The sequence below is a fragment of the Brevibacillus sp. HB2.2 genome, from assembly GCF_013284275.1.
Lineage (GTDB): Bacteria > Bacillota > Bacilli > Brevibacillales > Brevibacillaceae > Brevibacillus > Brevibacillus brevis_D.
Window position 1 is genome coordinate 1 of sequence record NZ_JABSUV010000037.1, and the last position, 57671, is coordinate 57671.

58 protein-coding genes, 1 pseudogene and 2 riboswitches (1 of these 61 running past the window's edge) are annotated in these 57671 nt (G+C 48.2%); of the genes and pseudogenes, 17 read left to right on the forward strand and 42 right to left on the reverse strand.

Translation table 11 applies throughout. The features are described 5' to 3' along the window. Positions 1-214: 214 nt before the first annotated feature. Positions 215-331, reverse strand: a riboswitch (TPP riboswitch). Positions 332-395: 64 nt separating this feature from the next. Next, entirely contained in the window at positions 396-641 is a 246-nt protein-coding gene (locus HP401_RS35640; RefSeq protein ID WP_309145151.1) for an excisionase family DNA-binding protein, read from the reverse strand. Next, positions 639-1985: pseudogene (locus tag HP401_RS22715) on the reverse strand (glucose-6-phosphate isomerase); the annotation flags it as partial. The gene HP401_RS35640 and the pseudogene HP401_RS22715, both read right to left, overlap by 3 nt. Before the next feature lie 210 nt (positions 1986-2195). Between HP401_RS22715 and HP401_RS22720 the strand changes: the two are divergent. Genes HP401_RS22720 through HP401_RS22730 form a run of 3 tightly spaced genes read left to right on the forward strand, consistent with a single transcriptional unit; the run spans position 2196 to position 5403 of the window. Next, on the forward strand, positions 2196-3473 hold the full coding sequence (locus tag HP401_RS22720; protein WP_173606625.1) for an efflux RND transporter periplasmic adaptor subunit: 1278 nt from the start codon (positions 2196-2198) through the stop codon (positions 3471-3473). Positions 3474-3499: 26 nt separating this feature from the next. After that, a complete protein-coding gene (locus HP401_RS22725; protein ID WP_007724719.1) occupies positions 3500-4219 on the forward strand; it encodes an ABC transporter ATP-binding protein in 720 nt (239 codons plus the stop codon). Then, positions 4216-5403: an ABC transporter permease gene (locus HP401_RS22730; protein WP_173606626.1), complete on the forward strand. Its 1188-nt coding sequence runs from the start codon at positions 4216-4218 to the stop codon at positions 5401-5403. Before HP401_RS22725 ends, HP401_RS22730 begins: the two co-directional genes overlap by 4 nt. 58 nt (positions 5404-5461) lie before the next feature. Here the strand turns inward: HP401_RS22730 and HP401_RS22735 are convergent, their stop codons facing one another. Genes HP401_RS22735 through HP401_RS22745 form a run of 3 tightly spaced genes read right to left on the reverse strand, consistent with a single transcriptional unit; the run spans position 5462 to position 6105 of the window. After that, complete coding sequence (locus HP401_RS22735) at positions 5462-5638, reverse strand: hypothetical protein (protein WP_007724726.1); 177 nt, start codon at positions 5636-5638, stop codon at positions 5462-5464. A gap of 48 nt (positions 5639-5686) precedes the next feature. After that, on the reverse strand, positions 5687-5833 hold the full coding sequence (locus HP401_RS22740; protein WP_007724729.1) for a hypothetical protein: 147 nt from the start codon (positions 5831-5833) through the stop codon (positions 5687-5689). Then, positions 5833-6105: a DUF3886 domain-containing protein gene (locus HP401_RS22745; protein ID WP_012684623.1), complete on the reverse strand. Its 273-nt coding sequence runs from the start codon at positions 6103-6105 to the stop codon at positions 5833-5835. The genes HP401_RS22740 and HP401_RS22745 overlap by 1 nt, the downstream gene beginning before the upstream one ends. Positions 6106-6202: 97 nt before the next feature. Between HP401_RS22745 and sspK the strand changes: the two genes are divergently transcribed. Further along, positions 6203-6334 (forward strand): small acid-soluble spore protein K, encoded by a 132-nt coding sequence (gene sspK / locus HP401_RS22750; protein ID WP_007724732.1) that lies wholly within the window; start codon positions 6203-6205, stop codon positions 6332-6334. 173 nt (positions 6335-6507) lie between these two features. Here the strand turns inward: sspK and HP401_RS22755 are convergent, their stop codons facing one another. Both HP401_RS22755 and HP401_RS33190 read right to left on the reverse strand, forming a co-directional pair. Further along, complete coding sequence (locus HP401_RS22755; RefSeq protein WP_254457153.1) at positions 6508-6966, reverse strand: hypothetical protein; 459 nt, start codon at positions 6964-6966, stop codon at positions 6508-6510. Positions 6967-7211: 245 nt separating this feature from the next. Continuing rightward, a complete protein-coding gene (locus tag HP401_RS33190; protein ID WP_256435385.1) occupies positions 7212-7340 on the reverse strand; it encodes a hypothetical protein in 129 nt (42 codons plus the stop codon). A 291-nt stretch (positions 7341-7631) separates the two neighbouring features. Here HP401_RS33190 and HP401_RS22760 point away from each other — a divergent pair, with 291 nt between their 5' ends. From HP401_RS22760 to HP401_RS22775, 4 genes are all read left to right on the forward strand, one after another. Then, a complete protein-coding gene (locus tag HP401_RS22760; RefSeq protein WP_142498342.1) occupies positions 7632-7988 on the forward strand; it encodes a DUF3905 domain-containing protein in 357 nt (118 codons plus the stop codon). Positions 7989-8131: 143 nt separating this feature from the next. Then, on the forward strand, positions 8132-8434 hold the full coding sequence (locus HP401_RS22765) for an iron-sulfur cluster biosynthesis family protein (RefSeq protein ID WP_173606628.1): 303 nt from the start codon (positions 8132-8134) through the stop codon (positions 8432-8434). 67 nt (positions 8435-8501) lie between these two features. Further along, positions 8502-9614 (forward strand): site-2 protease family protein, encoded by a 1113-nt coding sequence (locus HP401_RS22770; RefSeq protein ID WP_012684619.1) that lies wholly within the window; start codon positions 8502-8504, stop codon positions 9612-9614. 216 nt (positions 9615-9830) lie between these two features. Continuing rightward, positions 9831-11168 (forward strand): hemolysin family protein, encoded by a 1338-nt coding sequence (locus HP401_RS22775; protein ID WP_172142609.1) that lies wholly within the window; start codon positions 9831-9833, stop codon positions 11166-11168. Positions 11169-11235: 67 nt separating this feature from the next. On the opposite strand, the gene HP401_RS22780 is transcribed toward HP401_RS22775, so the two are convergent. The 6 genes from HP401_RS22780 to atoS form a co-directional block, all read right to left on the reverse strand. Beyond that, a complete protein-coding gene (locus tag HP401_RS22780) occupies positions 11236-12213 on the reverse strand; it encodes a cation diffusion facilitator family transporter (protein ID WP_142498230.1) in 978 nt (325 codons plus the stop codon). A gap of 146 nt (positions 12214-12359) precedes the next feature. After that, the gene (locus tag HP401_RS22785; protein WP_016738882.1) at positions 12360-12674 is read right to left on the reverse strand and encodes a DMT family transporter; all 315 of its coding nucleotides are present in this window, start codon (positions 12672-12674) and stop codon (positions 12360-12362) included. Beyond that, positions 12671-13024: a DMT family transporter gene (locus HP401_RS22790; RefSeq protein WP_064202356.1), complete on the reverse strand. Its 354-nt coding sequence runs from the start codon at positions 13022-13024 to the stop codon at positions 12671-12673. The genes HP401_RS22785 and HP401_RS22790 overlap by 4 nt, the downstream gene beginning before the upstream one ends. A 140-nt stretch (positions 13025-13164) precedes the next feature. Beyond that, positions 13165-13268, reverse strand: a riboswitch (guanidine-I (ykkC/yxkD leader). An 80-nt stretch (positions 13269-13348) separates the two neighbouring features. Continuing rightward, positions 13349-14671: a short-chain fatty acid transporter gene (locus HP401_RS22795; protein WP_173606660.1), complete on the reverse strand. Its 1323-nt coding sequence runs from the start codon at positions 14669-14671 to the stop codon at positions 13349-13351. Positions 14672-14837: 166 nt separating this feature from the next. Beyond that, positions 14838-16241, reverse strand: coding sequence for a sigma-54-dependent transcriptional regulator (locus HP401_RS22800; protein ID WP_173606629.1), 1404 nt, complete (start codon positions 16239-16241; stop codon positions 14838-14840). Then, the gene (gene atoS / locus HP401_RS22805; RefSeq protein WP_173606630.1) at positions 16241-18064 is read right to left on the reverse strand and encodes a two-component system sensor histidine kinase AtoS; all 1824 of its coding nucleotides are present in this window, start codon (positions 18062-18064) and stop codon (positions 16241-16243) included. The genes HP401_RS22800 and atoS overlap by 1 nt, the downstream gene beginning before the upstream one ends. Before the next feature lie 68 nt (positions 18065-18132). Here atoS and HP401_RS22810 point away from each other — a divergent pair, with 68 nt between their 5' ends. Next, positions 18133-18603, forward strand: coding sequence for a low molecular weight protein-tyrosine-phosphatase (locus HP401_RS22810; protein WP_173606631.1), 471 nt, complete (start codon positions 18133-18135; stop codon positions 18601-18603). 26 nt (positions 18604-18629) lie between these two features. On the opposite strand, the gene HP401_RS22815 is transcribed toward HP401_RS22810, so the two are convergent. Next, positions 18630-19448 carry an alpha/beta hydrolase family protein gene (locus HP401_RS22815; protein ID WP_173606632.1) on the reverse strand — a complete coding sequence of 273 codons (819 nt, stop codon included), beginning with the start codon at positions 19446-19448 and terminating at the stop codon, positions 18630-18632. Between the two features lie 203 nt (positions 19449-19651). Between HP401_RS22815 and HP401_RS22820 the strand changes: the two genes are divergently transcribed. After that, positions 19652-20035 carry a winged helix-turn-helix transcriptional regulator gene (locus tag HP401_RS22820; protein ID WP_106785573.1) on the forward strand — a complete coding sequence of 128 codons (384 nt, stop codon included), beginning with the start codon at positions 19652-19654 and terminating at the stop codon, positions 20033-20035. Between the two features lie 574 nt (positions 20036-20609). Here the strand turns inward: HP401_RS22820 and motB are convergent. The 8 genes from motB to HP401_RS22860 all read right to left on the reverse strand — a co-directional run bounded on the left by motB (position 20610) and on the right by HP401_RS22860 (position 27462). Next, positions 20610-21419 carry a flagellar motor protein MotB gene (motB, locus tag HP401_RS22825; protein WP_064202361.1) on the reverse strand — a complete coding sequence of 270 codons (810 nt, stop codon included), beginning with the start codon at positions 21417-21419 and terminating at the stop codon, positions 20610-20612. Further along, positions 21412-22227: a flagellar motor stator protein MotA gene (motA, locus tag HP401_RS22830; RefSeq protein ID WP_012684607.1), complete on the reverse strand. Its 816-nt coding sequence runs from the start codon at positions 22225-22227 to the stop codon at positions 21412-21414. Before motA ends, motB begins: the two co-directional genes overlap by 8 nt. Positions 22228-22317: 90 nt before the next feature. Further along, positions 22318-23049, reverse strand: a complete 732-nt coding sequence (locus tag HP401_RS22835) for a ZIP family metal transporter (protein ID WP_173606633.1) — start codon at positions 23047-23049, stop codon at positions 22318-22320. Between the two features lie 96 nt (positions 23050-23145). Then, positions 23146-23661: a peptide deformylase gene (gene def / locus HP401_RS22840; RefSeq protein ID WP_142498225.1), complete on the reverse strand. Its 516-nt coding sequence runs from the start codon at positions 23659-23661 to the stop codon at positions 23146-23148. Positions 23662-23665: 4 nt separating this feature from the next. Continuing rightward, on the reverse strand, positions 23666-23908 hold the full coding sequence (locus tag HP401_RS22845) for a helix-turn-helix domain-containing protein (RefSeq protein WP_012684604.1): 243 nt from the start codon (positions 23906-23908) through the stop codon (positions 23666-23668). 111 nt (positions 23909-24019) lie between these two features. Then, complete coding sequence (locus tag HP401_RS22850) at positions 24020-24622, reverse strand: flavin reductase family protein (RefSeq protein WP_173606634.1); 603 nt, start codon at positions 24620-24622, stop codon at positions 24020-24022. Positions 24623-24725: 103 nt separating this feature from the next. Next, complete coding sequence (locus HP401_RS22855) at positions 24726-25499, reverse strand: ankyrin repeat domain-containing protein (RefSeq protein ID WP_173606635.1); 774 nt, start codon at positions 25497-25499, stop codon at positions 24726-24728. A 235-nt stretch (positions 25500-25734) separates the two neighbouring features. Beyond that, positions 25735-27462, reverse strand: a complete 1728-nt coding sequence (locus tag HP401_RS22860) for a methyl-accepting chemotaxis protein (RefSeq protein WP_173606636.1) — start codon at positions 27460-27462, stop codon at positions 25735-25737. Between the two features lie 176 nt (positions 27463-27638). Between HP401_RS22860 and solA the strand changes: the two genes are divergently transcribed. Beyond that, the gene (gene solA, locus HP401_RS22865; RefSeq protein ID WP_173606637.1) at positions 27639-28781 is read left to right on the forward strand and encodes an N-methyl-L-tryptophan oxidase; all 1143 of its coding nucleotides are present in this window, start codon (positions 27639-27641) and stop codon (positions 28779-28781) included. 48 nt (positions 28782-28829) lie between these two features. On the opposite strand, the gene HP401_RS22870 is transcribed toward solA, so the two are convergent. From HP401_RS22870 to HP401_RS22915, 10 genes are all read right to left on the reverse strand, one after another. Further along, the gene (locus HP401_RS22870; RefSeq protein WP_142498220.1) at positions 28830-29660 is read right to left on the reverse strand and encodes a protein-glutamine gamma-glutamyltransferase; all 831 of its coding nucleotides are present in this window, start codon (positions 29658-29660) and stop codon (positions 28830-28832) included. 381 nt (positions 29661-30041) lie between these two features. Beyond that, on the reverse strand, positions 30042-30953 hold the full coding sequence (locus HP401_RS22875) for a DMT family transporter (RefSeq protein ID WP_173606638.1): 912 nt from the start codon (positions 30951-30953) through the stop codon (positions 30042-30044). A 98-nt stretch (positions 30954-31051) separates the two neighbouring features. Beyond that, positions 31052-31477, reverse strand: a complete 426-nt coding sequence (locus HP401_RS22880; RefSeq protein ID WP_016740644.1) for a GNAT family acetyltransferase — start codon at positions 31475-31477, stop codon at positions 31052-31054. 95 nt (positions 31478-31572) lie between these two features. Continuing rightward, entirely contained in the window at positions 31573-32271 is a 699-nt protein-coding gene (locus HP401_RS22885; RefSeq protein WP_173606639.1) for an LrgB family protein, read from the reverse strand. Next, a complete protein-coding gene (locus HP401_RS22890) occupies positions 32249-32638 on the reverse strand; it encodes a CidA/LrgA family protein (RefSeq protein ID WP_012684594.1) in 390 nt (129 codons plus the stop codon). Before HP401_RS22890 ends, HP401_RS22885 begins: the two co-directional genes overlap by 23 nt. Positions 32639-32752: 114 nt before the next feature. Continuing rightward, positions 32753-33649 (reverse strand): LysR family transcriptional regulator, encoded by an 897-nt coding sequence (locus HP401_RS22895; RefSeq protein ID WP_173606640.1) that lies wholly within the window; start codon positions 33647-33649, stop codon positions 32753-32755. Between the two features lie 111 nt (positions 33650-33760). Continuing rightward, complete coding sequence (locus tag HP401_RS22900) at positions 33761-34873, reverse strand: Ig-like domain-containing protein (protein ID WP_173606641.1); 1113 nt, start codon at positions 34871-34873, stop codon at positions 33761-33763. A gap of 117 nt (positions 34874-34990) precedes the next feature. After that, positions 34991-35911: a homoserine O-acetyltransferase MetA gene (gene metA, locus HP401_RS22905; RefSeq protein WP_173606642.1), complete on the reverse strand. Its 921-nt coding sequence runs from the start codon at positions 35909-35911 to the stop codon at positions 34991-34993. Between the two features lie 142 nt (positions 35912-36053). Next, entirely contained in the window at positions 36054-37313 is a 1260-nt protein-coding gene (locus HP401_RS22910) for a Glu/Leu/Phe/Val family dehydrogenase (protein ID WP_173606643.1), read from the reverse strand. Positions 37314-37497: 184 nt separating this feature from the next. Further along, positions 37498-38946: a nicotinate phosphoribosyltransferase gene (locus HP401_RS22915; protein ID WP_173606644.1), complete on the reverse strand. Its 1449-nt coding sequence runs from the start codon at positions 38944-38946 to the stop codon at positions 37498-37500. Positions 38947-39031: 85 nt separating this feature from the next. Between HP401_RS22915 and HP401_RS22920 the strand changes: the two genes are divergently transcribed. From HP401_RS22920 to HP401_RS22930, 3 genes are all read left to right on the forward strand, one after another. Beyond that, positions 39032-39739, forward strand: coding sequence for an MOSC domain-containing protein (locus HP401_RS22920; protein WP_254457152.1), 708 nt, complete (start codon positions 39032-39034; stop codon positions 39737-39739). An 18-nt stretch (positions 39740-39757) separates the two neighbouring features. Then, positions 39758-40444 (forward strand): 23S rRNA pseudouridine(2604) synthase RluF, encoded by a 687-nt coding sequence (gene rluF / locus HP401_RS22925; protein WP_173606645.1) that lies wholly within the window; start codon positions 39758-39760, stop codon positions 40442-40444. Positions 40445-40659: 215 nt separating this feature from the next. Then, complete coding sequence (locus HP401_RS22930; protein ID WP_007721941.1) at positions 40660-40860, forward strand: cold-shock protein; 201 nt, start codon at positions 40660-40662, stop codon at positions 40858-40860. Positions 40861-41064: 204 nt separating this feature from the next. Here HP401_RS22930 and HP401_RS22935 read toward each other — a convergent pair whose 3' ends face one another. Continuing rightward, positions 41065-42486, reverse strand: a complete 1422-nt coding sequence (locus tag HP401_RS22935; RefSeq protein WP_173606646.1) for an aminotransferase-like domain-containing protein — start codon at positions 42484-42486, stop codon at positions 41065-41067. Between the two features lie 109 nt (positions 42487-42595). Between HP401_RS22935 and HP401_RS22940 the strand changes: the two genes are divergently transcribed. Continuing rightward, complete coding sequence (locus HP401_RS22940) at positions 42596-43519, forward strand: DMT family transporter (RefSeq protein ID WP_173606647.1); 924 nt, start codon at positions 42596-42598, stop codon at positions 43517-43519. Positions 43520-43659: 140 nt separating this feature from the next. On the opposite strand, the gene HP401_RS22945 is transcribed toward HP401_RS22940, so the two are convergent. The 5 genes from HP401_RS22945 to HP401_RS22965 all read right to left on the reverse strand — a co-directional run bounded on the left by HP401_RS22945 (position 43660) and on the right by HP401_RS22965 (position 49636). Continuing rightward, complete coding sequence (locus HP401_RS22945; protein WP_173606648.1) at positions 43660-44637, reverse strand: DUF4367 domain-containing protein; 978 nt, start codon at positions 44635-44637, stop codon at positions 43660-43662. Then, on the reverse strand, positions 44615-45187 hold the full coding sequence (locus HP401_RS22950) for an RNA polymerase sigma factor (protein WP_173606649.1): 573 nt from the start codon (positions 45185-45187) through the stop codon (positions 44615-44617). Before HP401_RS22950 ends, HP401_RS22945 begins: the two co-directional genes overlap by 23 nt. A 235-nt stretch (positions 45188-45422) precedes the next feature. Next, the gene (locus HP401_RS22955; RefSeq protein ID WP_012684582.1) at positions 45423-45749 is read right to left on the reverse strand and encodes a DUF1904 family protein; all 327 of its coding nucleotides are present in this window, start codon (positions 45747-45749) and stop codon (positions 45423-45425) included. A gap of 73 nt (positions 45750-45822) precedes the next feature. After that, positions 45823-47880, reverse strand: a complete 2058-nt coding sequence (locus tag HP401_RS22960; RefSeq protein ID WP_173606650.1) for an ABC transporter ATP-binding protein — start codon at positions 47878-47880, stop codon at positions 45823-45825. 4 nt (positions 47881-47884) lie between these two features. After that, entirely contained in the window at positions 47885-49636 is a 1752-nt protein-coding gene (locus tag HP401_RS22965) for an ABC transporter ATP-binding protein (RefSeq protein ID WP_064202382.1), read from the reverse strand. A gap of 461 nt (positions 49637-50097) precedes the next feature. Between HP401_RS22965 and HP401_RS22970 the strand changes: the two genes are divergently transcribed. Then, entirely contained in the window at positions 50098-51456 is a 1359-nt protein-coding gene (locus tag HP401_RS22970) for a TrkH family potassium uptake protein (protein ID WP_173606651.1), read from the forward strand. A 95-nt stretch (positions 51457-51551) separates the two neighbouring features. Here the strand turns inward: HP401_RS22970 and HP401_RS22975 are convergent, their stop codons facing one another. After that, the gene (locus HP401_RS22975; RefSeq protein WP_173606652.1) at positions 51552-52964 is read right to left on the reverse strand and encodes a YfcC family protein; all 1413 of its coding nucleotides are present in this window, start codon (positions 52962-52964) and stop codon (positions 51552-51554) included. 30 nt (positions 52965-52994) lie between these two features. Then, the gene (locus HP401_RS22980; protein WP_173606653.1) at positions 52995-54128 is read right to left on the reverse strand and encodes a M20 peptidase aminoacylase family protein; all 1134 of its coding nucleotides are present in this window, start codon (positions 54126-54128) and stop codon (positions 52995-52997) included. 218 nt (positions 54129-54346) lie between these two features. On the opposite strand from HP401_RS22980, the gene HP401_RS22985 reads away from it, so the two are divergent. After that, complete coding sequence (locus tag HP401_RS22985; protein ID WP_173606654.1) at positions 54347-56446, forward strand: sigma-54 interaction domain-containing protein; 2100 nt, start codon at positions 54347-54349, stop codon at positions 56444-56446. A 502-nt stretch (positions 56447-56948) separates the two neighbouring features. Here HP401_RS22985 and HP401_RS22990 read toward each other — a convergent pair. Continuing rightward, positions 56949-57443, reverse strand: a complete 495-nt coding sequence (locus HP401_RS22990; RefSeq protein ID WP_309145150.1) for a GNAT family N-acetyltransferase — start codon at positions 57441-57443, stop codon at positions 56949-56951. A gap of 117 nt (positions 57444-57560) precedes the next feature. Next, positions 57561-57671, reverse strand: partial view of an AraC family transcriptional regulator gene (locus tag HP401_RS22995; RefSeq protein ID WP_173606656.1) — the final stretch only. Its footprint extends 759 nt past the window's final position; 111 of the gene's 870 nt are visible here — the last part of the coding sequence; the start codon falls outside the window, past its right edge; the stop codon is at positions 57561-57563.

The following is a 57671-nucleotide window of genomic DNA, read 5'->3' on the forward strand; positions in this document are numbered from 1 at the left end:
CCCGGGCTACGAAGCGGCTACCACTTTTGCGTTTCCCCGCGAATCCCTTCGTAGCGGGCAGTCTTAACCCCCAGCAGGACGGAGCCTGGAGCCTAGACTGGAAATATTCTTCTCTCCCCTACAGCCACATGCCCACTCCATAACAAAAAGCCCACCAGTTCCCAAGCAGGAAAAGGTGGGCTACATGCGCATAGGTAACACTCAAGCGAAAAGCGCTGTCTGCCGGCAACCGTATCCCTGCGCCGGCATGATCCGGATCAGGTGCAATGGGTCGATGGTCGATTGCTTCCATCCTCTCAGCCCCGCATGAAGGACTCCCCAAGTTGCTTGTTCATTATGATATTCCTTTGTAAGTATAGTCCTGTTTGCCGCCATCTGACAAGCACGTCCGCTGGTTAATCCTCATCCTTCACATCGTAGCTCTCCGGAATCGGTTCATGACGCGCGGCATCCTCGAACTCCTGGAGCTTGCGAATTTCCTCCAGATGATGATTGAATTGCTCTTTATTAATGATATACTCATTGCCGTCATGAACAGCACGGATGCGTCCCTGCTTGATTTTTTCCATAATAAACGTCTCGGGAAGCTCCAAATAGGCGGCTGTCTCCTCAACGGTCAAATACGTCTTATTCTCGAGCAATCTTGCCTCCAGTTCCGCTTTCTGCCGCTCGTAGCCCGGCTTGCCCAGCAAGGCAAACATATTGGCCTTGTACGCCTCCACCCCTGGCTGATCAAACGGATTGACGCCTAGCAAATAGCCGCTGATTCCGCATGCCTTTTCAAAAAAGTAAATCAGTCCACCGAGATAGTAAGCTGTCGCCTCCGGTATTTCCACAAGCAGATTCGGCACACCGCCGTCCACATGGGCCAGCACTGTTCCCTCGAAAGCCTTTTTATTGACATACCCCATTCGTTTTCCAGTCAAAAAATTCAATCCATCGACGTCAGCGGGGTCCTCCTGAACAGTCAAATCAACAAGGGGCTTCGTCACAGACACAACGGTCTCAAACAAATGCCTCATGCCGTCCTGTATATATTGACCCAACGAGTGCAAGTCCGTTGAAAACTCGGCAGAAGCCGGAAAAATTCCTTTGCCGTCCTTGCCCTCCGATTCCCCGAAAAGCTGCTTCCACCACTCCGCAAAGTAGCGAAACTGCGGTTCATAGCTGACCAACAGCTCCACTGTCTTGCCTTTTCGATAGAGTGCATTGCGAATCGCCGCATACTGATAGCATGGGTTATCGCGCAAATCCATGACCATGTAGCGCTCGCGTGCGTCCCTGGCCCCTTGCATGAGTGCATCCATGTTCGCCCCGCTTACAGCGATCGGCAACAATCCAACCGCGGTCAAGACTGAATATCGCCCACCGATATCATCCGGAATGACAAAGCACGCATAGCCCTCATCATCCGCCAGCTTTTTCAGGGCTCCTCGCTGCTTATCCGTCGTAATGTAAATTCGTTTTTTGGCCTCTTCACGTCCGTATTTCTTTTCCAGCCATTCCCGAAAAAGTCGAAACGCGATAGCGGGCTCTGTCGTCGTGCCCGATTTTGAAATGACGTTGATGGACACATTTTTCCCTTCCAATACGTCCATCAGATGAGAGATATAAATCGGACTTATATTGTTGCCCACAAAATAAATCTCTGGAAAACGTCGCTTGGACTTCGGCAGCAAATTGTAAAAGCTGTGACCCAAAATGTCAAGCACCGCTTTTGCCCCGAGATACGAGCCTCCGATGCCAATCACCAGAAGCACATCTGAATCCGATTGAATCCGAACTGACGCTTGGCGAATTCGCTCATACTCATCCCGGTCGTATTTTTCCGGCCAATCGACCCAACCAAGATAATCCTTGCCCGGTCCAGTCCTTGAATGAAGCATTTGATGCGCCATTTCGATCGCTGGAGAAAGCTGCTCCCACTCATGCTGTTTGACAAAGGCTCGAGCGTTGGCGTAATCAAAACGAATCGTTTTGTTCATAGCTCCCCTCCGAGGAACGTCATCTCATCTTTATCTATGATATCACGGCAATTGGCGGCAAAGAACTTCCCGATAAAACGTATCAAAATGCGTTTAATTGTGTCCGAAATGTGAACATTCGACGTTTTATGTTACCTTTTTCCATCACTACCGTAAAACCCTTTCGAGCAATGAAATAATATGGTTCTTACCAAAGCAAGGAGAATGAACATGAAAAAACGATGGTGGATCATCGGTTCCGTCGTAGTCCTCCTGGGCATCGGGGGCGTTGCGTTTTCCATGATGGGATCGCAACAAGCTATGGGAATGCCTGTCAACATCGGCGCACCAACGAAATCAGCTTTGGAAAGCAAGGTTTTGACATCAGGGCTCGTCACCGTAGAAGACAAGCTCAAACAGTACGCCAACGTCACTGGAACCTTACGTGAGTTTGTCGTTAAAGAAGGCGACAAGGTGAAAAAGGGACAAGTGATCGCGAAAATCGACACGTCCGATGTCGATAGCCGAATTCTTGAGCTGGAAGCGCAAATGGAATTGGCCAAAGCCAACCTCGCCAAGGCACAAATCGGCAACGAACCGGAAGAAGTCGCACAGGACAGAGAACGTGTCTCCCAAGCCCAGCGTGAATACGATGCGGCAAAGCGAGAATATGACCGGATGAATCAATTATTCACTTCTGGCGCTTCTACCCAGCAAGAGCTGGACAAGTTGAAATCACAAATGGAAAGTACTCTATCTACGCTGAATGTCGCCAAGCAACAGCTCGCTCTCAAGCAAAAGGGGCCACGCAAGGAAGACATTGCCGCTCAGCAAGCCCAAATCAACAAGCTGAATGTAGAAAAAGCACAGTTGAATAAAGAACGTGTCCAAAGCGTCGTCGTAGCACCTATGGATGGAACCGTCATTGGCGTTGCAGCTGATAACGGTCAATACGTCAACAAGGGAACAGAAATCTTGACCCTTGCCAATCTGAACAATCTGTTGGTTGAAGCAGATATCAACGAATCCGATGTCAATAAGCTCAAAATCGGTCAATCTGCCACGATTGAAGGCGTGACACTCGGAAAGAAAAAGCTGAATGCGGAAGTAGTGCGCATCTCTCCAACCGCGATCACTACTGCCACCAAGTCGGGGCAAGGTGAAAAAACACGCGTCAAAGTTACCCTCAAGCCATCTGGAGATCTATCTGCTTTGAAGCCTGGCTTCCATGTGGACATCAACATCTCCGTCGAAAAAATCGATAATGCCTTGCAAGTGCCAATCGAAGCTGTACAGCAAGATGCTGACGGCAGCACCTTTGTTTGGGTATCTGACAATGGTGTGGCGAAAAAACAGAAAGTCCAAACCGGTATGGAAAATGAGTTGTTCTCTCACGTCAAGTCTGGACTTAACGGTGATGAGCAAGTAATTCTTGGCCCTGTCGAATCCCTGACTGAAGGAACACCTGTCATGCCGATGAGTGGCGGCGGCGCACCAATGGGCATGTAACACGTAAAGAAGGAGGTCAGCCGACGATGCTTCATGTAGAAGGCTTGACGAAAGCATACAAGACGGGTGATACCGTACTGCCCATCTTAAAAGGTGTCTCCCTGCTGGTGGAACAAGGCGAATTCGTTGCCATCATGGGGCCATCAGGATCAGGGAAGTCGACGTTTATGAACATGCTAGGCTGTCTGGATCGTCCAGATTCTGGCTCGTACATGTTAGACGGCATTGAGGTCAGCAGCTTGAAAGATACGGAGCTCGCCGTTGTTCGCAACCAAAAGATCGGCTTTGTGTTCCAATCGTTTAATCTACTCGCCCGCTCTTCCTCCTTGCACAATGTAGAGCTGCCGATGATGTACGCCAATGTCAGTCGCTCAGAACGGCGCAAACGGGCTACAGAAGCACTCAAACGAGTGGGACTGGCTGAACGCATGGATCATAAACCAACCCAGCTATCCGGTGGTCAAAAACAGCGTGTAGCAATTGCTAGAGCACTGGTCAATAAACCAGCCATCCTGTTGGCAGATGAACCCACGGGAAATCTGGATAGCCGCTCTGGAGTCGAAATTATGGCCATGTTTCAGGAGCTGCATGCCCAGGGCGTTACGATCATTCTGGTTACCCACGAATTGGATATCGCCCAGCATGCTGAGCGGATTGTGACTTTCAAGGATGGCGTGATCATTCGCGATGAAAAGGTTACGGAGCGAATATTCTCCAAGCCGTCTGACGAGGTGATTGTCACATGAATTTTATGGAAAGCTTTAACACCGCCGTGGAAGGTATTTGGGCGAACAAAATGCGCTCGATCTTGACCATGCTCGGGATCATCATCGGGATTACCTCCGTCATTGTCGTCACGGCACTCGGTGAAGGTGGACAAAAAGCCATCAACGAAGAGATGGAAAAGTTCGGGCAAAACACGTTTAACGTCTTCATCAATTGGGAGACAAAAGAAGAGATTGCCGCAGAAGATATGACCGTGGAAGATACAGAGGTGCTCGGCAGGATTAGTCCTGCCATTGAATACATCGTCCCTTCCAACTCCAGTACGATTGATTTGAAGGGGCCGAAAAAAGAAGAGCGCGTCAACCTCACCGCCTCCACTGCTGATTATTTTTCGATGCAATCAACCTTGAAGGTGGCAAAAGGACGACTTTTCAACGAGGTGGATGACAAAGAGCAACGCGCTGTCATCGTTCTAGAGGAAGCTCTTGCTCAAAAGCTGTTCGGTCAAATGAGCCCGATTGGTCAGCGTGTTCGCTGGGGGAATCAATCTCTCGTCGTAATCGGAACGTACACGGAAGAGAAGTTCAAGTTTGATATGGCAACGAGCTACGGAGCGATTATGCCCATCCGTTACGAAATGAGCCTGCAGGAAGAGCCTTCTGTCCAAATGATCATGGGAAAAGCGATCGATAAAGCCTCTGTCGATCCAGCCATGCAGCAGGTCAAACAGTACTTGAGCCGCAAGCATCAAAAGGAAGATCATTACAGAGTTCGCAGCATGCAGGAATCGATGGATCAGTTTAATCAAATGACGGGCACCTTGACGCTGATCTTCAGTATCATCGCAGGTATCTCCCTCGTGGTTGGCGGCGTCGGCGTGATGAACATCATGCTCGTATCCGTAACAGAGCGTACTCGCGAAATCGGAATTCGCAAAGCATTAGGGGCACGCCGACGAGATATTTTGATTCAGTTTTTGATTGAATCGGTCATCGTCTGCTTGATCGGTGGATTAATCGGGGTGTTGTTCGGCCTTGGTATCGCTTCGATCATTGCCTATTTTGCACAGTTGCCGCCACTTATGTCCTGGAACAGCGTGTTTATCGCATTTGGCTTCTCCAGTGCCATCGGTATTTTCTTCGGCCTCTATCCGGCCAATAAGGCAGCTAAGCTCGATCCAATCGAAGCACTGCGCTACGAATAATGGAGTAGCCTTTATGAAAAAACAAGCACCTGTAAGCTCTCTGGCTACAGGTGCTTGTTTATGTTGGCAACGTATCCGTTACCAGCTTCAAAAGAAAAAAAAGCGCAATCCCCACGCTCGCGACTGTCCACCAGAGCGGCTTGCTGTCAGCCTTTTCTGCCTTGTAGATCCCGATTAACTTCCAGGTCCCTACTGCCACACACAAGAGGCTAAACAGGAGCAGGATTGTCCCCATGACCTCCCTCCCCTCACTCCTAGCTATATGGGAATGAGAGAGAAAAAATCACTTCTTCGGGTCCTTTTTGCCCAATCGACCGAGGACCATCCGGCCCCGTTCTTTTATGGACTCGTCCTTGATATCTTGTTGCCGCTTTTTCATCAAACCGTTTTTGGAAGTATCCGGTCGGTCCGTTTGCCGTCCATCTCGCATTAGCTGTACTTGCCTCCGCCTTTTTTCTCGTAATCGTTCAAAAGCTCAGCAAAGCTCTTGTTGCGCTCGCGTTCTTCCTGCTCCCGGCGCTTTTGTTCGGCGGCTTCCTTTTCTTTGCGCTCGCCTTCTGTCTTCATGTCTTTTTCAAGCTGCTTGAGTGCTCCGAGCGCATCTGCATTCAGCATATCCTTCAAACTGTTCAATCCGCTTTTCGCGTCTGTCGCAGTCGTTGTCTCTGGTTGACGCTGTGGTTTTCGTTGTTTTTTTGCCATTTGAATTGCCACCCTTTCCCTATCCTCATTCTGTCCTCATTCTCTGGCCCCATCCGGGTCATACTATCTTCATCTTTTACAAAGAGGAGGACATCACATGGTTCGCAACAAAGAAAAAGATTTTGGAAAAACCGCTGAAATCCGAGGACCCAAAGCCCAATCCGAGGCTGTCCGTTCTGACGGCTCCATTAATAGTGAACCACAAGAAAGGCTAAAAGAAAACCGCTAACAAAAAAACCGCCGGGCAGCCATTATGCTCGGCGATTTTTACTCTTTCTAAAGTTTGATGAGTCTAGGGGGACTGGAAGAGAGAATCATTCATGAGTATGCAATTGAAGGGAATGTTTTTTAAAAATTAACACGATGATCTGGCCGGTTCGAAGGAGATTCGATCCTTACAGCTCACAAAGTCTCCTTTTTCCACTTATTTTCAACATAGGTTAGAAAAGCTTGCATTCCTTTAAGCCAAAGAGCCAAAAAGGGTGTCGTAACTGGTAGTACTATCAGGGCATATAGGGGTGCTAATTTAAAATAGTCATGCATGATATCATTCGCTGTAATCTCTGTTGACGGGGTCATTACACGCTCAAAGCCATACTCTAAAATAAGCATCAACGTAGCACCAACAGACCCCATGAAAAGGGGGATTATAAAACCTAGAAAAGCACATAAAACCCAATATACCCATAGGCGAATGTTCCTGAATGCCTGGAAGTAACCTGAAATACCAGAAATAACAGAGACAGGAAATAGGGATGTCGCAAAAAACCATAACCATCCCCCAAACGATGCTCCCCCAACCGACATGCCGCCAGCTGCGAAATCTCCGAGAAAAGAAATGATAAAACTCAAAAAAAACATAGTCACCAAACCGTAAATAAGACCTACTAACATTAATACAAATTGTCGCTCCCTCCCCCAAGTGAATTAGTTTATATTATTATTTTTCAATAAATTCCACATATTATCAAATAAATTTCATTAGTTCGCTACTTATGCTTGAATGTTAATTACTTGGCCCAGTAGATTTGACCTATTCTGAGATTTTCGATGTCGTGGCATAAATGACCGAGATTCCTTTAATTGAAGGACCTATATCAAAAAGTTTAACGTTCGGTTGTAGAAAACCAATCCTGATTACCTGCTTGAGAGGCTGGCTGGGCAACCGCCAACATGAGCACCCCATCCTCACCGTATGTAATCTCAAAAGATCGGACTAGACCGATCAGCCCCATCTCACATCCCCCTCAAATCGAATTAAGACGTTATCAGAACTGGAGCCGTTATCCAGCACGATCACTTCATATTTTTCAAAATCAGCAATGCAAGTTCAGGATAAACAAAGTATACAGAAGCTGATGGGTTGTATCTCTGACGGGAATGATCGCACTCGTTAGCATCAGATCTCCCCCCTTTTTTAGCCTATGCGGCTGCGTCTCATTTGGGCTCGGCGCAAGCTCCCTTCCCGAAACCGAATAAGGGGTCAGTGACTGATGCATGCTATGGGATAAAAGGAGGTCCAGATGATGGATAACGAGAAGCAAAAGAACGATCAGACGAAGGATATTTCCCTCGATGGGACGCTACCGCATCAAATCAGTGCTCCTGACTTCAAAAACTCGTCTCGTACGATTCAAAAGCCATTCGTCAATGAGTTCGGGGTCGTCATCGGTGACAGCTTGTACGAGTCCAAGGAATCTCCCTTACACAACTGGAGCACAGAAACCGACCCCTCCATCATGTCAGGGGATGAGTGGGTACATCCGACCAATGACATTGGCTGGAACTCGATAGAAAACCGTGAGCTCCTTGAGGATCAAGAAGAACCAGATAGAGCGCGTTTTATGCATCCTACCCTCGACGTGAGCAAAGGCAGGGACTAATACCAGCTTTTTCATGCAAGCCCGTTCGGCAGAGGCACTTCTGACTGGACGGGTGTTTTTGGATTGCGCTTGCACCTTGAGTCTCGGGACACTACTCTGACTTGTGTTACAATGGAAGACAAGTAGCAGAAAGGAGCTAGTCCATGAGTATCACACTTGCGATAGAGCCAGCGTTTTCCCTTGCCTATCAACGTTATGCCGGGTTTGTACCTGGAGATACGCTTCGATTATATGTACGAACAAGCGGCCCCGGGACCGGTGGCATGTTTTATGCGATTGAAAAAGATGAGGCCCTCACCGATGATGCTGTGTTTGAAGTAGAGGGGTTGCGATTTGTCATTCGTCCAACTGATTTCTGGTATTTCGACGGGGGACAACTGAGCTACAATCCGCTCTATGGCGAGTACGGCTTTCACTTCACTAATCCTCATCTGGATGGCAACTAGACAGAAACTTCTATCTGCTTGATTCGTAAGAAAGAATATCTGCCTATATCTTCTGGGAGGAAAAACAATGAAAAAAAGCCGTTCAGTCCTTTTGGCGATCGGTGCTTTCTTACTTGCCAATTTAAAATGGATACTTAGCTTACTGAAGTTTTCGAAATTCGGAACCACCATTATATCCATGGGGATTACCTTGTGGGCGTATGCCGCTTTTTACGGATGGAAATTCGCCGTAGCTCTCGTCTATCTGATCTTCGTCCACGAAATGGGTCATGTGATTGCCGCCAAACGAAAAGGAATCGCGACTTCACCCGCTGTTTTTATTCCTTTTGCGGGAGCCTTCATCGCCATGAAGGACATGCCGCGTGATGCAAAAACGGAGGCGTACTTAGCCTACGGCGGACCCTTGGCGGGGATGATTGCTTTCTTGCCTGCCCTTCCGCTGTATTGGTATACGCAGGACCCTTTCTGGGGGTTGGTTATCTATTTGGGCGCCATGCTCAATTTATTTAACCTGCTGCCTATCTCCCCGCTGGATGGCGGACGCATCGTATCGGTATTGTCCACGAAGATTTGGTTTATCGGGTTAGTCGGTCTGGGGGTTATGCTGTTCGCCAACCCAGGACCGATTACTGTGATCATTTTCATCATCGGCTTGATTACGTGGTACAACCGCCTACGTGGCAGCTATCAACAAAAGCTCCTGCAATACGAGCGCGAAAGGATTGCAGACTTCCAGCAAAGCATAGCCGAATGGCCCGCACTGGAATCGACATGGGATGTTCGCACGCAAATGAATGCCGAGGTAAATGCGATCAACCAGGAAGACTTGAAGAAATTTTACGTTCCATTTGTGCAGGACAAACAACGCCTTCAGCGTGACTTCAAGCGACTCGATAAAGTGTATGTGAACAGAAAATGGGAACTGTTCAGACTGTGGGAACGAGAGCCTGTTCTGTATTACGATTCGGACCCGAACCGACCGATCCCATCTGATACTCTTCGTGATGGAGAGCGTGCAGCGCAAGAGAGGTTAGCCGAACTGGATGAGCAAATGCACCAGCTAACTACGTACTACGATGCACCTGCTTCTACGAAGTGGAAAGTGTTAGTTGCCTATCTCGGTCTCGCTGCTGTACTGTCAGCGTTTTTCGTCTACGCCCAACAAATACTGCACAGGTAACCGCTTGCACTCTGCGCTGCTTGACAAAAATGGATGCCTATCTGCGGCCTTCTCCGAGCGCAAAAACGTGCGCTACGGTTATCTGAGGGTCGCTCTTGCCGACCAAAAGGGCAGAAACGCCCTCTATGGTGGTATATCGCTTTTGTACGTTCCACCCAATCAGAGTAAAATAGAAAATAGTACTTTCATAAAATTCCAGAGAGGATGACTTTTTACTTGGACACCGTCCCGATAGTGCTCAACCTACTGCTTGTTATATTTCTTGTTTTTCTCAACGGCTTTTTCGTAGCCGCAGAGTTCTCACTCGTGAAGGTGCGACAAACGCGCCTGACACAGATGGTGAATGAAGGTAACAGACGTGCAGTCTATGCCCAAAAAGTAACGCATAAGCTAGACGCTTACCTATCTGCCTGCCAGGTCGGGATCACTCTCGCCTCGCTGGGACTGGGTTGGGTCGGGGAACCGGCCATTGCCCATATGATTGTGGAGCCTTTGCTTGGATCTTCTGGATTGCCTGAATATGCGATCTCCGCGATTTCTTTTGGTGTAGCCTTTGCGATTATTACGTTCCTCCACATTGTCTTGGGTGAGTTGGCTCCGAAATCATTGGCCATTCAAAAAGCAGAAATGACCTCGTTGTGGGTTGCCGCGCCATTGATGTTTTTCTATAAATTGCTTTACCCTGCAATCTGGTTCTTGAACGGAACCGCCAACGCTCTCATGAGACGTCTGGGACTCGAAGCCATCTCAGAACATGAAGCGGCGCATACAGAAGAAGAAATTCGCCTTCTGGTCAACCAAAGTCACCAAAGTGGCCATATCGACCAAACCGAATTGGCCCTTGTGGAACAAGTTTTTGACTTCTCCGAAACCGTTGCTCGGGAAACAATGATCCCGCGCATTGATATGGTTTGCTTATATACGACGAATACCTTTGAAGAAAACCTGGAGATTATTCGCTCGCAGCGCCACACCCGTTTTCCAGTTGCAGCTGAGGACAAGGACAACATCATTGGTTTTGTCCATGCGACAGACTTTTACCTCTCTGCCTTACAAGAGGGAAGCGTAGAGCTGGATTCGTTGCTCCGCCCCGTCCTGACTGTACCGGAAACCATGGAAATCAGCACGGTATTGCGTCTGATGCAAAAAAACCGTTCGCAGCTTGCTATTGTCATCGACGAGTACGGCGGAACAGCCGGTCTCGTGACGATGGAGGATATTTTAGAAGAAATCGTTGGGGATATCCAAGACGAGTTTGACGAGGAAAGACCAGAGATTGAGAAGCTGGATAATGGCCTCTCCGTATCCGGTATGCTCGTGTTGGCTGACCTGAATGACCATCTTCCGTTCGAGCTCGAATCCGAAGATGTAGACACGATTGGTGGTTGGCTGTACAGCCAGCTGGAAGAAGACATCGCTGTTGGTGCAACAGTCGAATGGGAAAACCACCTGTTCACCGTCAAACAGATGGATCATCACCGTGTCACACGCGTTCTGATTACGCATTTGGACAAAGATGAATCGGAGCAACAAGAACTGTTGACCGTCTCCTAATCATCACACCTCAGCACAAACCAAAGCCCCACACCTGCTTAGATGGCTGGTGGGGGCTTTTTTTCGTCTATGTGGTTCTCTGCCCCATAAGTGGCTTCCAGTCGTCCTCGCCATTGTCCTCCAAAATCCCCATCGTCACATCGCTAATATCCGGGTCAGTGAGCAAGCTGTCGCGAATGCGGTATTTAATATCGTCCGCCACAGCAAGGCTCAATCCAGTCCGCAGCTCTACGTAGCTCTCCACGTGGTAAAAACGCCCTTCCTGTACAATTCGTAACTTGTTGATGTCCGTCACATCTGGATCAGCAAAAATGACTTTGGCTACCCGATCCTCGATTTCTTTGGGAGCTGCAATACCAATTAAACCGACCATGTTGTCGTACCCTACCTTGAATGCCACACCCACCATGAGAATCCCGATCAGAATGGTGGCAATCCCGTCCAGTAAGGCAAAGGAAGTAAACGTAGTGACGATAACGGCAATCAACGCCAATAACGCACCGAGCGTCGCTACGATGTCTTCGTAAAAGACAAGTCGTGTCGGCGGAGCCGCACGTCCTACATTTCGAAAGGCTGCTGGGATGACAGCAAAGCCTTTCGCTTCCACCCGCGCTTCATGAACGATTTCAAACATCGCTTTTACGAGTACGTACCCATCCACAATGACCGCCAGAGAGAGAATGATGAAATTCAGCCAAAAGTGGCTGGATTTTGCTGGCTCGGAAATGAGATGGAAGCCTTTGATAATGGTTTCGTAGGCCATGATGGTTACGACGATTACCGCGACCATACAGAAAAGGTTAATGACACGACCAAAGCCTGTAGGGAACCTCGGTGTCGGTTTTTTCTCTGCAAGCACGCTGCCAAAGAAAACGAAGAACTGGTTGACCGCATCGGCTACCGAATGCATTGCCGACGCAAACATGGCTCCACTCCCACTATAGACAGCCGCAAAGCCTTTTGCGATAGCAAGCCCTGTGTTCCCCAAGGCCGCTGTCGCCGAGGACGTATTTCCCTTTTTTAGCGTTGCCCAGAAAGAGCCCATGGTGTTGCCATTCCCTCCTTGAACGAGATGATTTTCTTTACTATTCCCTATTCGTAAGGAGTGTTCCTTATGAGAATTGGAACATATACACAAAGAAAAGGCAGACATCCGAAGTGGAACATCTGCCTACCCTTGATACCGCTACCTTATGCTACTAATTTCAATCCTGCTACAGCTATAATCACCATGGCGATGCACAAGATTCGCAGCTTGTCTTTTGCTTCTCCATAGAACAACATCCCGACCAGAGCGCTTCCTACCGTACCAATCCCTGTCCAAACCGCATAGGCTGTCCCCATAGGGATTTCTTTCATGGCGAAGGACAAGAGGAAGAAGCTGAGAGAAAAGCCACCGATCAGAACCGCAAACGAGCGGAACGAAGGCTTTTGGTTAACTTGTGTAATCCCCATCACTCCAACGACCTCAAACAACCCTGCAAAAATTAAGGATAACCATGTCATGCCACTTCACCCTCCCTCTTCGGCTTCTCTTCATGATCCGGTGTGACCAGCTTCAACCCAAGGATTCCGCCCAGAAGAAGTGCGATCAAGCCTACTTTCGCCCAGCTGAACGGTTCTCCAAACAGGACCATTTCGCTAATAACGGTACCGGCCGTACCCAAACCGACGAAGATCGCATAAACCGTACTCGTCGGCAGCTTTTTCCCTGAATAGACCAAAACACCAAAGCTGATAATAATCGCTAGGATGGTCAACGCCCATGACCAAAAGCCGTCGGCGTGCTTCAAGCCCGCTACCCACATGACTTCAAATACTGCTGCTACGACAACCATCAACCAATATTTCCCCATTTCTGGCTCCCTCCTCTTTCTTTTTCGCTCATCGCAACGGACGTATCCGTTTTTATCGTTCCCCAAAATACATACTCATCCAAGATGGCTCAGTCTTTCCGAATGCAAAAAAAGCCTCGGGTGAATACCATCACAGATATTCCTCCCGGGCTTTTATCCCTCCGTGTACACGACCGTGGTCGTGGGTTTTCTCTCGGTCCTGACCGGCCAGATGACTGACCGCGGAACCCTAGAAAACTCCGTATATATGCAGTTCTTTTCTTGGGGTAACTCTCACCATCATATCAAAAAACGCCGTGATTGGCAATGAACGTGCGCGCTTCGCTAAAAAAGCAAGAAGCCCAAGCTGATAATGGCGCCTGTCACGATCAGCATCATCAAGCAGTAGCCCATGATATCCCTCGCACCTAATCCAGCAAGAGCTAGCACAGGTAACGCCCAGAATGGCTGAATCAGGTTCGTCCACGCATCCCCCCAAGCAATGGCCATCGCGACTTTTGCATGGGAAACGCCCAGCTCAGTGGCAACAGGCAGCATGATTGGTCCCTGTACTGCCCATTGCCCTCCACCAGAAGGAATGAATATGTTCAATAGGCCTGCACTCCAAAACGTGAACAGCGGAAAGGTAGTAGGCGTCGAGATGCTGATAAACCATTGAGAGATACTCGCTGCCAGTCCTGAAGCCGTCATCATCCCAATGATCCCTGCATAAAACGGAAACTGCACGACGATCCCTGTCGTGGTTTTCACTGCTTCATTCATGGCATCCAAAAACTTGCGCGGTGTCCCATGAAGAAGTATGCCTAGAAACAAGAAGCCCATGATGACGACATCCAAATTCAGCTTAAAGCCTTTATCAGCAAAATAGTAAATCAAATAAATAATTCCGAGTGCTGAAACAAGAACCGAGATCAAACGGCTGTTTTCCATTTTGGAAGCAGGAGTATTGTCGACCGTTAAATCAGCAGCAGCCATTTCTTGTTGCGCGATCCCTTCGCCCTTGAATACAATTGTATCTTTTTCGGCAGGCATCATGAATCTGTTCACAATCGGGAGGACAATCATGATTGCGACTACGATGGTCAGATTCATTGGTGAAAACATCGTTTCCGAGGTCGGAATAACACCGATGATGTTTTCCAGGCTATGCTTTTCCGTGGCGATTGTCAAAGGAACAGAGCCAGCAAGCCCTCCATGCCAGACGACAAATCCGCCATATGCGCTGGCGACGAGCAATCGATAGTCTACCCTTTCCACTTGATTGGCAAGAACGCGTGCCAATAGCGCACTGATGACAAGCCCATATCCCCAATTGATCCAGTTGGCCACACAGGAAACGACTGTGACGAGTACAATCGCTTGTCCTGGCGTCTTTGCCAGTGATCCCAAGGCATTCAAGCCACGCTTACAAATATTCGTACTGGCTAGCGTATGACCTGTAATCAGGATCAAGACCATTTGCATCGTAAAGCTGAGCAGGCTCCAGAAGCCGCCTCCCCAGTAGTTGACCATTTCCATCGGTGTTTTGCCATTGACGACGATCCCGGCAACAAACACGAGGAAGGTCAAAATGATTGCAAATAAAAAGGCATCTGGCAAATAGCGTTGCACCATGCGGACCGAAGCATTCGTTAAAGCTTGAAACACATTTTCATCCCCTTTTCCAAAAGCATTCATGTACGTATGCCTTCCGATATAGCAAGAGGGATGCCAATCTGTTTTTCAAGGAAAATGAATACGCTTTCAAAACAATTGCTCTGCAATGCTGACTACTTTTTGCACAGTATGGCACTTGTTTGCGCACTTCAGGCGATTAGTCTCTTTCCCCTATTGCTGAATCCAATCCGTACATTTGCAGCTTATAGAGCAGTGCCCGCCGTGATATGCCTAGCCTTTTCGCTGTCTGTAGCTTGTTGCCGCGTTCTTTGCGCAAGGCATGGGCAATTGCTTCCTGCTCGACCTGGGCAATGATTTCCCGCATGGTTCGTCCTTCATAGCTGATTTTGCCATGGCCTGGGATCTGTTCGCTCATTTTGTTATCCTGAATGGGGGATAAGACATGCTCGTGACCGATAACTGCTCCTCTGCTCAAAACCACAGCCCGTTCGATCGTATTCTCCAGCTGACGCACATTGCCTGGCCAGTGATAGGCGATTAGCGCTTCCGTGGCAGCAGCGGACAAGCAGAGATCATGCTTCCCTGCCTCTTTTCCATATTTAGCGAGAAAGTGACGGATTAGCAGAGGAATGTCCTCTTTTCGCTCACGAAGCGGCGGCATGCGAATCGGAACGACATTGAGCCGGTAGTAGAGATCCTCGCGGAAAAGCTCCTGGCGAATTCTTTCCTGCAAATCACGATTGGTGGCAGCAATCACGCGAACGTCAACCGATATAGCCTCGATGCCCCCTACCCGAATAAATACACGATCCTGCAAAAACCGTAGCAGTTTTACCTGCAAAGAAAGGCTCAGTTCTCCTACTTCGTCAAGGAACAAAGTACCTCCATTCGCAAGCTCCAACAGTCCTTGCTTGCGATGAACGGCCCCTGTAAATGCACCCCGTTCATAGCCAAACAACTCGCTCTCCAGCAAATTTTCAGGAATCGCGCCGCAATTGACAGGAATGAGTGGCTTGTCCGCCCGCGGGCTATTGGAATGGATCGCTCTTGCAATGAGCTCTTTGCCTGTTCCGCTCTCCCCTTCAATCAAAACAGTGGCTTTAGACATCGCTACTTTTCCCACCAGCTTGTACACGTTTTGCATAGCCGGACTCAGTCCAATCAAGCTGGTTCTGTTTGGATTCGCTTGCTCTTCCTGTAGGACTTTCCCGACTTCACCTTGCTCAAGCAGCTCTCCCTGTGTGAGTGCATGAGCAACGACTTGTTTGACCTCCCCCAAGTCAAATGGCTTTTGCACATAATCAAACGCTCCCAGCTTCATTGCCTCCATGACGTCACTGGCGGAACCATAGGCAGTCATCATCACGACTCTCGGGAGCCTTCCCTTTCTCTCGTTCAGGCGGCGCAACGTATCCATGCCGTCTAATTGAGGCATACGCAGATCCAAAAGCATGACTTCCGGGCAAAAGCGTTCGACCTGTTCCAATGCCTCTACTCCACTGCCAGCCTCCAGGAGCTCGTATCCCATTTTGCGCAGCGTAGTTGACAATGCCTTTCTCACATTGACCTCGTCGTCTACGATCAGCACTTTGCTCGTCATCACAATCCTCCTTTTGCCCGAATCGGTAGTACGACAGTAAAACAAACGCCTTCGGGGGTATTTTGAGCAAAAATATGTCCGCCATATGCTTGCACAATCCGTTGGGAGATCGCCAGTCCTAGTCCCGTACCTGTTTGCTTCGTCGTGAAAAACGGTTCGAATATAGCCAGCAGATTTTCCTCCGCAATAGGCGGACCTTCATTCGTTACCTGGACATGCACATCATTATTTATGTTTTTGATATCAATCTGGATACGACCTTCCATAGGCTTTGCTTGCAGTGCGTTGTGCAATATATTTAAAAACACCTGCTTTAACAACTCTGGTGAAGACATCACGGCAGGAATATCCTCGTTATAAACAAGCTGTACATTCACTCCGTTGAAGCCCTCGGCATGTTCCATCAGCTTAAGTGTGTGCTGGATTACCTCTTGCACGCGCACAGGTACGTTCGACTCTTCATTGGGACGAGAAAATAACAAGAGCTCGTCAGTAAAACGGTTCAGACGTTCGACTTCCTCCACAATAATCCCTGTGTATTCCCGAGAGCCATGGTCTTTTGGCCATTCCTCCTCGATGATCTGGGCGAAAGCTTTGATAGCCGTCAGCGGATTGCGTACCTCATGGGCAATGCTAGTCGCCCACTCCCCTATGACCGCCAGCCGCTCAGCTTGAGCCAGCCTTGACTCCATCCTCCGCCATTGTGTGCGATCCTCCAGCACGACGATCGCCCCCAGCACTTCCTCTGTCGTATTTTTCCAAATGGAAGAGCTGACCTTTAACCAGAGCACGCCCCTGTCCGGATGCTGATGGCGCCACATCGCATCCCGAATCGCTTGACCGTTTTGCAGCGTATCCAACAGGATATGAAGGAGGGCCTCACTCTCTGTAAAAACTTCCGTGTAATGCATCCCCTTTGCTCGACTGGACGTGAAGCCAATCATATGTATCGCTGTCTCATTCCATGCAATCAGGTGCCCGCTCTGATCCAACGCGAGGACTCCACTGTCCATGCTATTCATGATTGTCTCCGTGCGGCTACGGCTAGCCTGCAAATCACTCGCCAGATTGTTAATCGCACCTGTAATTTCTCCAGGCTCTCCGTCCATTTTCCTCAAGCGAAAGGAAAGGTCTTGGCTAAGCCGCTTCAGCCCTGACTTGATCTCTGACAAAATCACTTCAAAGCGATGGACGAGCAAACCGCTGGCCGCTGCTGCGATCATACAGCCAATGCCCAAAATCGCATAAATGCTTTGTCGCATTCCCGCGAGTTGTATATCGATCGTAGACATGAGCTCATTCGCCCAAGCATAGCCGATCACTTGATCATTTCGAATGAGCGGAACCATGGCGTTCATGATGTTGCCGCGTACTTGTTCGCCGATTACTACATCAGTCTGCCTTGTCTGCATGACACTGCGACCCGGATGGGTTTCGCTAATTGATTGTCCTATGTACAAGCTCATTTCATTGCTGGGTCCATACGTCACGATGGAATCGAGAGCTGCGGAATAATACCCGACGCCAATTCCCGGGTGGGCTAGAGCGATCCGATCTGTAAGCGGTTGCATTTTCTCGTTTAATGCTTGAAGCTTGTGCTCTTTTTCCGCCTTTTCTAATCCAGCTTCCACGACGATGGTGTCAAAATCTTTCGACAGCGCAAAATCCAGCTGCTGCGTGATGGCGATTAGCTTTTGTTTCTTTTCCGCCAGTAAAGCCTGCTCTGCCGATTTTACCAATACGATTCCGGTAATGATAATCGGTAAAACGGTGACAACAATGACAGCCATGACAAAACGTATGCGGTACAGATATGTTTTCATTGAAGATTGCCTCCTTATGGTATTCTAACATACAGAAGCATCACACACAGGAAGAGAGGAACGTATATATGACAACCGTTTTGTTTGTTTGTCTTGGCAATATTTGCCGCTCGCCCATGGCCGAAGCCGTATTTCGCCATCTCGTAGAGTCTGAGGGATTGGCAGGGGAAATCTCCATCGATTCAGCGGGGATCGGTGGCTGGCACACAGGTGAACCTCCGCACAAAGGTACACAAAAAGTGTTGACCGAGAATGGGATTGCCCATAACACACTGCGTGCTCGCCAAATTGTCACACAGGACTTCTCGGAGTATGACTACATCGTCTGCATGGATGAGGAAAATTTGTCCGCACTCAAGCAAATGGCGCCTTCCGGTAAAAAGGTGTACCGCCTGCTCGACTTTGCCGATTCTGCCCAGGAACAAAATGTGGAAGACCCTTATTATACTGGGCGATTCACGTATGTGTATGACCTGGTGGATGCGGGTTGCCGCGGGCTCTTGAACGAAATCAAAGCCAATATCGCAAAAAAGGGATAGCCCGTCACCAGGGCCATCCCTTTTTCTTATACGGCAACCGTCTCCTTCTCAACCAGTCGATTCAACCAGCTCTTCGTACTCGCTATCAAGCGCTTGTAGCTGTCCGCCGAGGAAAAAGTATGATCTCCCCCTACAACTACTTCTGTTTCGCAACTCCCCCGTCTCCGCAGATGCAGCTCTCGCTCATAATGAAACATAGCATCCACCGCAATGACGTCATCTCGATTGCCATGCAGGATTAACACATCTCCCTCAAACTGCTTGGCTTGACGTAGCGGGAGAGCAGTACCGAGCGACTGAAAAAAGCGCTTCTCCAATCCGTAGCCCAAATGATCCGTTTTTCCGTATGAAAGTGCTTCCTTGTATTCCTTTTCCCCCACGATCCGAACGATATCATCGAAGGGACGTGCTACCGGTGCCCATAGAATGAGGGAGTGTATTCGTTTATCCTGGCTCGCTGTCAGCACACTGACCGCACCACCCAAACTATGCCCTAGCAGGCACACACGCTCCTGATCTACCTGTTCCAGTGTGAAAACATGGTCGAGAACATCTCGTGTTTGTGCAAGCAAGACGTCCAAACCACCTGCCCCATAATCGCCATCGCTTTCCCCGCAGCCTCCGTAATCGAAGCGCAGTACGCCAAAACCGTGTGAAGCTAATTCTCTGGCAGCTTTTACAAACAAGCGGTTCACTCCAATCCGACTGCCGATAAAGCCATGGCAAATGACAACCAACGGGTATTTCACTCTGGTCTTGCCTGTTGTGCATGTAGGTTCATGCAGGGTAGCCGTCAACGAAATCGTGTCGCTGGGTATTTGTAAAATCCGTTCCAAAGAACTCACCTCTTTTATTTTTAGTATTCCGAGTTGTTTACTTAGTTATTATTTTTATTATCTTCATTTTCATGAACACTGTCAAGATGAACCGGAAAACTCAATGAAAAATCATCCTGTACGGTTTATGATGGAGGGGAACGTGTCGCAACATAAGAGTGTTTGCTTTGCTAGAGCTGTTGCACCGAAGATAGAATTGTGAGGAGAAAACTATGTCCGATTTGCGGAAAGAAACCTTGGAAAAAATCAAAAACGGTGATTTCACCTGTTCCAAGGAGCTGACCTTGTCTATGTTCAGCGGAAAATGGAAAGTCGTGATCCTGTGGCATTTAGGGGTAGAAGGCCCGCATCGCTTCAGTGAGCTGCAACGGCTGTTCCCAAAAATCACTCATAAAATGCTGACGAATCAGTTAAAAGAGCTAATTGAAGACGGAATTGTTCACCGGGAAGTATACCCGGAGGTTCCCCCGCGGGTGGAGTATTCGATGACGGAGTTGGGGATGACTTTATTGCCTATAGTAGAAATGATGTATGAGTGGGGCGAAATGCGGATGGGGCAGTTGAAGCTGGAATTGGGGGAGGCTTCCTCTGACTAGCTGTTGTGGTGGGGAGGAAACAGGAGAAAACGCTCAGATTCTTGGAACACCTGCGCGGGAGCTGGGGGGGCCCGGCTCCGTGAAAAAAAGAGAAACCGCGTCCAAAGTCGATGATCCAGGAGGCTTCTCAGAGGTGGACGCTAAAGGCAGTTTCTCTTTTTTTCACTGCGCCTCGGTAGGTGTGTCCAAAGATCTTCGCTTATTTCTCCTGTTTCCTCTGCGAACTGTTGTCATTCCACCTTCTTTATAAAGAAGAAATAGACCCCATGAATGCTGCTTTCAAGATGAATACAGTAGCCGCGTGGGAAGAAGCACATTTCCAGTCCTAGCGCCTCTGGAGCCCTACCAAGCTCCGAAATAAATGGCGGGGGTTTTCAGCTTCAACCTCTGCGAATGCATCCTCGAAACTCTACTTTTGAAGCGCTCCCGACATTTATTTCGGAGCGGACAGTCTAACCCCTTGCGGGGCGTAGGCCGAAGCGTAGACTGGAAATGGGCTTCTTCCCCTCCACTACAGCTACTATAAACAAAAACAAAAAAGGATAGCCTCCCGAGGAAGCTATCCTTTTAATTATTACGGATTCACAGTATTTTTCGGAGGAGAAGCCAGATCACGCAGGATCGCTACCTCTACCCGTCTGTTTTTCGCTCTGCCTTCATCCGTCGTATTCGGCGCTACCGGATGGTATTCTCCCAAGCCTGTCGCGCTGAACTTCGTCGGGTCTAGATTCTTGTTTTCCAGAAGCACCTTCAAGAAGTTAACAGAACGTTTGGCACTGAGATCCCAGTTGGATGGGAACTCTGCCCGGCGAATCGGCACATTGTCCGTATGACCAGTTACAGTCACTTTTTTCGGGTGCGGCACCAACATTCCTGCCATTTCACTCGCAAGCTTTCTCGCTTCCGGTTTCAGATCAGCTTTACCGGAGTCAAACAACGCATTGTCCAAAATGGTGATCAGCAGACCTTCATCGGTCAGCTTCGTCTGGAGCTTGTCCTGTAGCTTGTTTTGCTGAATGTATCCGTCCAGCTTTGTCTGTAGCTTTTTCAAGTCCTCTGTCTCTTTGCGGACCGCTTCTTCCAGACGCTTTTCTTCTTCTGTCTTCTGTTTTTCTGCTTCCTGTGCGCCTTTGTGCAAGGTTTGCTGTTGAAGCTGCGGGTCTAGGGGTACCGGGCTTGGGTAGTTCATGACTCCCGTACCGCCGTTGATTGCAACGCTGAAGGACCGAACCATTTGGTCGAACTTCTTCGCATCCATCTCGCTAGAGGCGAACAACACGATAAACAAAGCAAGCAGAAGGGTAAGCAAGTCCGCGTATGGAATTAGCCAAGACTCGTCCATATGCTCTTCATGATGAGCATGTCTCTTTGGTCGCTTAGCCATTTACCGCAGCTCCTTCCTCCCTCTTCTCTTCCTTCATTTCTTCTTTCATTTCCGCACGCTCTTGGTATGGAATGTAAACCAGCAGCTTTTGCTCAATCGCAGTCGGGGATACACCCGCTTGAATGGAGAGCAATCCTTCGACCATGATTTTTTTGATTTCAATTTCTGCCTTTGATTTTCGTTTGAGCTTGGTCGCGAACGGGTGCCATAATACGTAACCCGTGAAAATACCGAGCAAGGTAGCTACGAACGCAGCCGCAATCGAGATACCCAAGGCATCGATGTCACTCAAGTTACCCAAGGCGGCAATCAGACCGACAACCGCACCCAATACCCCGAGTGTCGGAGCGTAGCTTCCCGCTTGGCTAAAGACAAGGGCTCCTGCCTGATGGCGCTCTTCAATGGCGTGAATTTCTTCATTCAGAACATCGCGAACAAAATCCGGTTCCCCACCATCAATGATCATTTTCATACCGTTACGCAGAAATGGATCTTCAATCTCATCAGAAGTGTTTTCAAGTGCAAGCAATCCTTCGCGACGAGCGATGGAAGCCCAGTTCATAAACTGACCGATCAATTCTCTTTTTTCAGGGAGCTTTTGTTCTTTAAAAATTATCTTGAAAAGGGCTGGAATACGCTTCATTTCCGACATGGGAAACGCGTTGAAAAGGGCAGCAATAGTACCTACGATGATGATCATAATTGCTGCTGGATTCAGTAATGACATAGGACTTGCATGCTTCAAGATCATCCCGACCACTACTGCGACAATACCTAAAACTATACCTATCAAGGTAGACTTTTCCATCGTGACACTCCCTACTTCCATAATCGAAATCTATCTATATATGGTTTCGGAATTTTTGCGCTCACTTGTGAGGCTTTTCGAAAAAAACGCTCATCCAAATGAATGAACTAGTCCAATCATGACCAAAAGTCCTAGGATGAACGAAAAAGTTGCGGAACGAGCATGACCATCACCATGACTTTCGGGGATGAGTTCCTTGTAAACGATAAACAACATCGCGCCTGCGGCAAAGGAAAGCCCATATGGCACCAACCCGTGAACCACAGAGGTCAGATAATAACCACAGATCCCGGAGACGATTTCGACTGCTCCAGTCAGCGTTGCTAACAAAAAGGCCTTGAAGCGACTGACCTTTTGATTGATCAGGAAGAGGGCAACTAGGAAGCCTTCTGGGGCATTTTGCAGACCAATTGCAAAAGATATCAGGCCACCCAAGCCAGACTGTTCACTCGAATAGCTCACGCCCACGGACAAGCCCTCTGGTATATTGTGCAAGGTAATCGCGGCCAAGATTAGCAGCGATTGCGAATCCATCGAAATGTTGATTCTCGTATGCTCCAGATCGATATGTGGGACAATGCTTTCCAACACTGTAAGCATCAATGTTCCGGTAAGCACTCCTAAACAAACGATAATAAATGGCGCGCTCTGAAGTGCCTGTGGGATCAGACTGAATGTCGAGGCAGCCACCATAATTCCAGCCGTAAACGCCAGCAATATATCCCGCCATCGATGTGATACCGACTTAAAAAAAAGGATAGGCAAGGCGCCCACACCTGTAGCCATGGCAGATAGAAAGCTACCTATCAGTAGTTGTTCCATGTATGTTCCTCCACGTAATAATGCCGCTCTTCAGATATCCGGAACAAACGGCCTTCTACTATCATATTTCCCGAATGGGAACGGTACGCCTTTTTGTTAGGCCTTTTTTGTTAAGCGGATCACATCTAGCACATCGACTTTTTGCCTTGTTTTTTCATGGTACAGCCATTTTTCCTGAACATGATCCACAAATAAAATTCCGTCTAAATGATCGATTTCATGCTGCATGCAAACAGCAAGGAATCCGTCTCCCGCAAGGATCATTTCCTCGCCTTGTCTGTTCAATGTCTTTACTTTCACATGCTCGGCTCTCTTTACATTGCCATAATAACCCGGAAAAGATAAGCAAGCTTCCATTCCGATTTGTTCGCCACTTCTTTCGATGATTTCTGGGTTAATGAGCTCAATTAATCCATCTCCGCAATCCATGACAACAACCCTGCGAAGAATGCCGATTTGAGGTGCGGCAAGGCCAGCACGGCCGTCCGCGGCATATAAGGTTTCTGCCATCTCATCCAGTAGCTTGAACGTTTTCTCATTCAGCTCTTCCACTGGCTTGGCTACTTTGCGCAGAATCGGGTCTCCAAAAGGCAAAATCTGTTTCACTGCCATATTTTTATGCTCCCTTCACTCTATTAGGCGGTGTATATGCCCACAAGTCATTTGGTGTACACTCTAAAGCTGTACAGAGTGCATCAAGTGTCTCGGTTTTCATTTGTTTGGGCTGACTGGTTAGTAAAGCGCTGATGGAGGCTGGAGACAGACTGTAATTTGCTTTCTCTTTCAACAGCCTTGCTAGAGCAGCTCCCGTCCAAACTCCTCTTTCTGCCATTACTTTTCGCAACATCCAGACAAGCATCTACTCACCCCTCATTTTTCGGTACTAACTAACTTTATTAGGCAACACCTAATATATCATATGTTGCATTCCAAAATCCAAAAACGCCAAAAACTTGGCGTTTTTGACGTTCTACGTTTCTGATCGATATGTTTTCCCCAACTGATCACCGAGACCAAAATAATGGCGGAAGTTGTAGATCAGTGGATTCCACGCTTGGGGGTTCACGTGATGAGAACTCTGTACAATCTGTTTGTCTGCATGGACGTGACGCACTTCTGTCTCCACGATCGCAAACATGTTGGCATATTCCGGAAAACGGATGGTGCGAACGACTGCTTCGAGTTGAAGCGGACATTCTCCTACTCGCTTTGGACGAACGATGTCAGAGTCAACAGGAGTCAAATTGGCTGCCTGAAACTTATTCGCTTCATAGCGGAAGCCCAGCTCCCTTTTATAGTCAGGTACGGGATTGCAGCCTGTTAGCGGAGCCAACGCTTCCACTTGCTGCCACATCGAGGCATCCGGCAAATTGATAACACACTCCGGACGCTGACGCAAATTTTCCAATCCATGCGAGCCGAACCCGAGCCCCAGAATGACAAAATTTCCTAACGCCCATGACGATGAAATGGGACTGATATTCGTTGAACCATCTTCATTTTCAGTCGTCAACAGGACAACGGGAGTTCCGTAATATAAAATCTTCGGTTGAATGGTCGTATGGCTTGTCATGAACATAGCCTCCCTTGACTAGAATCAATCTTGCTACGACTTATTCTAGTCGAGGAATATTTCCATTGCGCTCGAAGTGTGAATGTAAGCTTACCTCCGTATATTAGCGTGCTCCTGCTTTTTGCAGGATTTGTACAATCTCGTGATAACCCCGTTCTTTTGCACGATATAGAGGTGTTTTTCCTTCGCTATCCGGGATGTTTACATCAGCACCGTGGTCGATTAGCAATTGGACCATCTCTTGTTGGTTTTTTCCGCCATCGTTCAATACGATTGCTTCCATCATTGCTGTCCAGCCCGGATTGTTCACATGGTTGACGTCTACATCCGTCCGGGTAAGAAGTTCCTTTGCTACTTCCACATACCCATGTTCTGCCGCTGGTATCAACGGTGTTCCTCCGAAGCGGTTGTAAATCTTCGTATCTGGACCTGCATCGATAACCAGCTTTAATATTTCTAGGTATCCTTCTGCTCCTGCATACAAGAACGGGTTATCTTGTCGGTCGTCCTGAATATTGATGTCAGCTCCTGCTTCAATGAGGACCTTCACTGTTTCCACATGGTTGCCGTGTGTTGCCGCCATCGCCGCTGTTCTTCCACGATCATCCTGTGCATTTATCTCAGCCCCTGCTGCCAAGCTAGCCTTGACTTCATCGGTTTTGCCCTCGGCTGCTGCAAAGAGCAGTTTTTTGTTCAGTTCTTTCACTTCTTCTTGAGATAGCGTTCGTTTTTTCTCTGGTTGAGGTTGTGGCTGTGGTGTCACTGGTTGTTGTTGCTGCTGTGCGGTCGTTACAGCCGGAGCTGTTGTGGACGATTCATCCATGCAGCCTGTCAGCAGCATTCCGAATGGGATTGCAGTGAGGATGAGTTTGTACATTCGGCACCTTCCTCCTTGGTATGTGATTGAGATATAGGTCTAAGCCCGGTTGCGTACCGAGCGTAGGTTGCCTGTTAAACCTCTGAATCCATCGTAGTCCGTAGAGATAAACTCCTACTAAACCTGTTCTTAATGAACTATTTCCTAAAGATTAACTTTTTCTAAAAAAATGACAATGGAAAGAAAAAAACGCCAATCACGTTGGCGTTTTTGCGTTCGTTTACTCGGTATATGCCTATACTTTGAATCGGCGAATCATGTGCTGCAGCTCTTCTGCCATATTGGAAAGAGCTGTTGCCGACGAAGCGATTTCCTCCATAGAAGCGAGCTGCTGCTGTGTAGCAGCGGAAACGTTTTGCGTGCCATCAGCAGTCAAGTCGGAAACTTCGCTGACCAGCTCCATCGCTTGTACGACCTGTTCGGAATGGGCGGACACTTCCTGGGCAGATGCAGACACATCGTGAATCTGGTCGGCTACTGTGCCAATCGAGTTCTGAATTTGACCGAAGGTTTCGCCCGCACGATGAACGACGCGAATTCCTTCTTGTACTTCCCGTGTGCCTGTTTCCATCGATTCGACCGCGACTTTTGTATCTGTCTGAATCGTACTGATCAACTGCGCGATTTTTTGGGCGGACTGTGCCGACTGCTCTGCCAGCTTCCGTACTTCATCTGCAACAACCGCGAATCCACGTCCATGCTCTCCTGCGCGCGCTGCTTCAATCGCAGCATTGAGGGCGAGCAGATTGGTCTGATCCGCGATGCCTGTAATCACCTCGATGATCTCTCCAATTGCTTGAGAATGATTGCCCAGACCGTCTACCACGGATGAGAGCTCACGCATGGAATCGTGGATCGCATTCATTTGTTGAACGGCTGCCTGAATCGACTGGTTCCCTTCTCCTGCCATGTTGGCGACTTCGCTCACCATATTGGATGTTTGCTGTGCGTTATTTGCGATTTGACGAATTCCTCGTGACATATCATCAATGGATTTCGCCCCATTCTCCACACTCGCTACCTGGCGATCAACACCTGCTGCCACTTCTTGAACAGTAACAGCAATTTGTTCAGTGGCCCTGCTCGTCTGATCTGCACTTGCCGTCAATTGCTCAGCTGATGAGGCTACCAGCTCGGAAGTTCCGCCTACCTGACGAATGACTGTAGTTAAACTGCTAGTCATCTCATTGAACGAATTCGCCAGATCCAAAATCTCGTCACGACTTTTGACAACCAATGGCTCCACACGTAAATCACCATCAGCCACTTTCTTCATCTCTTCCATCAAACGCAAGATCGGTCGACGGATGCTTGACGTCAGTACGACAGCTAGCGCCACACACGCAATGATAGAGATCACCAAGGTAATATTCAGGTCCCGATTGACTGACTCATACAGTTCCGCGCTTTCTGCGCCAGCGCGTTGTGCTCCCTCACTGTTATTCGTCATCATGGCATCCAAATATTTCTTACGCTCTAAAAACAATTCACTGCCTTTTTTCTTGATGCGATCCAGCTCGGCCATGTCTGCATCGGTAGCTGGCCTTCTAATATCGACCTTTTTGGCGATTGCCACGTATTGCGGACTGTATTCCTCATATTTTTTCAGCGCCTGCTTCAATCCTTCAAAATTGTTACGGTCCTCTTCACTGAAAATCGTTTTTTCATAGCTGGTCAATAAGCCGTCCATATAGGCAAATTGGTCATCGACTTGCTTTGCGTACTTGTTCTTGGCATCCATGTCCTCTGTCGTAAGCATGGTTTGTGTAAGTCCGTAAACGGTTTCCAGCGTCATGTTGATCTTCAAAATATCTTCCAGACCTGGGCGCCAATTCGTATTCATTTCCACCATCTTCTGGTTCATCTGTTCCATCCTGACAATGGTCGTGATCCCCATAAACAGCATGATGACCAGGATGAGCGCGAACGCACTACCCAATTTTTTTCCGATCGTCCATTTCATTTCGTAAACACCACTTTTCTTGACATATGATGATAGCGTAATCTCCTTTTCCCTCCCAACTGATGGAATAAACCTGATTGCACACAAAAAAATGGATCTTTACACAAAAAATTAAAATCCACAATTCAGAAAACTCCTGTAAGATAGATAAAAATAAGCGGAATGGAGGACTGCTGATGCAAAACTACGACGTCATTATTGTGGGAGCAGGCTCGATGGGAATGGCAGCTGGCTACTATCTGGCGAAGCAGGGCGTGCGCACACTCATGATTGATGCCTTTGATCCCCCACACACAATGGGCAGCCATCATGGGGATACCCGTATCATTCGCCATGCGTACGGAGAAGGAAAACAGTACGTCCCGCTTGCGTTACGGGCGCAACAGCTGTGGTCAGAATTGGAACAAGCATCCGGCATACCGATCTTCGCCAAAACCGGTGTTTTGAACGCTGGACCCCTGAATTGTACCTTCCTGAATGAAATTCGGGAGAGCGCCGAGCAGTACTCCCTGCCCTTGGAAGTACTCGCTGCCGATGAGGTCATGCAACGCTGGCCAGGAATCCATCTGCCTGCTGATTACTACGGTTGCCTGGAGCCTACCTCAGGTGTGCTTTATTCCGAAAACGGAATTCGCGCCTATCGAGAGCTCGCTCTCGCCTCAGGAGCCACACTGTTGACGAACACGCCAGTCACGCAGTTGGAACCAGCAGAAAATGGGTTCATTGTGCATACGGAATCTGCCAGCTACCACGGCGATAAAGTCCTGCTATCCGCCGGTGCTTGGAATGGTTCGCTCCTTGACTCATTGGGCTTGTCCATCCCGCTTAAGCCTATACGCAAAACGGTCGCCTGGTTTGGTGCAGATGAGCGCCAGTACAGTGCGGATGGCTTTCCCGCCTTCATCTTTCGCCTTCATGACTCCATGTTCTACGGATTTCCGAACTTTGATGGCACTGGTGTAAAAATCGGACGCCATGACGGTGGGCACGCCATCGATCCCGATAAACTGGAACGTACCTTTGGCACCTATTTGTCGGACGAAGGCTGTGTTCGCTCTTTTTTGGAAGCGTATATGCCTGGAGCAGCAGGCCCATTGCGCCAAGGCAAGGTATGCATCTACACTATGACACCGGATGAGCATTTCGTCATTGACCGTCATCCTCAACATCCACAGCTTGTATTTGCAGCGGGCTTTTCCGGGCACGGTTTTAAATTCGCCAGTGCGATCGGGGAAGCCACCAGCCAACTGCTAGTAGAGGGAGCTGCTTCCCTTGACCTGTCTATGTTTTCTTGGAAGCGATTTTCTTGTCCAGCATGAGTGAAAAAAGCCTCTCGCCGCATTTCTGGCAGGAGGCTTTTGTTCATTTTACCACTCCCAAGACAAAGAACCGATCTGCGCTGTAATTCGACTGCTCGCTTGTATGGGCTGGCCGAAAACTTGCATGGTAGAACGACCATTGTCGTAGGGAAACAGGTAGGCGAAACCAGGCCGAGTCGCCTGATTGGCCCGATAGGCAGACCTCATTGCTCCCTCTCTTCGTTGTTCATTCAAAAACGCTACCATCTCACTCGCCCGTTTGATCCCCGCACCATGCCCGTAATACAAGCCATTGCCGAGCACTACTGCATTTTCTCCTTGCCACTGCGGTGTCTCACGATCGTAATCAGGATTGGCAAAATAAATCACATCACCAGGCAAAAAGGTATTTGTCCTTATTGTTTGCAAGTCCAAATCCTGATCGTACCGCCAGTCATATAGCAAGATGTCCGAAAACATTCTCTCAAAATCCGGTAAACGAATGGACTGTAGGACTGCATGATAAATAATAATGACCATCGCCGTAGCACACTCCGTGGCGTATTTTTGACCCTCTCGAAAAATATTGATAATCCCGCTGGATGGCAGCACTCCAGGTCGCAAGCGGAATCCGCCTTGGTCAGTTCGAATCCAGTAAGCTGGATTGGCACGAGATTCTTCAAAAGTAGAAAAGGCCAGGCCGCTTTCGTTCAGTGCCAAGGCAGACCTCACCAGATGATCGCGCACTTTCAGTTCAAATTGCAGGAGCTCAGGAGTTGGATATTCAAATGTTTCATCACTACGTGCCATTATCGCTACCGTTTCACGCTGTACCGGATTTAGTCCCCATTCCGCTGCCAACGAGGCGGGATTAGCTGGTCTCCCCGCTATGACAATCATATACAACCTCCCCTTCACACACTGTCCTTCTTATATGTATGCGAAAGCCTATGTCCACGTGATCGACGAAAAACCATGAGTCAACATAGTGGTGGAGAAGAAAAAGCACAGTTCTCTTCGACTCTGACACGCCAGCAGGGGGATTCACTGGACGTCTCCACTACAAAAAGGGGACCGTCGAGCCAAAGCCACCCTACGGGCGGAAGATTCTCAGAGGAGAAGTGTTCGACAAGCGTGGTCCCCTTTTTGTAGTTCCGACTGGGTAGGCGTTGTCAAGGTCTGCGAGCCCTGTGCTTTTTCTTCTCACTAGCCTTGTGGGGTGATCGGTGCCTTCTAACTTAAAAATCCCCCGCCTTTTTAACCAGACGAGGGATTTCCTTTTTAGCCTTGTGCTTGCTTGACTGTATGTGGTGCCGGGGTCGAGACGTGCTTTAAACGCGAGAACATATAGCAGCCGACAATGACGATTACACTGCCGAGTAATTGGATGATGGTCATACGCTCGCCGAGTAAAAGAAATGCAAGAATGGCCGTAAAAATAGGATTGAAATTGAGGAACATACCTGCTGAGGTTGCGCCGACCTTTTGTACACCGATATTCCACAACACCATGCTGACGACAGTTGCCATTACACCAACGTAGAACAGCGACAGCCAGAACGTCCAGTCTGTGTTGCTGATTGTAAATGTGGTGACATTAAAGGGCAGCATCAGCGCAACACCGAAAATCCCCGAGTACAGTGTGGACATCATCGGCGAGACCGTCTTCATCGCCCACCGTGCGCATACGGAGTAAATCCCCCACATGGCGACAGCGGCGAGCATCCACAAATCGCCCGTGTTGAAGTGCAACTGGGACAAGTGTGCGAAGTCTCCTTTGGTCATCACCACAAGCACGCCTGTAAACGAGACAAGCATCGCGACAATCTGCAACGGTCGAATTTTATCGCCCATCAGCAAAAAGGAAAAAATCGCGATCGAAACCGGATTGAGCGTGGACAAAAGCCCGACATTGGTCGCGTCTGTCCGCTCAAGGGCCCAGAACATGAATAAATTAAAAAGTGCTACGCCGGTTACTCCCATCACAATCAAAGGAAGGAGTGCTTCTCGCGTTGGAAAAATCCGCTTTTCGCGTATCCAAACAACGGGCAACAAGCAAACAACAGCAATGAGCCAGCGCAAATTGGTCAGCGTCAAGGAAGACGCGTGCCCAACAAGAAATTTACCGACAACAAAATTTCCTCCCCAAAGGAAGCTAGTACAGAGTAATAGGACGATATACAGCGGTCTCATGATGCCTCCTGCCATGTTGAAAGAGTTATGGAGCTTTTATTTGTCCTCTATCATACACCTTTCGCCAGCATTTGGGCGGTCATGTTGCACTTCCATTTTTATCCTTCACCAGAAGCAATCCACTTCTCCATAAAAATTAGTTCGTCACGCTCATACCCAAGCTGATTGTAAAAAGCTTGTACACCATGATTGGTCGGCTCGATCAATAGGTTAATCTTTTCACACCCGATATTCGCCAGCCGCTTTTCCAGCTCATCCATCAGCCTGCTCCCTATGTCTTGTCCTTGGAAATCCGGATCGACTGCCAGATGATTCACCCATCCTCGCCGTCCGTCATAGCTGCCCATTACAGCTGCTATCATCCTTTCCTCCTCATTCATTGCCACCAAGAAAAGCTCTGCGTCTCGCTCCAGCTTTTTACGCAATCCCTCACGTGTATCCGAGCAAGAAAGCTGTAATCCTGCTCGTTGCCATAGCTGAATGACGTCCTCGTATTGTTGCAAAGAGAATGATTCAATTCTCATGTTTGATCACCACTATCTTGTGTATTTTTATTCATTTAATTTTATTTTTATACGATTATTGTAATACAAAAAGGGCTATCTAACAGCCCCTTCCTTCACACAGCCAGCCACGACATGATCACCGGTAGCAAGGTAAACGCCCACACTACGGTAATCATCGCTCCGGCGATCACAGCCAAAGTCGCGCTGCTTCCTTCTGTTTCCCCACGCTCAAACGCTTTTACCATCCCCAACGCATGTGCACCCATTCCGTACATCAAACCGATGGAAACAGGATGTCGGAGCCTCATTCTCTTGATGATTGTGGGAGCCAAAAAAACACCTGCGAAGCTGGTCAGCATGCCGAATACTGCCGTCATCGTCTGCATTCCGCCAATCGCCTCGGTTACGCTCATCGCAATCGGCAGGGTAATCGAGCGAGGAATGACGCTAATCGCCGCTTCTTTTCCCAATCCAACGAGCATCGTCGTGGAAACACCTGCAATGATGGCAATGAAGGAACCCGTAGCAAGACTCGTCAAAATCATCCGGCGATGCGCCATTAACACCGACCAATTTCGGTACAGCGGAATCGCAAACGCTACTGTGACTACGCTCATCATCTCACTAAAGAGCGAGGTCGCTTCACTGTACACCTGATAAGGAATGCCTGCGAAAAGCAAAAACAAAATCAAGCCAATCGGCGCCAAAATGGCCGGAGAAAATAGCAGAGACGGTCTTTTCTTGTTGAACCGTTTAGCTGCATAGAAGAAAACGAGTGTCAGGAGCACACTAGATGTTTTCCACAGGATCATGCTGTTTCACCTCTCCACGATTGAACATGCGCTCAGCAACAACACCTGTCGAAATCATCACAAGCGCACACCCGCTCACGACGACCACAAGCACCAGCAATCCTTTTATCCCTAATAACCACGGATACTGCATCATCCCGACCAACGATGGTACGAAAAACAGGATCATCTGCGAGAATAACAGAGTCGCTCCTGCTTCCACCCACTGTAGACGAATCAAGCCGGTATACAGACAAATGAACAATAGCGCGAGTCCGATCAGACTGCCGGGAACAGGAAGGTGAAAAAACGAGGTCACCCATTTCCCCAGCCAGGTGAAGCCGAACAAAAGCAAAACTTGTGCGATGATGGAGAACCATCTTTTCATCGAGACCACCCCAGTTGCTCTACAAAGGTTGTTCAAAAAGTCACTGTTTGAACGAGTTACCCTCATTCTAAGCCGTCTCGATTCCATTCGTACAATACATAAACATCATCATTTCTATTCCATTTGGTTATGGCTGTACATTTTCTCTACAAACGATATGAAAGCCTTTGTCGCATGCGATAAATACCCTTCTTTTCGATAAATCAAGGCATACTGCCAGTCAATCACCGGGTAGGAAATGTTGACGGTGTGTAATTGTCCGTTATTCAAGCGTCTCACGATGGAGCGTGGAATGAGTGATATCCCCAGTTGAGTAGCCACCATCTCTCCGACAAAATCCCATAAAGAGCTCATGTAAGCGACATTCGGTTCAAAGCCGGACAGCTTGCACGCATGGCGCACCACATCATGCATCGCGTACTCTTCGGTAAACAAAATGAAAGCTTCGTCCTTGAGCTGTTCCAAGCTCACCTCATCGACTCCCGCGAGCCAATGCTCCCGATGAACGATCGCAACGAGGTCCTCTGCGAGCAAGGGAACCGCCTCAAATTTCTCCTGATCCGTTGGCAGAACGGTTAAGGCCACATCGATGCTTCCTTGCTCCATTTGGATTTCAAGCAGCTTGGCGCTATATTCCTTCATCTCGATATCGATGCCTGGATATTGCTTTTTAAACAAGGCAATCACATTCGGCAAGAGAAAAGAACCCACCGTTGGCATCATGCCCAGCTTGACCCGACCACGCTCGACGTCTCGCAATTCTGCTATCGACGACGCCATGCCCTCCATCAGCTGCAACACTTTGGTCGCATAGCTGTAGACCATTTCCCCTGCGTCTGTCAGATCCATTTTCCGCTCCGTCCGATCCAGCAGAACTACCTCTAGCTCTTCTTCCAATGCCTTGATCATTTTGCTGATAGAAGGCTGAGAGACGTGGAGGGATTGCGCGGCCTTCGTAAAGTTTTTATGTTTGACTACTTCCACAAAGTATTGCAGCTGTCGAATATCCATGATGTCCCCCGTCTTCGTGCAATCAAAAGCGTTAGCTACAGATTACCACAGGCCGGAGTATGCGAAAAAGCCAGGTACGCAGTCGCGCCCTGGCTTTTCCTCCAGCGTGAGTTACTTCACGGTTACCTGTATTTTTACGACTTTTCCATTATACGTTGCGGCAATCGTTGCACGACCTGCTTTTACAGCCGTGATCTTGCCATCCACTACAGTCACAACGGAGCTGTTCGTGGAGATCCAGTCTGCATCGGTAGTGACATCTACCTTGGTTTTGTCGGTATAGATAACAGATACCTTCAAGTCTTTTGATTCGCCAACTTTGAGATCGGCCTTTTTCATGTCAAATTCCATCTTGGAGATGACAGCAGACTCTACAGGGATCGAGATCGTCTTTCCACCGTAAGTTGCTTTAATTCTCGTTTTGCCAGAGCCTACAGTTGTCACGACTCCGTTTTCAACTGTGGCAACTTTTGCATCGTCGGATGTCCACTTGGCTTTGCTTGTTACATCTACTTTTTCTTTCGTAGACAGGGTAGCCAACAGCGTAACCGACTGGGTAGTGTCTGGGCGCAGATACAGCTTTTTCTTATCACTGTCCAGCTTGGAGACGACATCCACCTCTACTGGAATGGAGACGCTTTTTCCACCGTACTTCACTTTGACCTTCGCTGTGCCCGAGCCTACTGCCGTAACCAATCCATTCGTTACCGTTACGATTGCCTTATCATCGCTTTCCCACTCTGCCTGAGCCGTTACATCACCAGTAGACTTATCAGAGAAAGTTGCTGTTGCGTTTACTTGTTTCGTGCCACCTACGCTGAGAGCCAGTTTCTTCTGGTCAGCAGTAAGCTTGGAAATCACATCGATCTCAACAGGGATATTCACACTTTTGCCCTCGAAGCTTGCTTTCACTCTCGTTTTACCGGAACTAACTGCTGTGACCAAGCCCTTGTCAACGCTCGCGATGTCACTGTCAGAGGAAGTCCACTCCGCTTGTTGTGTGACGTCTTCCGTTGTTTTATCCGTGTATTGCACGCGGACAGTCAACTGCTGTGTCCCCGCTTTTTTCAATTTTACTGTCTTTGTATCAACTACAAGCTTGGAAATCTTCTTCTGCGTACTTGTCGTCGCAGAATTCGCCAATGCCGGTACTTGGCCGACGCTGGAAAAGATCAGCCCAACGGTAACAGCCGTAGCGAGCATTCCTTTTTGCCAGTTTCTCATGCTCACATCCCTCTCCTCTCTATTTTTCCACCATTTTCTATATCGGCTAAACAACTGTACTTCTTGAATACTAAATGGCAAAAACCATCCGAATCACCTCGGATGGCTGCTACGTTGCTATCGCTTGTCGTTGTTCAAATCATACGGTGTCTCTTGGTAAACGTAATAGTTTAACCAGTTAGAAAACATCAGATTGGCATGTGCGCGCCAGGTGACGATGGGCTCGCGGCTTGGATCGTCCTTTGGATAGTAATTACGCGGAACAGCTATATCCAGGCCTTTGTTCACATCCCTCTGGTACTCGTCTTGCAGGGTCGTCGGATCGTACTCGGAATGTCCTGTCACGAAAATTTGTCTGCCATCCCTGGTCGCTACGATGTAAACCCCTGCTTCATCAGACTCGGACAAAATCTCCAGTTCAGGCACTTGCTCGATGTCTTCCCTGCGATTTTCGGTATGCCTGGAATGCGGAATGTGGAAGTAGTTATCAAATCCGCGGAACAGCTTCACATTTTGCTTATTAAGCGTGTGAGGGAAGATTCCGAACATTTTTCCTGGCAAAGGATGCTTCGGAACGCCAAAGTGGTGGTAAAGACCCGCTTGTGCTCCCCAACAAATATGCATGGTCGAGGTGACGTTCTCCATTTTCCAGTCGAGGATTTCTGTCAGCTCCTGCCAATACGTGACGTCTGTGAACTCGAGCTGTTCGACTGGCGCTCCGGTGATGATCATGCCATCAAATCGCTGGTCACGGATCTCCTCAAACGTTTTATAAAACAACGATAAATGCTCTTCTGACGTATTTTTGGACGTATGACTGGACATGTGCAAAAGCACGATTTCCACCTGTAGCGGCGTATTCCCCAGGAGGCGGAGCAACTGTGTTTCCGTTGTTTCCTTCACCGGCATGAGGTTGAGAATGACGATCCTGAGCGGTCGTATGTCCTGTGTGAAGGCACGGCTATCCTTCATCACAAAAATATTTTCCTGGGCGAGTATTTCCGTTGCAGGCAATTCGTCTGGCAATTTGATTGGCATAAAAATCCCCCTTTCCATCCTTTGAACACAGGTAGAAAAACAATAATCCGACAAATTCGACAAAAATACTCGCCTTCCTGCTAATCCCTCAAAGGAAAACGAAAAAATCCCCTTGCAAGCAAGTTGCAAGAGGTTTCTTCCCTTAAATCCAGCCGCGTGCTTCCATCGCCTCCGTAATTCGCAAAAGCGAGATCATATAGGCTCCTGTGCGCAAGTCCACCTTGTATTGATCAGAGAGTTCTTTTACGGCGCGATAGGCGTTAATCATGGTCGTTTGCAGCTTTTCGTTTACCTCAACCTCGGACCAGTAGTAATTCATCAGGTTTTGCACCCATTCAAAATAAGAAACGGTTACACCACCTGCATTGGCGAGAATGTCCGGGATCACGGTAATCCCTTTTTCCCGCAAAATGGCGTCAGCATCGGGTGTAGTAGGTCCGTTTGCTGCCTCTGCAATCCACTTGGCTTGAATGCTGTCGGCATTGGCTGCTGTGATGACATTTTCCAACGCGGCCGGGATCAGAATGTCCACCTCGAGCTCCAACAGCTGTTCATTGGAGATGACCGTACCACCTACATAGTCCAAAATGGTGGCGTTGTCTTTTAACTGTCCTACCTTTTCGATATCCAAGCCAGCAGCATCATAAATACCTCCGCGGGAGTCACTGACTGCCACGATTTTGAAGCCTAGCTCTGTTAACAGCCTCGCTGCTATTCTTCCCGCATTGCCAAAGCCTTGGATCGCGACAGTTGTTTGTTCTGGCTTGCGTCCAGAATCTTTTAATGCTTCAAGTATGGTAAAGACACATCCGCGAGCAGTCGCTTCGTTTCTTCCTTTGGAGCCGCCGACTGAGAGTGGTTTTCCAGTGATCACTCCCGGAGAATAGGTGCCTTTTAATCGACTGTACGTATCCATCATCCACCCCATAATTTGTGGGGTCGTATACACATCGGGTGCAGGTATGTCTGTCTCAGGTCCGACAATATCAGCGATGGCTTCCATGAAGCCGCGGCTGACTCGTTCCAGCTCATTTTTGCTGAATTCGTGGGGATCACATATGACGCCACCTTTTCCGCCGCCATAAGGAAGACCAACCACGCCACATTTAAATGACATCCACATGGAGAGCGCCTTGACTTCATCCATCGTCACATCCGGATGAAAGCGAATCCCTCCCTTGGTCGGTCCTACTGCATCATTATGCTGAGATCGGTAGCCTTCAAAGACACGCACGCTGCCATCATCCATCTTGACAGGAAAGCTGACGGCCAATACTCGTTTGGGTCGCTTTAAAATTTCGACAGCATCGCTCCGCAATCCCAACAATGCCGCTGCAGCGTCAATCTGTTTCTGCACAATCTCGTATGGATTCAGGTTTTCTTTCTCTACAGTATTTAGCATCTCTCTTCCTCCCCAATACTTTTCACATCACCTTGGCGCAGAACTAAAGGATGAATGGAGTAATTATATACGATGAAAGTAAATTCAGACAATTTATTTTCTTTGTTTTCACATTATTGTGTTATTTTTGGTAAACAAATAAAAAACGCCTGATGCATCCTCGCGACACATCAGACGTTTTCTCTTATTTTTTCAAATATGCCTTCATCAGCTTTGTTTTCGTTTCCCACATCTCTTCGCTGATGTGCAGACGGTAATGCTCCGGATTCAACATGCGCAAGTATTCAGGCCAGAACAGCTTGAGTTGCTCACGATGGTAGTTGCGAATCTCTTGGAGGGTCGGCAGTTCATAAATCAGTTCCCCATCAACAAATACCGGAACGAGCAACGACTCTGCCTGGTAGTTCTCCAAATGCTTGCTCAAATACGTATGGCTCGGATGGAACAAATGGAGCGGGGCTCCCTTTTCGACTGTTGTTTCATGCGGGAAGCACATGTAGTCAGCAATCGCTTTGCCTGTTTCCGGATCAATCAATCGGTACATATCTTTAATGCCCGGCGTCGTGACTTTTTCCGGATTCCCGGAGATTTTGATGGTCGGCTGATATTCTCCGTCCACGCCTTCGCGTGCCACCAGCTTGTATACGCCTCCGAGCGTCGGCTGATCCGCTGCCGTGATGAGCTGCGTTCCAACTCCCCAGCTATTTACGCGTGCTCCCTGTACTTTCAGGTTCATAATCGTGTGCTCATCGAGATCGTTGGAAGCGACAATTTGCACATCAGTCATGCCTGCTTTATCCAGCATTTCACGCGTCTTGCAGGACAAATACGTCAAGTCGCCACTGTCCAAGCGCACTGCTGTCAGCTTTTTGCCTTGTTTCTCCAGGCGTTTTCCGACCTTAATTGCATTCGGGACGCCGCTTTTGAGTGTATCGTAAGTATCGACCAGCAAGGTTACCTGTCCTGGTAGAGCTGCTGCGAAGCGCTCAAATGCTTCTTCCTCACTCTCAAAGCTCTGTACCCATGAGTGAGCGTGTGTTCCTTTTGTCGGAATGCCAAACATTTTCCCTGCCAACATGTTCGATGTCGCGTCAAAGCCAGCCAAATAAGCTGCCCGCGTCCCCCACAGCGCAGCATCTGCCTCCTGCGCCCTTCTCGTTCCGAACTCCATAAGAACATCATTGCCCGCCACGTTTTTAATCCGCGAAGCTTTGGTTGCAATCAGCGTCTGGTAGTTCATATAGTTCAACAGGGCCGTCTCAACCAGCTGTGCCTCCATGACACGCCCCTCTACGCGAATGAGCGGCTCGTTCGGGAAAACCACGGTTCCTTCTTTGACAGAGTAGAGCGAGCCCTTAAAACGAAGCTGGCGCAGCTCTTCCAAAAACTTCGGATCGTAGTTCTCCTCCTGCTCACTCAAATACTTGAGATCGCTTTCTTCAAAACGCAAATTTTTTATATAGGAAACGATTCTTTCCAATCCGGCAGATACAGCGTATCCGTTTCCAAAAGGCAGCTTGCGGAAAAATGCTTCGAAAACGACCTTCTGATTGTGTGTTCCGTTTACCCAATGGGCGTACATCATGTTGATCTGATATTTATCTGTGTGTAGTGCCACACCAAATGATTGCATGTCACTGAGGCCTCCTGTGTATTCCTTTCTATCATCATACCAGAAGCGTTCGCTGATGCCCATCCGCTGTGGAGGATATTAGGGAATGTGGTATAGTATGGGGATAAAAAGAGAAGCAATCGTACAGGCTGGGAGTGAGCATAAGTTGACCAGAAAAATCGTTACTATTAGTAAAGGTTTGCCTAAAAATAATATGTACAACGGCAAGGAATATCTCTCCGGCATTTGGAAGGAAGAAGCAAACGAGCTTGTTGTCCGTTCCGAGAAAATTGATGACGACGATATCGCAAATCCAGAGTATCACGGTGGCCCAGACCGCGTCGTCTGTGCGTATCCTTTTGAACATTATGCCCATTGGGAGAAGTTATTCGGCCAACCTCTGACCAATGCGGCATTCGGAGAAAATCTCACACTCGCTGGCATGACCGAAGAGCAGGTTTGCATCGGGGATGTGTATCAATTTGGTGATACGATCCTGCAAGTGACCCAAGGCAGATTTCCTTGCGCGACGATTAACAAGCGCAACAACAATAACCAACTGCTCAAAGCCGTGGTGGAAATGGGCTATACGGGCTATTTCTTCCGCGTTTTGCAGGAAGGGACGATCAAGCCAGACTCAGAGATTGCCCTAATCTCTGCTCATCCAAAGCAAGTCAGTGTGGCTTCCATCCACCACTTGTACTTCCATGACAAGGCACCATCCCAAGGGACGATACAGCGTATGCTCGAGGTGGAGGAATTGGCCCTGCCTTGGCGGAATAAATTACTTGAAAAACTGGAAAAGCAGCAGTAATAGCGAAAGGAATGTCTCATGCGAATTAATAAGTTCATCAGTGAAACCGGCATTTGCTCACGAAGAGAAGCCGATAAATTAATCGAGTCCAAGCGCGTGACGATCAATGGCCAACTCGCGGAACTGGGAAGTACGGTTGCGTCAGGAGATGACGTTCGCATCGATGGACAGCCCCTCGGTGTCAAAAAGAAAGATGTCTACATCGCCTTGAACAAGCCTGTTGGAATTACGTGTACAACTGAACTGCACGTCAAAGGCAACATCATCGATTTCGTGAATCACCCGGAGCGGATTTTTCCTATCGGGCGTCTGGATAAAGATTCGCAAGGCCTCATCCTGTTAACCAATGACGGGGATATCGTAAACAAAATTTTGCGTGCTGAGAACAATCATGACAAAGAGTACATCGTCACCGTAGACAAGCCCATCACGGCGAATTTCTTGCATGGAATGGCAAACGGCGTACGCATTCTCGGAACGACTACCAAGCCTTGCAAAGTAACCAAAGTCAGCGACCGCGTCTTCAATATCGTGCTAACGCAAGGGCTCAATCGGCAAATCAGACGGATGTGTCAGGCTTTTGGTTATCAGGTAAGAAAGCTTGAGCGAGTACGCATCATGAACATTGGGCTGGGGAATTTGAAATTGGGGCAATGGCGAAATCTGACGGCCAAGGAATTGACTGATCTGAATAAAAACTTGTGAAATCTGAACGGGTTGGAGTTAGTATAGTGGCTCATTTATATTTTCTTTCATCAAATATACGCGAATGATTTGCTATCCTTTCAATATCCTGTTATGCTAGTAGAGAATTATTTTTGTTCGAAGCAACGGATAGCGTAGATAGCAAAATTTCGTCTAGATGATCCTGAGAGCAAGGATAGTAATATATGTGTGTTACACACTAGGAGGCAATAACAATGGAACAAGGTACAGTAAAATGGTTTAACGCAGAAAAAGGTTTTGGTTTTATCGAGCGCGAAGGTAAAGAAGACGTATTCGTACACTTCTCTGCTATCCAAGGCGACGGTTTCAAATCCCTTGACGAAGGTCAAAAAGTTACTTTTGACGTAGAACAAGGCCAACGCGGACCACAAGCTACTAACGTTCAAAAAGTTTAATTTAACCAAACACAAAAAACAGACTCCTGTAAGGGTGTCTGTTTTTTTGTTGTCTGAGACACAAATAAAAAACCCTACTCACGTAAATGGAGTAGGGAATGCTACAGAACAGTAAATGGTAGACTCAGTATAACACAGTACATCGCACTTCTTAAAATTTTTATATTTTCAAATACGGATTATTCAACCCAGCCCTTCCTTTTCCTACATGTTCAACTGACGAACCGTACTGACGAGCCTTTGCAAACCGTTGCGCAGCTGGTGTTCATTCAAATAGGAATAACTGATGCGTATCCAAGAGCTAAACTCCCGCAGCGGATCACAGATCGCACCGGGCACAAACGTAATCGATTGTTCTATGCATTTCGCCAAAAGACTATCCATCGGGACAGAATCAGGCAGCTTCACCCATAAATTAAAGCCTCCTGGTGGACTGGACCACTCCCAGTCGGTCACAGACAGCTCTTCCTCCATAATATCCCGGCGAATGGCCAATGCAATCCGCAGCTTCGCCAAATGCTGCTGCATCCGTTCGGAGAAGAAATAATGCAAAAAAATCTTTTGATTCAGCAGGGGCGCCCCACTGTCGGACAGTGATTTCGCCTGAATCAAATAATTCATAATAGATGGACGGCATGCCACAGTCGCAATACTTAACCCCGGCGCAATGTACTTACTAAAGCTGCGCAGATAGATGACATAGCCCGCCGTGTCGTAAGAAAAAAACGGCAGTGGAGGCTCGTCACCGAAGTAAATATCGCGGCACGGATCATCCTCTACGATCAGACACTGATACTTCGCAGCCAGCTCCACCAGTCTTTTCCGTTGTTCAGCGGGAACCGTATAGCCTGTCGGATTATGAAAGGTCGGATTTAGATAAAACAAGCGTGGTTTTTCTTTTTGCATCAACAGTTCAACCTGCTCCAAATCATAGCCATCCGGCGAAATCTCGATGGAAATCATGTTGGCGCCCTGTCTTCCGAATACATCGATAGCCGGACTGTACGTAGGTCTCTCAATCAACACGACATCACGCGGCTTTACAAGGACTCTGGCAACCAAATCAATCGCTTCCTGCGAACCAGATGTAATCATCAGCTCATCGGGGGACAGGTGAAAATGATTACGGCTGACATAATAGCTGCACAGTGCTTCCCGCAGCTCCTGATCTCCCTGTGTGGTTGAGTAGGTACCCAGCACTTTTGGATACAGATCAAACACTTTCTTCACGTACTCGGAAAAGTAATGATTCGGCAATAAATTAGGTTCGATCAATGCTTTGGAAAATTGATAGGTCGCCTGCACCTGATGAATTTCCGAAAGATAACTCTTGTGCACATAGGCAGAAACGATTGGATCATTCAGCGACTCCACTGGCAACAGGCTGCTCGGTTGTACATAATACCCCGACTTATCCTTCACGTACACATGGCGGTTTTGCTTTAATAATTGAAATGCTTTAAAAACGGTCAGGCGATGCACATTCAATTCCAACGCCAACGTTCGAACAGAAGGGAGCTTTTCATGTGCCCTCCACTCATCGCGTCTGATTCGTTCCAGAAGATAGTCATACACTTGTTCGAACAGCTTATCAGAATGACTGTTTGAAAGAGCCTTCCTTTTCATGCCGCTCCCCCCTTCCCCCATGATAATGGATGGATCTCTGTATCTGTTCTATTCTATTTCATCTGTTCTATTCCCTTCCCCTTATGATGAGGAAAAGGGAGGAATCATAATGGTACTGCTTAATTATGTGGTCATGTGCTTGATATTCGGAACGACTTTTCTGGCAATCAAAGTCGGGATCGATGCTGGAGCTCCGCCGTTTTTCTCAGGAGGACTTCGGTTCTTTCTGGCAGGTGTCATTTTGTTTTCATTTATGCTCTGGAAAAAACAGGCGCGTCTCTCGCTGCTGTTTCATAAAGAAATGCTCCTTACCGGTATCGGTTTGACGTTCGGGACATTTGCCCCCTTGTATTGGGCAGAGCAGCATGTAAGTTCAGGAATTGCAGCGATATTATCTGCAACAGGCCCTCTCATGGTGATGCTGCTTCAGACCGGTATTACTCGGCAAAAGCCCTCCGGTATTGCTTGGATGGGTTGCTTGGTTGCCTTTGTCGGTGTCTTTTTGCTGATTTTACCCGGTGTGACCGTCTCATTCAGTCTCCTTTGGCTTACAGGGTGCATCGCAGTCATATTCGGGGAACTCTTTTATTCTGCTGGTGCAGTATACTCCCGGAGCGTCATCCAACGGTTTCAAGATACCTCACCCATCGCTTTGAATGCGGCACAGATGATGTATGGAGGAGCCATGCTGCTTGTCTTATCGTTATTTACGGAGCAAGTGCATATCGAATCGATGCTCACGGCTAATGCCATCCTCTCGCTCCTGTACTTGGTCTTCGTTGGTTCCATGATGGGGCACACCATTTTCTATTGGCTTGTTGCCAAAACCAACCCTGTGTTTCCCTCCACGTGGCTCTATATCTCTCCGTTGATTGCCTTAAGCTTGGGCGTCATCCTGTACAATGAGCCGCTTTATCTCCTGTCTTTAGCAGGGGGAATCACGATTATTGTCGGGATTATCCTGATTAATATGGATGGCTTGAAGCAGTTGATGGGCAAAAAGGCAAACAAGCTACGTGATGTAAGCAATTAGCGAAAGAAAAGGAGTACCACAAGCCAAACTGTGCTTTGTGGTACTCCTCTTTTAGGAATATGGTTATTTCGTATCGTTGATCTGCTCGGTGTTTTGATCAACTCGTCTTTGGATGCCACTTTCTCTGAGAGAATTTCTCATTATTTCGCTTGATTGATTTGTTCCGCCATTTTCAGCAGCTCTTCTTTCGTGCTTACACTCATCTTGGCTCTCAGGTTATAGTTCACCTTTGTACCATTTTTCACCCAATCCAAAGAGTGTACGGTGTCCCCATTTTCAGGTGCGAAAGTGGAGTACACGGCTTCATTGTCGCCAATCATGACTTTCTCCAAATTCTCCGCAAGTGTACCTCCACTTTTATTGTTGTCACCCAGGATGGAAACTTCTAAGAAAGCACTTCCTTTTTGGCCCTTGTACTCAATCTCTGCATCACGAAGCTTGTCTGATAATGGAATTGGTTGTACCACGTATTCTTTTTTCGTTCTTTCTTGTTCCTCTTTCATCGCTTTCTCATCATACTTGTCACTTGGAAGATAGATCGCTTCACCTGCTACAAACTTGAAATCCGTCCCCATCTCTGCCGGTACCTTGAACAGATGGCCAACCTTTTGTTCCATGTCCTTCCACGTTGTATAGGTAAAAGGCTTGGATCGTACATCTACGAACGGAGTACTGTTTGGATTTGATTCCAACTGAAGTTTTGTCAGCGGCCAATAAATGGCAACCGCTTCGCCAGGTTTTAATCCATTGACGATTTGTTCCCCCGTATCCAACTGTTTAAAAATCTCTGCATTTCGATTCTTGATCTGATCCTGTATGTCAGGGGGGAGCTGTTGCATCTTTTGTTGCTGTTCTTGCATACTCATTTGTTTAAGCTTTAGCACTACTTCGCCCTTCTCATTTTTCAATTGGATCATTTCCACTCCTGCCCATACGGAAGACGCTCCAACGAGCATACCTACAGTGACTAGCAAACCGATTTTCTTTTTCACGACTTTTTCCTCCTTGTTTTCTTTGGCACGAATTGCTGCCATGACTTTATGTTTGACATCGACTTTCGGGACTGGCTTCGCTACCAGCATGTCTCTCATGTGCTTAAACGGATTTTTGTCCATCATTCAGCACCCCTCCCATCGTTGGCAAATAACGTTTGCACTTTTTCAAAACGCGTTCAAATTGTTTGCGCAAGGCTGCTGGCTTTTTGTCCATCAGCTCCGCGATTTCCTCGTACTCTCTTTCCTCTAGCACACGCAGGAAAATAAGTGTGCGTTCTTCGGCGGACAGCCGTTTCCAGATGCGTTCGATTGGCTCCCCCAAATAATTGCTGTCGATGCTCTCCTCCACATAGTTGCGTCCATCCTGATCACGGTTGTACAAAAAGGGCAACACGCGGCTTAATTTCCTGCGCTTTAGCACATTCGCACAATGGTTGTAAGCGATCCGATACAGCCATGCCGAAAATGACAGCGAGTACGTATACTGATCAAGATGCTCGTAGGCACGAAACAGGACTTCCTGGACAGCGTCTTCTGCATCTTGACGGTGACCGAGCATGTGATAGCAGTATGTAAAGATCGGTTGTTGATAGTAATCGATAATGAGTTCGTATTGCTCAAGAGAACCGCCTTTTATTTCGATCAGCAGGCGCTCTATCTCTGTTTTTTCCACGGTTTGCCCTCCTCTCACTATGAATAACAACTGGCATCTTTTGTTTGTGACACCTATTTTAGAAATTTTTGGTTCTGCGAATAAAATGAAAAGGTGCTCCACCCGTCTCGTACGAAAAACCTCGTACTACAGGAAGGAACACCCTTATTCCATGCTTGTATTCATTTAGTTGTCTGTACGCTTGTCGAATGTCTTGATTCTTTCCCGGGAAATCGACAGCACCTGTCGGCTTCTCTTAGAAATGCTCTCCGTTGGCATAATAGCTTTCTTTTTGATAAGCGACAAATGCCATTTCCACTTCTGGGATGCCAAGAGATAGGACATGCTTGGTTACAATCTGGGCAAACTGGTCACGAACCTCTTGCCCCCGCTCAAACCATGCTACTTCAATAAAAGGAAACGACTCCACGATCTTCCCGCCAAAAACGCCTGTTGTATGCAAGCATTCGATTGTGAAATTGTCTGTACCGCATTGGCAGAGTGCAGCAAGCTCCACTGCAAGCGGTTCGCTAATCGTAGCCATTTGTTCAGCTTGAATGCCTCGAACGATAAGGTGTGGCATGATGATCCCCCCTGAAAAGTCCATACTTCTATGCTCTATCTTACCGTTCAAGAGGCAAAAAGAGTAGAAAAAACTAGGTCAGGGCTGCGGCGCTCCCATGCTTACCTACTGCCTCTTGCACCCGCACTTCTTTGTTCCCTTGCTGCAATTGATACATCTGATGGTACCTGCCTTGTTTCTCCATCAAGTCTTCATGCTTTCCTCGCTCTACAATTCTGCCTCGATCCAGTACGAGAATTTGATCTGCATTTTTGATCGTAGACAGGCGATGAGCAATAATGAAGGTCGTTCTCCCTTTTTTCAACACCTCAAGCGCATTCTGAATAATGCCCTCTGTTTCCGTGTCGATGCTGGCGGTCGCTTCATCCAGAATGAGGATAGCCGGGTCAAACGCGAGAGCACGAGCAAACGAAATTAACTGACGCTGTCCGAGCGAAAGCGTGCTTCCCTTCTCGATAACGGGTTCATCGAATCCTTTCGGAAGACTGCGGAACAGTTGGTCTGCCCCTACATCACACAATGCCTTCTCCACTTTTTCCGGCGAAATTGACGGATCATCCAGACTCACATTGGAACGAATCGTTCCTGTAAACAAAAACGGGTCCTGCAAAACAATAGCCATATGCTGACGAAGCTGCTGTTTGGAAAACGACTGCACATTGCGCCCATCAATCATAATCGCTCCTCTGTTTACATCATAGAAACGGAGTAACAGATTAATAATCGAGCTTTTTCCCGAACCCGTGTGACCAACTAGTGCCACTGTCTCTCCAGGCCAAGCTTCGAACGAAATGTTTTTCAGTACGTATTGGTCGTCTTTGTAGGCAAAGGAAACATCGTCGAAGCGAACATTCCCCTGATAGCACGGAACCTTTGCTGGATCAACGTCGACACCCTCTTCATCCAGCAGTTCAAACACACGCGACGCCGCAACGAGGGATTGCTCCAGGTTCGCCAATTGGTTGACGATCTGTGTCATCGGCTGGAACAAGCGATTCAAATAATCGACGAATGCGTAGAGGACACCAAGTGAGAGCAGTGTACCTATCCCGAGGGACGCTCCTCCGAAATACCAGATGAACAAAACAAACGCGATATTGCGGATGAACTGAACCAGGTTAAACGAAGCGGTCGCATTGAGCCGCAGCATTTTATTTTGGTAGGTGAACAACTCTTCGTTCAGCTCGCCGAATTCCCGCATCGTTTCCTTTTCCCTGCGAAACGCCTGAATGATCGGCATCCCTTGGATCGACTCGTTAATCATTCCGTTGATGTCACTGATGCGTGCCCGAATGACATGGTTGAATCCAGAGGCGTACTTGCGGTACAAGTAAATCCACACCACCATGATTGGCAAAATGACCAGACAAACGAGCGCGAGTCGTATATCAAGCAAGAACAGCGCTGCGAAAATACCGATTAAATAAATCCCGCTCGTAATAAAGTTGCCGAGCACATTCGTAAACAGCTCACGGATCGCCTCCGTATCGTTTGTGACACGAGCAACCACCTTCCCAGCAGGGAGATGATCGAAATAGTGAATGGGCAATCGTTGGATATGCGCGAACACGTCAATACGCAGTCTCTCGATGACCTGATTCGCTGATTTTTGCCATAAAAATTTTTGCCCATAGTGGAAAAGTGAGGCAACTACCAATAATCCGAAATAGAGAGCTGCCAATGTGAGCAAGCCGCTTGTCTCTGGCCGGAAAAATTCAAATATCTCCTGATTGCTTAAGAGAGTGGCCTGGTACTCCGCTCGATCCGCACCTTTGACAATGACGAGCTTCCCATCCTCAACGGAGCGCTGCCCATCATACGAAATCGCCTGATTCAAAAAATAATAGTCGCGCCCCACCTGCAGAACACGAACTTCCCCACCTGTGCTCTCACTAGCTACCAAGTGATCCTGTCTGGTGTAATACTTCCCTTTGTAGAACACGGAATTCTCACGCTGTGCCGTCTCATACCAAGGGAATTCAATGCCCATGATGTGCGTATCGATCATTTTTTTCGCCAAAAACGGTCCCGTCAGTTCTGCCCCAACTGAGATAGACAGCATCAATACCGCTAAGAGGATCGTCTTTTTAAAAATGGATGCATAATGGACTAGCCTTTTCCCTGTCGTCATTCATTCACCCGCTTTCTGTCAGCGTCGCTTCAATCTGCTGTTTCTCGAATTGTTCTTTATACCAACCACCCAGCTCCAATAGCTGTGCATGTGTACCTTCCTCGACGATTCGTCCTTCGTCTATGACGAGAATCCAATCTGCATGCTGGACCGCCGATAAGCGATGTGTGGTGATCAGTGTTGTTTTGCCTGCACGCTCCCGGCGAATATTCGTGATCATCTCCGCTTCGGTTTTGCCATCCACCGCCGACATGGCATCGTCGAGAATCAAAATTTCCGGATTGACCAACAGAGCCCGAGCAATCGAAACCCGCTGTTTTTGCCCACCTGAAAGGGCTACACCTTTTTCACCAACAAGCGTTTGCAAGCCTTCAGGCAATAGCTGCACATCCCGAGCAAATGCGGCCTGCTTCAACACTTCCTGTAATTGTTCTTCTGTTGCCTCGTTGTTCCCGAACAGGATGTTTTCGCGGACTGACTTCGAGAACAGAATCTGCTCCTGCGGTACATAGCCGATCCAGCTCTTGATGTTATCCAGACTAATCTGTTCTAGCGCCTCTCCCGAAACACTAATGGCTCCCCGTCCTACCGGATATTCGCGAAGCAGTTGTCGAACCAACGTGGATTTCCCGCTTCCCGTACGCCCGACGATTCCTAGCGTCTGACCCCGCCCCAGAGTAAAGGAGACATCCACTAATTGGTCAACCTGCGCAGATGGATAGCGGAATGTCACGGAATCGAACCGAATGACTTCTGGTACTGCCACACGAACTGGTTTGTCGTGATCCGTCACATCGGCTTCGTACGCCAAGGTTTCATTGACCCGATCCAGCGAGGCACTTCCTCTTTGCATCACATTAATCAATTCGCCAATCGCAAACATCGGCCAAATGAGCATCCCGAGATAGACGTTGAACGAGACCAGCTCTCCCAAGGTCAGTTCTCTTTGGAACACGAGGTAGCCACCGTAGATCAAGCCGATCATATAACTGATCCCAACCAATATTTTGACAGTCGGCTCAATCAGCGAATCGATTCTCGCCACATCGATATTTTTTTGATACACTTCATGTGTTTTTTGGCGAAAGCGCTCCTGATCCGCCATCTCCTGTACGTAAGCTCGAATCACGCGAACCCCAGAGACGGATTCCAGCACGCGGTCGTTCAGCTCACCGAACGAGGTTTGTGCGGTAGAAAATCGCTCGTGAATTTTTTTCCCATACTGCTTAATGATATAGGCCATGAACGGCAATGGAAGAATCGCCGCTAAGGTCAGCTTCCAACTGATCAAAAAACCCATCGTCAGCACAATTGCCCCTGTAAAGGATAACGAATCCACCATCGTTAAAATTCCAAAGCCTGTCGTCATCGAGACAGCCTTTAGGTCATTTGTCGCTCGTGCCATCAGATCACCGGTACGATTGCGCTGATAAAACGTTGGCGTCATCCGCAAAAAATGTGTCATGAGCTTCGACCGTAACGTCCGCTCCGCCAGAAACGCTCCCCCAAACAACTGGCGAATCCAGATAAAATTGACCCAATAAATCGCGACAGACAATACACCGAAAAACAGCAAGATGGATACTAGCCGCTCGCCAGTCAGCGTCCCCAGGTGAATCTCATCAATAGCCACCCCGATGATTTTTGGAGGGATAATCTCCAATAAGCCGCCCAGAATCAATAGCAGAATAGCGACCGTATACCGTTTCCAATGCTCCTTGAAAAACCAATCAAGCTTTGCCAAAACCGAGAACATCCGTATTTCTCCCCTCTCTTTACCCGGCTGGGTGACCTTTTAAAGAGGCCAAAAAAAGACATATCGCCCATGAGCAACATGCCTTTTCCTCAACAAAAATAGAAAAGGCGCAAGTTACGAAAAATGTAACCTACGCCATGTTAACGAGATCAAAAAAACGATACTACGCTCGTATCAATGGTGGGGTTACGTCATGTATGCCCTTGTTTGAATGACCCATGCGTACAATTCTTTTCATGACTAGCCCACCTTTCCATTAATATTTTGAATTTCCAATAAATACATTCTGAACTTTACCATTATTACAGATACATTGTCAACCGCGAAAAATACCGCAGGCAGAATTCTGTCAGCATTGGTTCGGCTCATGAACAATGGGTAAACGTATCTTTTGTATTTTTGCTTGCGAACTTTTTTTGGTATGATTATCCTCATGAAGCTTATTCAGGAGGCCATTTATTTTGTTATCATCCAATCAAAAGCGTCGATTGACATCTGTTCAAATCATCGTGTTCGCCTACGTTGGGCTCATCCTGATCTCAGCGTTTCTTCTGTCATTGCCGTTTTTTCACTTGCCGGGAGTCTCGCTTTCTTTTATTGACTCTTTGTTTACTGCGGCGAGTGCCATCAGCGTTACCGGGCTGACTGTCATTACGATTCATGAGGTTTTCAACCAGTGGGGGATTTTGTTTCTTACGTTGCTCTTCCAGGTTGGCGGGGTCGGAATCATGACACTCGGCACGTTCATTTGGATCCTCATGGGTCAAAAAATCGGCCTGGAACAGCGTATCTGGATCGCGACAGACCACAACCGCTCCACGCTGTCCGGTCTGGTCGATCTGATGCGCAATATTCTCGTGATTGCGCTCATGATCGAGCTGGTGGGAACCATCCTGTTAGGTAGTCATTTTATTTACGCCGGCTATTACGACGATTGGTACACCGCTTTTTACCACGGTTACTTTGCATCTGTCAGTGCTTTTACGAATGCCGGGTTTGACCTGCACGGAAACTCCATGCTCGACTTTACCCACGATTACGTGTTTCAGACTATCGTGATGATCTTGATTATTTGTGGAGCGATCGGTTTTCCCGTTCTCGTGGAGCTGAGAACGTACTTTTCCTATCGCCGCGCAAAAGTGCGTTTCACCTTTTCCCTCTTCACCAAGATCACGACACTGACGTTCTTTTCCTTGATCGCCATTGGCGCCCTGCTCATTTTCGTTTTTGAACGAAATCACTTTTTGGTCGATAAGTCTTGGCATGAAATGCTGTTCTATTCATTGTTTCACTCCGTCTCCTCACGAAGCGGCGGCTTGGCTACGATGGATATCAGCCTCTTGTCGACCACAACACTCATCATGCTCTCCGGGATGATGTTCATTGGCGCCTCGCCGAGCAGCGTGGGCGGGGGAATACGGACCACGACGTTCTTCGTCCTGATTGCCTCTGTTTTTGCCAACATGCGTGGCTACAAGGATGTAAAGGTGTTCGGAAGAGAGCTGGTTGATGAGGACATTCAACGCTCCTTTAGTGTCTTTTTCATCGCAATCATCCTGGTGTTCACAGCGGTCATGCTGCTCGTCTGGCTGGAGGACTTACCTTTCCAGTACGTCTTGTTCGAGGTCTGCTCTGCTTTCGGTACGACCGGATTATCTACCGGGATTACGGCTCAGATGGGCATAGGCGGCAAGCTCATCCTGATTATTACGATGATGATCGGACGTATCGGGATTATCAATTTGCTCCTCTTCTTGAAGCGCAATGACCGAATCGTACGCTACCATTATCCGAAAGAACGCATCATCATTGGTCAATAAGAGGAAAGGAAATCCCCCAAAGCTTTGTAGCTGTTGGGGGATTTTTTTCTAGAAAGCTGGCAGAGGCCAGGCCTTCCTTGTCATCGCATGTAGAATTAATACGGGCCCCAGTTCATCAATACTCCGATCACGATAAACACGATGGAGAGAACTGTCCATACCGCTGTGAGCGGAAGCATGAACTTCAGCCACTTGCCGTAGGAAATGCCACTCATCGCCAAAATACTCATCAGAACACCTGAGGTTGGGTTAATGCAATTGACGACACCTTCTCCGAGCATTAGAGCCTCTACTGCGACCTGACGCGTAATGCCCATCAGATCAGCCAATGGTGCCAGCAGCGGCATCAGCATAACGGCTTCACCCGAACCGGACGAAATCAAGAAGTGCAGCCCGGCGCTTCCGAGGAACATCCCAATCGCCCCTGCCATCGGAGAGAGCGGCTCCAGGATGGTAGCAAGCCCGTACACGATGGTATCGAGGAACTTTCCATCCTCCAAAATGACCGTGACAGAACGTGCCATACCGACGATCAATGCCCCGTAAATCAATCCCTGACAGCCTTTTAAGAACGTTTTGGCAATATCGTTGCCGCTCATCTTGTTGAGCAAGCCTACTCCGATCGCAATAAAAATAAAGATTCCAGACATCTCGTTTACGTCCCATTTGAACAAGATCGTGCAGACGATAAAACCAATCAGAACGATCCCCGTAAACGCCAGGATCAATTTGTGACGGGTAGTAAAATCAACATTATTCGTGTCTACTTCCATCGTGGTTGCACCACTATCAGAAGGAAAGAGCTCACCCTCCAAGATACTCTTGTTTTGACGAACCTTACGCGCGTAACGTCCGATGTACAGGATGGTTACGATCACAAATGTAACATAAATGATGGTGCGGTAGCCGATACCTGAAAACAGCGGCAGCTCCGCAATTTGTTGGGACAAGCCCAGCGTTCCTGGAAAAGCAATTGTCGTATTGAATCCGGCATACACACCCAGATAAATCAGAGCCACACCAAAGATCGCATCCATTTTCATCGCTCTCGCAATCATGATGCCGAGCGGAACGAAAGCAATGACGGAGTTGACGATGACACCCAACGTACCCAAAATGGAAAAGACGGAAGTAATCAAAATAACCAGCAGCCACTCTCTATTTCCCAGTTTTCGGACCATGGTCAGAATCGCTGCGTTAAGTGCACCTGTCTTATCCAAAACTGCTAAAGCACCGCCTGTGAACAAAACGAGGAAGATGATCGGTGCGCCTTTGACCATCCCTGTCTGGATCGCGGTAAAAAACTCGATAAAGCCCGTAGGATTCGGCTCGACCGCATGATAGCTACCCGGTACAACCGTCGTCACATTGCCGTTTTTTACACGGTCAAATTCTCCTGTCGGGACCACATAGGTAGCCAATGCACATAGAAGTAAGATGCAAAACAAAAGGACATAGGCGTCTAGCCGAAATAAGCTTTTCTTTTTTAGTTGCTTGCTCTCTGTCATAAGGTAACCCCCTGCGTGTGTAGCGGTTCTCTAAGAATGTTGGGCTGCTTCATAAATCGCAGCTGTCATGATTTTTGCCCCATAAATCAAGGCATCTGTCTGAAAAGTCATCTGTGGATGATGCAGAACAGGTGTGAGACCACACCCCAAACCAATCATCGTGGTAGCAAGCTCAGGGCGGTGAATCGCGTAAAAATGGAAGTCCTCTCCACCTGGTGTCACACATATATCGGCAATTTTGTCCTCACCCAGCACTTGCCCAATTGCCTTTTTGGCTACTTGGATCATATTCGCATTGGCGACCGCAGCCGGTGTGACTCCCGACCATTCCCACTCCACATCCATGCCCATCAAAGCCCCTGTCTGAGCCATGGCATGCTCGGTTTTTCTCCGCAATTCCGCCATGCCTTCATTGGACTGTGCACGTACATCGAGGCTAAAGGTCGCTCGATCAGGGATGACGTTCACCGTTTCTCCCCCTGCTTGCAATTGGGTCATCTTCACGGAAAAAGAGCACCCGTCTTCCAGACGAATGTTTTGCAACGCCTGAACCAAAAACGAAGCGGCTTCGATGACATTTTTTCCGAGCGCCGGACGTGCTCCGTGTGCTTGCAGACCTGTAATCGTCCCTCTGAGAGAGCTAGACGATCCATGCAAAATCGCCGGAGCAGCGCTGCCATACGGGACTTCCATTTCCGGGCGCAGATGGACACCGATCAGCTTTGTCACGCCTTCCAGGGCGCCATCCTTCATCAGCTGCAAGGCTCCGCCCATCTTCTCTTCAGCAGGCTGGAAAAGAAAGCGCATCGTTTTTGGCGGTACCACTCCGCTTGCTTGAATAGCCAGGGCGCTGTAGAGAGCCAGTGTCGAGTGAGCATCGTGTCCGCATGAATGATTCGGTCTTACTACGCCATCTACTTCCTGAACGAGTGCATCCATATCCGCGCGCAAAGCAACGATTTCAGCACTCTCTCCAGGAATCTCCGCATAGAAGCCGTGGTGCCCCTCGAAGCGTGTGACGGCAATACCAGCCGCCTCCAAGCGTTCCCGCAAATATCTCGCCGTTTTCTCCTCTTGCCAGCTCGGCTCCGCCAATTGATGCAAATCTTTGTATGTTCGCACTATTTCGTCGCGATGCTCGTCCAAGTATAAGAACGGATTCATCCGATACATCCTCCTCCTTAATGTCTTTTCTAGTATCTCGTTTAGCTCTACCGGATGTATAGCAAGATTTGTGCCAAAAGCATATTGTTATAAAAGTTAAGCATTTCTGAACAATCCTGGTTTTTTAGGTTATAATATAGGTTGTTTTTAATAGATATCCGCTCCAATATTTTCACCCAAATCTAAAAGCTATTCGGCAAATATAAAGGAGTCGCATCATGATAAAACAGAACCCATGCATCTTGTTGATGACCCGGCTGGAGACGATCAGCTTGGTGTTTGCAAACACGCTCACGTCTTTTTTCGGCAACCGCTTGAACATCATTCGAAACCATATGCAAGAACGGCTTCACCCGAGTGTGTACGATGCAGTTGACCTCATTCTCGTTTCGGACACCAGTCTCTTGCATGATCAGCCAGCTCTTCCGTCAGACATCCCCGTGCTGCTAGCAAGGCGCACGATTGACATTAACAAGTTGGATCAACTCATGGATTTACCTCCAGGAACGCGCTGTCTGTTTGTTTCCAACTCCATCGAAATGGTAGACGGCGCGATTGAGCTATTGTTTCATCTCGGATTCTCCCATCTGACTTTTATACCGTACGTACCCGATACCGAGACCCCGCTTCCTGAAAAAGATCAAATAGATGTCGCTGTCTGTCATGGACTCAGGGAGCTGATTCCAGCTCATTTTGAAAACGTCATTGAATTGGGGCACCGCCCTTTGGACTTGACGACGATCTTTGATATTTCGCGCCTGCTTGATCTGTCTCCAGATAAGGCAAACCTGTATACGGCTGACTTCATCAGTGATTTCGTCCATATCGGGCGCAAGCTGACCAATTCGGTACATAATGAGCGGAAGCTGAATGAAAAGCTGAGCTCCATTTTAAATGCCGTTCATGAAGGCATTATTGGCACAGATGCCACAGGGAATATTACTGTGCTAAACAAAGAAGCGGAGAAAATTTTACATATGACTGAAGCAACTTGCATCGGACGAAATATAGCGGAGGTCATTCCCGAATTTCATATTCTGGAGGTAGTCGAGTCACACACAGAAGTAACGAAGCAGGTATTGGAGTTCCGCGATTTGTACCTCTTGGTTACCAAGATTCCCACGTTCTTGGATGATCAGTTTCTTGGGGCAGTCATTACCTTTCAGGACGTGACGAAGGTACAGCAGATCGAACAGGAAATACGGACGAAGAGTGCCAATCTCGGACTGATGACCAAGTATACGTTTGACAATATCATCGGCAAAAGCACGTCCATTCAGGCTAACAAGCGTGTGGCGACCAAACTGGCCGAAAGCGACTTTACAATTCTCATTACAGGAGAAAACGGAACGGGGAAGGAAGTTTTTGCCCAAGCCATCCATCACCACTCGACGCGTCGTGACGGTCCGTTCGTCCCCGTCAACTTCGCAGGGCTGACCGAGAGCTTGGTAGAGAGCGAGTTGTTCGGGTACGAGGAAGGTTCTTTTACAGGGGCACGAAAAGGCGGAAAGATGGGGCTATTCGAGCTGGCTCACAACGGGACCATTTTTCTGGACGAGATTGGGGATGCCCCACTCAGCATCCAAGCGGCACTGCTTCGCGTTCTCCAAGAAAAGCAGGTCATGCGTGTAGGGGGCTATCGCGTCATTCCAGTCAATGTCCGCGTCATCGCTGCTACCAATTGCAACTTGATGGAAATGGTCAAAAAAGGGACGTTTCGCGAGGATTTGTACTACAGACTGAACGTCCTGCCGTTGCACATCCAGCCCTTGCGTGATCGTCCAGACGATATTTTGGTGCTGATCGATTATTTCTTGCAGAAAAAAAAGCAACGTCTGTCCTTCTCCCGTGAAGTGACGGAACAACTACTCCGTTACGATTGGCCAGGCAATATTCGCGAGCTGGAAAATTTCATTCACTATGCAGTCGTTATCGCAGAGGGGAATCAGGTGGAGCTCGCTCATTTGCCAGAGCGTTTTTTTGCGGGGCATGTCTCTACTCCACCACTTCTCTCTCACCGGGATGATACGTTGGAGGATACAATCCGGTATTTGTCCAGGCAAGGCTCCTTGGTAGATTACACAGCAATCCTGCAAGTGCTGTCCGATTGCTACAAGCGTCAGGAGCGTACTGGACGCAGTGCCCTGCTCGCGAGAATGAACGGTGGCCCCTCCATGACTGAAGCCCAAATCAGGCACAAGCTGACCATGCTGGACCGCGCTGGGTGTGTCTCGATCGGGGTCAAGAAGCAAGGGACGCAGATTACCGCGTTTGGGCAGCAGGTGTTGGAAGCTTTGCTGATTGCTACGAAGGGGTAATTATTGTTGTCTTCTTACCATTGTGGAGACCGAAGCCCTGCCACATGTTTTCCAGTCGCCTATATCCTCACTCCGTTCGGGCGGTCTCCTTCCAAACATGTGGTAGGACTTCTTTACAGCTATGTTATTATTCATTCTTTAAGCCGTTTTGAAAGTCAGTGCAAAGTAGCTTACTTACTACAACTTCTTGAATCTCACTTTCAAGGTCGAAAGCCGCATAGGAAGAAGTGCATTTCCAGTCCAAGCGCCTCTGGAGCCCTACCCAGCTTCGGCATAAATGGCGGGGAATTTCAGCTTCACTTATGGAATCCTTCATCGAAACTTCTACGTTTGAAGCGCTCCCGCCATTTATGCCGAAGCGTACAGTCAATCCCCCATGCGGGGCGTAGGTCGAAGCGCAGACTGGAAATGCACTTCTTCCCTCCACTACAGCATCGATACAGCATATGAAAAACAAAAAAGCGGCAAGTTTTTAACTCCTCCGCTTTTTTCATGAATCCACCTACGTAGTCACGATGGACGACTCTATTTTTTCTGGTTGAATCATAGGCAAAATAGGCAGCTCCATCAAATTCCGATGCTTGCCCGGCCCGTAGTAATCCTTCTCAGCATGAGCCAGACGGAAGCCATAGGCAGACAGCGCGCGAATAGAGGATGCGTTCGTTTCACTCACCGTAACCTGCACAGTGCGAAGTGTTGGAAACTGGCGCAGGGCTTGCAGTCTGGCTTCGATTAGCCGCTTGCCGATGCCTTGACCTTGAAACTCCTTGCTCACATTGCTGAACAGAAGCCAACCAGTCGTCTGGTACATATCAATGCCGGCGCAGCTAAAACCGATGAGCTGGCCGTTGTAGGTCGCCTTGAAAATCAGCTCAGGAAACATCTCCATATACTTTTTCAGCTCATGCAAGTTCATTCGATCGGGTAATGTCATATCTGCCAACGTAATCATTTCAGCAAAATCATCTCTTACGACGCGCTCAATCTGCACTTCCACCCTACCCGCCTCCTGTACATTCGCTCTTACATTTACACTGTAGCAAACGGGTATAAAGCTGGAATGGATGGCGTGTGAAAGTACTGTAAAATTCATTGCGTTCGGCTGAACAAACACCTATAGAATCGGGATGTAAATAGATACTCTCATCGCCTCAGGAAAGCGTGAACCCCTCACATCTGTCACTTCAAAATCCGGTCCTTCGCCTCTCTCATAATTCGATTGAGG

Coding starts and splice junctions, on each gene's coding strand:
- HP401_RS22720 (WP_173606625.1), top strand. CDS start 2,196: ATGAAAAAACGATGGTGGATCATCGGTTCCGTCGTAGTCCTCCTGGGC.
- HP401_RS22725 (WP_007724719.1), top strand. CDS start 3,500: ATGCTTCATGTAGAAGGCTTGACGAAAGCATACAAGACGGGTGATACC.
- HP401_RS22730 (WP_173606626.1), top strand. CDS start 4,216: ATGAATTTTATGGAAAGCTTTAACACCGCCGTGGAAGGTATTTGGGCG.
- HP401_RS22735 (WP_007724726.1), bottom strand. CDS start 5,638: ATGGGGACAATCCTGCTCCTGTTTAGCCTCTTGTGTGTGGCAGTAGGG.
- HP401_RS22740 (WP_007724729.1), bottom strand. CDS start 5,833: ATGCGAGATGGACGGCAAACGGACCGACCGGATACTTCCAAAAACGGT.
- HP401_RS22745 (WP_012684623.1), bottom strand. CDS start 6,105: ATGGCAAAAAAACAACGAAAACCACAGCGTCAACCAGAGACAACGACT.
- sspK (WP_007724732.1), top strand. CDS start 6,203: ATGGTTCGCAACAAAGAAAAAGATTTTGGAAAAACCGCTGAAATCCGA.
- HP401_RS22755 (WP_254457153.1), bottom strand. CDS start 6,966: ATGTTTTTTTTGAGTTTTATCATTTCTTTTCTCGGAGATTTCGCAGCT.
- HP401_RS33190 (WP_256435385.1), bottom strand. CDS start 7,340: ATGGGGCTGATCGGTCTAGTCCGATCTTTTGAGATTACATACGGTGAG.
- HP401_RS22760 (WP_142498342.1), top strand. CDS start 7,632: ATGGATAACGAGAAGCAAAAGAACGATCAGACGAAGGATATTTCCCTC.
- HP401_RS22765 (WP_173606628.1), top strand. CDS start 8,132: ATGAGTATCACACTTGCGATAGAGCCAGCGTTTTCCCTTGCCTATCAA.
- HP401_RS22770 (WP_012684619.1), top strand. CDS start 8,502: ATGAAAAAAAGCCGTTCAGTCCTTTTGGCGATCGGTGCTTTCTTACTT.
- HP401_RS22780 (WP_142498230.1), bottom strand. CDS start 12,213: ATGGGCTCTTTCTGGGCAACGCTAAAAAAGGGAAATACGTCCTCGGCG.
- HP401_RS22785 (WP_016738882.1), bottom strand. CDS start 12,674: ATGACATGGTTATCCTTAATTTTTGCAGGGTTGTTTGAGGTCGTTGGA.
- HP401_RS22790 (WP_064202356.1), bottom strand. CDS start 13,024: ATGGGGAAATATTGGTTGATGGTTGTCGTAGCAGCAGTATTTGAAGTC.
- HP401_RS22800 (WP_173606629.1), bottom strand. CDS start 16,241: ATGACGAGCAAAGTGCTGATCGTAGACGACGAGGTCAATGTGAGAAAG.
- atoS (WP_173606630.1), bottom strand. CDS start 18,064: ATGAAAACATATCTGTACCGCATACGTTTTGTCATGGCTGTCATTGTT.
- HP401_RS22810 (WP_173606631.1), top strand. CDS start 18,133: ATGACAACCGTTTTGTTTGTTTGTCTTGGCAATATTTGCCGCTCGCCC.
- HP401_RS22820 (WP_106785573.1), top strand. CDS start 19,652: ATGTCCGATTTGCGGAAAGAAACCTTGGAAAAAATCAAAAACGGTGAT.
- motB (WP_064202361.1), bottom strand. CDS start 21,419: ATGGCTAAGCGACCAAAGAGACATGCTCATCATGAAGAGCATATGGAC.
- motA (WP_012684607.1), bottom strand. CDS start 22,227: ATGGAAAAGTCTACCTTGATAGGTATAGTTTTAGGTATTGTCGCAGTA.
- HP401_RS22835 (WP_173606633.1), bottom strand. CDS start 23,049: ATGGAACAACTACTGATAGGTAGCTTTCTATCTGCCATGGCTACAGGT.
- def (WP_142498225.1), bottom strand. CDS start 23,661: ATGGCAGTGAAACAGATTTTGCCTTTTGGAGACCCGATTCTGCGCAAA.
- HP401_RS22845 (WP_012684604.1), bottom strand. CDS start 23,908: ATGCTTGTCTGGATGTTGCGAAAAGTAATGGCAGAAAGAGGAGTTTGG.
- HP401_RS22850 (WP_173606634.1), bottom strand. CDS start 24,622: ATGACAAGCCATACGACCATTCAACCGAAGATTTTATATTACGGAACT.
- HP401_RS22855 (WP_173606635.1), bottom strand. CDS start 25,499: ATGTACAAACTCATCCTCACTGCAATCCCATTCGGAATGCTGCTGACA.
- HP401_RS22860 (WP_173606636.1), bottom strand. CDS start 27,462: ATGAAATGGACGATCGGAAAAAAATTGGGTAGTGCGTTCGCGCTCATC.
- solA (WP_173606637.1), top strand. CDS start 27,639: ATGCAAAACTACGACGTCATTATTGTGGGAGCAGGCTCGATGGGAATG.
- HP401_RS22870 (WP_142498220.1), bottom strand. CDS start 29,660: ATGATTGTCATAGCGGGGAGACCAGCTAATCCCGCCTCGTTGGCAGCG.
- HP401_RS22875 (WP_173606638.1), bottom strand. CDS start 30,953: ATGAGACCGCTGTATATCGTCCTATTACTCTGTACTAGCTTCCTTTGG.
- HP401_RS22880 (WP_016740644.1), bottom strand. CDS start 31,477: ATGAGAATTGAATCATTCTCTTTGCAACAATACGAGGACGTCATTCAG.
- HP401_RS22885 (WP_173606639.1), bottom strand. CDS start 32,271: ATGATCCTGTGGAAAACATCTAGTGTGCTCCTGACACTCGTTTTCTTC.
- HP401_RS22890 (WP_012684594.1), bottom strand. CDS start 32,638: ATGAAAAGATGGTTCTCCATCATCGCACAAGTTTTGCTTTTGTTCGGC.
- HP401_RS22895 (WP_173606640.1), bottom strand. CDS start 33,649: ATGGATATTCGACAGCTGCAATACTTTGTGGAAGTAGTCAAACATAAA.
- HP401_RS22900 (WP_173606641.1), bottom strand. CDS start 34,873: ATGAGAAACTGGCAAAAAGGAATGCTCGCTACGGCTGTTACCGTTGGG.
- metA (WP_173606642.1), bottom strand. CDS start 35,911: ATGCCAATCAAATTGCCAGACGAATTGCCTGCAACGGAAATACTCGCC.
- HP401_RS22910 (WP_173606643.1), bottom strand. CDS start 37,313: ATGCTAAATACTGTAGAGAAAGAAAACCTGAATCCATACGAGATTGTG.
- HP401_RS22915 (WP_173606644.1), bottom strand. CDS start 38,946: ATGCAATCATTTGGTGTGGCACTACACACAGATAAATATCAGATCAAC.
- HP401_RS22920 (WP_254457152.1), top strand. CDS start 39,032: ATGTGGTATAGTATGGGGATAAAAAGAGAAGCAATCGTACAGGCTGGG.
- rluF (WP_173606645.1), top strand. CDS start 39,758: ATGCGAATTAATAAGTTCATCAGTGAAACCGGCATTTGCTCACGAAGA.
- HP401_RS22930 (WP_007721941.1), top strand. CDS start 40,660: ATGGAACAAGGTACAGTAAAATGGTTTAACGCAGAAAAAGGTTTTGGT.
- HP401_RS22935 (WP_173606646.1), bottom strand. CDS start 42,486: ATGAAAAGGAAGGCTCTTTCAAACAGTCATTCTGATAAGCTGTTCGAA.
- HP401_RS22940 (WP_173606647.1), top strand. CDS start 42,596: ATGGTACTGCTTAATTATGTGGTCATGTGCTTGATATTCGGAACGACT.
- HP401_RS22945 (WP_173606648.1), bottom strand. CDS start 44,637: ATGATGGACAAAAATCCGTTTAAGCACATGAGAGACATGCTGGTAGCG.
- HP401_RS22955 (WP_012684582.1), bottom strand. CDS start 45,749: ATGCCACACCTTATCGTTCGAGGCATTCAAGCTGAACAAATGGCTACG.
- HP401_RS22960 (WP_173606650.1), bottom strand. CDS start 47,880: ATGACGACAGGGAAAAGGCTAGTCCATTATGCATCCATTTTTAAAAAG.
- HP401_RS22965 (WP_064202382.1), bottom strand. CDS start 49,636: ATGTTCTCGGTTTTGGCAAAGCTTGATTGGTTTTTCAAGGAGCATTGG.
- HP401_RS22975 (WP_173606652.1), bottom strand. CDS start 52,964: ATGACAGAGAGCAAGCAACTAAAAAAGAAAAGCTTATTTCGGCTAGAC.
- HP401_RS22980 (WP_173606653.1), bottom strand. CDS start 54,128: ATGAATCCGTTCTTATACTTGGACGAGCATCGCGACGAAATAGTGCGA.
- HP401_RS22985 (WP_173606654.1), top strand. CDS start 54,347: ATGATAAAACAGAACCCATGCATCTTGTTGATGACCCGGCTGGAGACG.